Origin of the sequence: Levilactobacillus enshiensis, from assembly GCF_007115095.1 — a bacterium.
In the GTDB taxonomy this organism is placed as follows: domain Bacteria; phylum Bacillota; class Bacilli; order Lactobacillales; family Lactobacillaceae; genus Levilactobacillus; species Levilactobacillus enshiensis.
Genome location: NZ_SULH01000013.1, coordinates 1 through 57,671, shown reverse-complemented (window position 1 = coordinate 57,671; position 57,671 = coordinate 1). Strand labels below are relative to the sequence as shown.

At 47.9% G+C, this 57,671-nt stretch carries 46 protein-coding genes and 1 pseudogene (1 of these 47 running past the window's edge); 8 read left to right on the top strand and 39 right to left on the bottom strand.

Features of this window, described 5'->3' with window-relative positions; genetic code table 11:
* Window positions 1-968 carry the 5' portion of a tRNA 2-thiouridine(34) synthase MnmA gene (gene mnmA / locus FAY32_RS12200; protein ID WP_143463703.1) on the bottom strand. It extends 160 nt beyond the left edge of the window, so 968 of the gene's 1,128 nt are visible here — the first part of the coding sequence; its start codon is at window positions 966-968; its stop codon lies beyond the left edge, outside the window.
* A gap of 228 nt (window positions 969-1,196) precedes the next feature.
* On the opposite strand from mnmA, the gene FAY32_RS12195 reads away from it, so the two are divergent.
* From FAY32_RS12195 to FAY32_RS12180, 4 genes are read left to right on the top strand one after another with little or no spacing between them, the layout of a single operon-like run.
* Window positions 1,197-2,165, top strand: coding sequence for an ABC transporter ATP-binding protein (locus FAY32_RS12195; protein WP_158727591.1), 969 nt, complete (start codon window positions 1,197-1,199; stop codon window positions 2,163-2,165).
* The gene (locus FAY32_RS12190) at window positions 2,162-2,938 is read left to right on the top strand and encodes an ABC-2 family transporter protein (protein ID WP_143463701.1); all 777 of its coding nucleotides are present in this window, start codon (window positions 2,162-2,164) and stop codon (window positions 2,936-2,938) included. The genes FAY32_RS12195 and FAY32_RS12190 overlap by 4 nt, the downstream gene beginning before the upstream one ends.
* Complete coding sequence (locus FAY32_RS12185; protein WP_143463700.1) at window positions 2,938-3,705, top strand: ABC transporter permease; 768 nt, start codon at window positions 2,938-2,940, stop codon at window positions 3,703-3,705. Before FAY32_RS12190 ends, FAY32_RS12185 begins: the two co-directional genes overlap by 1 nt.
* A 9-nt stretch (window positions 3,706-3,714) precedes the next feature.
* Complete coding sequence (locus FAY32_RS12180; RefSeq protein WP_143463699.1) at window positions 3,715-4,191, top strand: NUDIX domain-containing protein; 477 nt, start codon at window positions 3,715-3,717, stop codon at window positions 4,189-4,191.
* 235 nt (window positions 4,192-4,426) lie between these two features.
* Here the strand turns inward: FAY32_RS12180 and FAY32_RS12175 are convergent, their stop codons facing one another.
* From FAY32_RS12175 to FAY32_RS12150, 6 genes are all read right to left on the bottom strand, one after another.
* Window positions 4,427-4,768, bottom strand: a complete 342-nt coding sequence (locus FAY32_RS12175; RefSeq protein WP_143463698.1) for a DUF1831 domain-containing protein — start codon at window positions 4,766-4,768, stop codon at window positions 4,427-4,429.
* A gap of 1 nt (window position 4,769) precedes the next feature.
* Window positions 4,770-5,966 carry a cysteine desulfurase family protein gene (locus FAY32_RS12170; protein ID WP_143463697.1) on the bottom strand — a complete coding sequence of 399 codons (1,197 nt, stop codon included), beginning with the start codon at window positions 5,964-5,966 and terminating at the stop codon, window positions 4,770-4,772.
* 27 nt (window positions 5,967-5,993) lie between these two features.
* Window positions 5,994-6,686: a 5'-methylthioadenosine/adenosylhomocysteine nucleosidase gene (locus FAY32_RS12165; protein ID WP_143463696.1), complete on the bottom strand. Its 693-nt coding sequence runs from the start codon at window positions 6,684-6,686 to the stop codon at window positions 5,994-5,996.
* A gap of 87 nt (window positions 6,687-6,773) precedes the next feature.
* The gene (locus tag FAY32_RS12160) at window positions 6,774-7,058 is read right to left on the bottom strand and encodes a hypothetical protein (RefSeq protein WP_143463695.1); all 285 of its coding nucleotides are present in this window, start codon (window positions 7,056-7,058) and stop codon (window positions 6,774-6,776) included.
* An 8-nt stretch (window positions 7,059-7,066) separates the two neighbouring features.
* On the bottom strand, window positions 7,067-7,609 hold the full coding sequence (locus tag FAY32_RS12155) for an NUDIX hydrolase (protein WP_143463694.1): 543 nt from the start codon (window positions 7,607-7,609) through the stop codon (window positions 7,067-7,069).
* A 1-nt stretch (window position 7,610) separates the two neighbouring features.
* Window positions 7,611-7,835: a cold-shock protein gene (locus tag FAY32_RS12150; RefSeq protein ID WP_048735815.1), complete on the bottom strand. Its 225-nt coding sequence runs from the start codon at window positions 7,833-7,835 to the stop codon at window positions 7,611-7,613.
* A gap of 626 nt (window positions 7,836-8,461) precedes the next feature.
* Here FAY32_RS12150 and FAY32_RS12145 point away from each other — a divergent pair.
* The gene (locus tag FAY32_RS12145) at window positions 8,462-8,641 is read left to right on the top strand and encodes a hypothetical protein (protein ID WP_143463693.1); all 180 of its coding nucleotides are present in this window, start codon (window positions 8,462-8,464) and stop codon (window positions 8,639-8,641) included.
* 130 nt (window positions 8,642-8,771) lie between these two features.
* Here the strand turns inward: FAY32_RS12145 and ileS are convergent, their stop codons facing one another.
* From ileS to FAY32_RS12065, 16 genes are all read right to left on the bottom strand, one after another.
* On the bottom strand, window positions 8,772-11,585 hold the full coding sequence (gene ileS, locus FAY32_RS12140) for an isoleucine--tRNA ligase (RefSeq protein ID WP_143463692.1): 2,814 nt from the start codon (window positions 11,583-11,585) through the stop codon (window positions 8,772-8,774).
* Window positions 11,586-12,026: 441 nt separating this feature from the next.
* Window positions 12,027-12,725, bottom strand: a complete 699-nt coding sequence (locus tag FAY32_RS12135) for a DivIVA domain-containing protein (RefSeq protein ID WP_143463691.1) — start codon at window positions 12,723-12,725, stop codon at window positions 12,027-12,029.
* Window positions 12,726-12,744: 19 nt separating this feature from the next.
* Window positions 12,745-13,524 (bottom strand): YlmH family RNA-binding protein, encoded by a 780-nt coding sequence (locus tag FAY32_RS12130; RefSeq protein WP_143463690.1) that lies wholly within the window; start codon window positions 13,522-13,524, stop codon window positions 12,745-12,747.
* A gap of 66 nt (window positions 13,525-13,590) precedes the next feature.
* The gene (locus tag FAY32_RS12125) at window positions 13,591-13,875 is read right to left on the bottom strand and encodes a YggT family protein (protein ID WP_143463689.1); all 285 of its coding nucleotides are present in this window, start codon (window positions 13,873-13,875) and stop codon (window positions 13,591-13,593) included.
* A 14-nt stretch (window positions 13,876-13,889) separates the two neighbouring features.
* Complete coding sequence (locus tag FAY32_RS12120) at window positions 13,890-14,321, bottom strand: cell division protein SepF (protein ID WP_143463688.1); 432 nt, start codon at window positions 14,319-14,321, stop codon at window positions 13,890-13,892.
* 41 nt (window positions 14,322-14,362) lie between these two features.
* Entirely contained in the window at window positions 14,363-15,640 is a 1,278-nt protein-coding gene (ftsZ, locus tag FAY32_RS12115) for a cell division protein FtsZ (protein ID WP_143463687.1), read from the bottom strand.
* A gap of 21 nt (window positions 15,641-15,661) precedes the next feature.
* Window positions 15,662-16,993 carry a cell division protein FtsA gene (gene ftsA / locus FAY32_RS12110; protein WP_143463686.1) on the bottom strand — a complete coding sequence of 444 codons (1,332 nt, stop codon included), beginning with the start codon at window positions 16,991-16,993 and terminating at the stop codon, window positions 15,662-15,664.
* Between the two features lie 141 nt (window positions 16,994-17,134).
* Window positions 17,135-17,992: a cell division protein FtsQ/DivIB gene (locus FAY32_RS12105; RefSeq protein ID WP_143463685.1), complete on the bottom strand. Its 858-nt coding sequence runs from the start codon at window positions 17,990-17,992 to the stop codon at window positions 17,135-17,137.
* Window positions 17,993-18,023: 31 nt separating this feature from the next.
* A complete protein-coding gene (murG, locus tag FAY32_RS12100) occupies window positions 18,024-19,118 on the bottom strand; it encodes an undecaprenyldiphospho-muramoylpentapeptide beta-N-acetylglucosaminyltransferase (RefSeq protein ID WP_143463684.1) in 1,095 nt (364 codons plus the stop codon).
* The gene (gene murD, locus FAY32_RS12095) at window positions 19,119-20,498 is read right to left on the bottom strand and encodes a UDP-N-acetylmuramoyl-L-alanine--D-glutamate ligase (RefSeq protein WP_191988192.1); all 1,380 of its coding nucleotides are present in this window, start codon (window positions 20,496-20,498) and stop codon (window positions 19,119-19,121) included.
* Window positions 20,499-20,796: 298 nt separating this feature from the next.
* Window positions 20,797-21,768: a phospho-N-acetylmuramoyl-pentapeptide-transferase gene (gene mraY, locus FAY32_RS12090; protein WP_404820144.1), complete on the bottom strand. Its 972-nt coding sequence runs from the start codon at window positions 21,766-21,768 to the stop codon at window positions 20,797-20,799.
* 25 nt (window positions 21,769-21,793) lie between these two features.
* Window positions 21,794-23,953, bottom strand: a complete 2,160-nt coding sequence (locus FAY32_RS12085) for a penicillin-binding transpeptidase domain-containing protein (protein WP_143463682.1) — start codon at window positions 23,951-23,953, stop codon at window positions 21,794-21,796.
* Window position 23,954: 1 nt separating this feature from the next.
* On the bottom strand, window positions 23,955-24,356 hold the full coding sequence (ftsL, locus tag FAY32_RS12080) for a cell division protein FtsL (protein WP_143463681.1): 402 nt from the start codon (window positions 24,354-24,356) through the stop codon (window positions 23,955-23,957).
* Between the two features lie 42 nt (window positions 24,357-24,398).
* Window positions 24,399-25,343, bottom strand: a complete 945-nt coding sequence (rsmH, locus tag FAY32_RS12075) for a 16S rRNA (cytosine(1402)-N(4))-methyltransferase RsmH (RefSeq protein ID WP_143463680.1) — start codon at window positions 25,341-25,343, stop codon at window positions 24,399-24,401.
* Window positions 25,344-25,364: 21 nt separating this feature from the next.
* On the bottom strand, window positions 25,365-25,796 hold the full coding sequence (mraZ, locus tag FAY32_RS12070; RefSeq protein WP_048735801.1) for a division/cell wall cluster transcriptional repressor MraZ: 432 nt from the start codon (window positions 25,794-25,796) through the stop codon (window positions 25,365-25,367).
* 200 nt (window positions 25,797-25,996) lie between these two features.
* On the bottom strand, window positions 25,997-26,350 hold the full coding sequence (locus FAY32_RS12065; RefSeq protein ID WP_143463679.1) for a DUF3397 family protein: 354 nt from the start codon (window positions 26,348-26,350) through the stop codon (window positions 25,997-25,999).
* 169 nt (window positions 26,351-26,519) lie between these two features.
* Between FAY32_RS12065 and FAY32_RS12060 the strand changes: the two genes are divergently transcribed.
* A complete protein-coding gene (locus FAY32_RS12060; RefSeq protein WP_048735799.1) occupies window positions 26,520-26,642 on the top strand; it encodes a DUF4044 domain-containing protein in 123 nt (40 codons plus the stop codon).
* Between the two features lie 72 nt (window positions 26,643-26,714).
* Here the strand turns inward: FAY32_RS12060 and FAY32_RS12055 are convergent, their stop codons facing one another.
* From FAY32_RS12055 to FAY32_RS12035, 5 genes are all read right to left on the bottom strand, one after another.
* Window positions 26,715-27,077: a hypothetical protein gene (locus FAY32_RS12055; protein WP_143463678.1), complete on the bottom strand. Its 363-nt coding sequence runs from the start codon at window positions 27,075-27,077 to the stop codon at window positions 26,715-26,717.
* 285 nt (window positions 27,078-27,362) lie between these two features.
* Window positions 27,363-29,693, bottom strand: a complete 2,331-nt coding sequence (locus FAY32_RS12050; RefSeq protein ID WP_143463677.1) for a DNA translocase FtsK — start codon at window positions 29,691-29,693, stop codon at window positions 27,363-27,365.
* Window positions 29,694-29,907: 214 nt separating this feature from the next.
* Window positions 29,908-30,420 (bottom strand): tRNA (cytidine(34)-2'-O)-methyltransferase, encoded by a 513-nt coding sequence (locus FAY32_RS12045; RefSeq protein WP_143463676.1) that lies wholly within the window; start codon window positions 30,418-30,420, stop codon window positions 29,908-29,910.
* Between the two features lie 310 nt (window positions 30,421-30,730).
* Window positions 30,731-31,582 carry a methyltransferase domain-containing protein gene (locus FAY32_RS12040; protein ID WP_143463675.1) on the bottom strand — a complete coding sequence of 284 codons (852 nt, stop codon included), beginning with the start codon at window positions 31,580-31,582 and terminating at the stop codon, window positions 30,731-30,733.
* A complete protein-coding gene (locus tag FAY32_RS12035) occupies window positions 31,569-32,735 on the bottom strand; it encodes an AI-2E family transporter (RefSeq protein ID WP_143463674.1) in 1,167 nt (388 codons plus the stop codon). The genes FAY32_RS12040 and FAY32_RS12035 overlap by 14 nt, the downstream gene beginning before the upstream one ends.
* Window positions 32,736-32,811: 76 nt before the next feature.
* Between FAY32_RS12035 and FAY32_RS12030 the strand changes: the two genes are divergently transcribed.
* Complete coding sequence (locus tag FAY32_RS12030; RefSeq protein WP_318635490.1) at window positions 32,812-33,447, top strand: copper homeostasis protein CutC; 636 nt, start codon at window positions 32,812-32,814, stop codon at window positions 33,445-33,447.
* Window positions 33,448-33,782: 335 nt separating this feature from the next.
* Here the strand turns inward: FAY32_RS12030 and FAY32_RS12025 are convergent, their stop codons facing one another.
* The 11 genes from FAY32_RS12025 to FAY32_RS11975 form a co-directional block, all read right to left on the bottom strand.
* Window positions 33,783-34,013: a hypothetical protein gene (locus FAY32_RS12025; RefSeq protein ID WP_143463672.1), complete on the bottom strand. Its 231-nt coding sequence runs from the start codon at window positions 34,011-34,013 to the stop codon at window positions 33,783-33,785.
* Between the two features lie 143 nt (window positions 34,014-34,156).
* A complete protein-coding gene (locus tag FAY32_RS12020; protein ID WP_191988191.1) occupies window positions 34,157-43,414 on the bottom strand; it encodes a KxYKxGKxW signal peptide domain-containing protein in 9,258 nt (3,085 codons plus the stop codon).
* 766 nt (window positions 43,415-44,180) lie between these two features.
* On the bottom strand, window positions 44,181-45,677 hold the full coding sequence (locus tag FAY32_RS12015) for a glycosyltransferase (protein WP_143463670.1): 1,497 nt from the start codon (window positions 45,675-45,677) through the stop codon (window positions 44,181-44,183).
* Window positions 45,678-45,800: 123 nt separating this feature from the next.
* The gene (locus FAY32_RS12010; protein ID WP_225428343.1) at window positions 45,801-46,697 is read right to left on the bottom strand and encodes a zinc metalloprotease; all 897 of its coding nucleotides are present in this window, start codon (window positions 46,695-46,697) and stop codon (window positions 45,801-45,803) included.
* 72 nt (window positions 46,698-46,769) lie between these two features.
* On the bottom strand, window positions 46,770-48,302 hold the full coding sequence (locus tag FAY32_RS12005; RefSeq protein WP_143463669.1) for a glycosyltransferase family 4 protein: 1,533 nt from the start codon (window positions 48,300-48,302) through the stop codon (window positions 46,770-46,772).
* Window positions 48,303-48,329: 27 nt separating this feature from the next.
* A complete protein-coding gene (locus FAY32_RS12000; RefSeq protein WP_143463668.1) occupies window positions 48,330-49,850 on the bottom strand; it encodes a glycosyltransferase in 1,521 nt (506 codons plus the stop codon).
* Window positions 49,851-50,318: 468 nt separating this feature from the next.
* On the bottom strand, window positions 50,319-51,206 hold the full coding sequence (locus FAY32_RS11995; protein ID WP_143463667.1) for a zinc metalloprotease: 888 nt from the start codon (window positions 51,204-51,206) through the stop codon (window positions 50,319-50,321).
* 54 nt (window positions 51,207-51,260) lie between these two features.
* Window positions 51,261-52,766, bottom strand: a complete 1,506-nt coding sequence (locus FAY32_RS11990) for a glycosyltransferase (protein WP_143463666.1) — start codon at window positions 52,764-52,766, stop codon at window positions 51,261-51,263.
* Window positions 52,767-52,980: 214 nt separating this feature from the next.
* A complete protein-coding gene (locus tag FAY32_RS11985; RefSeq protein WP_143463665.1) occupies window positions 52,981-53,184 on the bottom strand; it encodes a hypothetical protein in 204 nt (67 codons plus the stop codon).
* A 297-nt stretch (window positions 53,185-53,481) separates the two neighbouring features.
* Entirely contained in the window at window positions 53,482-54,990 is a 1,509-nt protein-coding gene (locus tag FAY32_RS11980; protein WP_143463664.1) for a glycosyltransferase, read from the bottom strand.
* A gap of 179 nt (window positions 54,991-55,169) precedes the next feature.
* Window positions 55,170-55,667: an LPXTG cell wall anchor domain-containing protein gene (locus FAY32_RS11975; protein ID WP_158727590.1), complete on the bottom strand. Its 498-nt coding sequence runs from the start codon at window positions 55,665-55,667 to the stop codon at window positions 55,170-55,172.
* A 10-nt stretch (window positions 55,668-55,677) separates the two neighbouring features.
* On the opposite strand from FAY32_RS11975, the pseudogene FAY32_RS11970 reads away from it, so the two are divergent.
* Window positions 55,678-57,671, top strand: a pseudogene (locus tag FAY32_RS11970) (hypothetical protein); the annotation flags it as partial.

The following is a 57,671-nucleotide window of genomic DNA, read 5'->3' as shown; positions in this document are numbered from 1 at the left end:
TGAACGGTAACGCCAGTATCCTTTTGCCGGTAACGGAACTTCGCCGTACAATGGAAGTCACTGCCGCGATCGATCGTGTTTACCCAGTGAATGTCCGAAGCAGACAGATGTGTCGCGTACAGATGTGGATTGTGATAGCCTTTACCCACGTACAGGATGTTCTTCGTCAGGTCCTTACCAATGACGAACCAAGGCTCGTTGTCCTCACCATCACCACCGATACCTAAGCCACGACGCTGACCAATTGTATAGTACATTAAGCCAGCATGGTCACCCTTGACCTCACCGTCAACCGTCATCATCTTACCGGCCTTAGCTGGCAGGTAGGTGTTCAAGAAGTCCTTGAAGTGGCCCTTCTCACCGATAAAGCAAATTCCCATGGAGTCCTTCTTATCGGCAGTTGCCAAACCAGCCTCCTTAGCAATCTCACGAACCTGTGGCTTAACCAAGTCACCGATGGGGAACATCACTCGATCCAACTGCTCAGTTGAGAGCTGGCTCAAGAAGTAAGTCTGATCCTTGTTCTGATCCACGGCCCGCATTAAGTGCGCGTCGCCGTTCTCGTCACGAGTCAACTGTGCATAATGACCCGTAGCAATGTAGTCCGCACCCAGCTCCAATGCGTAGTCCAAGAAAGCCTTGAACTTGATCTCTTTGTTACAGATCACATCGGGGTTCGGTGTCCGACCCTTCTTATACTCATCCAAGAAGTACGTGAACACCCGGTCCCAATATTCCTTTTCAAAGTTGACGGAGTAGTAAGGAATGCCAATTTGTGAAGCGACCTTAGCTACATCTTTATAGTCTTCTGTGGCGGTACAAACCCCGTTCTCGTCCGTATCGTCCCAATTCTTCATGAAGACGCCGATTACGTCATAGCCCTGCTGCTTTAAGCGCAAAGCGACAACGGAGGAATCGACCCCGCCACTCATACCAACGACAACCCGTGTTTGACTGTTGTCCTGCATGATATCACCATCATTTCTCTCAGATTCTGGAGAATCTACGATTTGAAGGTCGCATAAATCCAGTATTGCCTAGTTTACCCATTTTCCAACCGTTTTGCAAGCCTGGCGTTTCCTTTCATCATGCCGCCTACTTTAGTCATTTTCAAATAGACAAATCATCTAGTCAGTACTATAGTTAGAATCAGATTAAATATTAATGAAATTTCCATAAGTTAGGAAGCGATAGTCGTGGCTGCACCCATTATTTCCATCGTTCATACGGACTTTAGTTACGTCACCTTTACCAAGCAATCAGGCTTCAGTGGCGCCTGGCATGACTTGTTTCACCGCCAAAAAAGTACCGTTGCCGCCATTCAGGATGTTTCCCTCCAAGTGAACCGGGGCGAGATTCTCGGCCTATTAGGCGCTAATGGGGCCGGCAAAACGACCTTAATCAAGCTCATGACCGGGATTCTTCCAGCCAACACGGGTAGCGTCCGTCTCTTCACTGACGAAATTCCCTTTCGCAAGCGCGCCGCCTTTCTGCAACGAATCGGCGTGATGCTTAGCCAAAAGAGTCAATTGGCATGGGATCTCCCCCCACTGGACACTTTGGTTCTGTTGCGAGAAATCTACCACATCCCGCGTGATCAATTCACCTCCTGGCTGGCGTTTCTCACCAAAGAACTCGCTGTCACCCCACAACTACACGTTCCCGTTCGCAAACTATCGCTGGGCCAACGCATCAAGTTTGAACTAATCTGTGCGTTGATCCATCGACCAGAAATCCTTTTCTTGGATGAACCGACGATCGGTATTGATGTCAGCAGTCAAGCCAATATCTATCGCTTCTTGAAACAGCTAAATCACGACATACAGATGACCATCATCCTGACTAGCCACAACACCAAGGATATCGAAGCGCTGGCGCAACGGGTAGCCGTCATTAACCACGGCAAGAAGATTTTTGATGGCACCACGACTGGTCTAATCAGTCGTTATGCCACCGTACCAATTCTGGAAATTGTAACGGACGGCCCCCTTGCCCCGTTACCCACACACGTCAAACAAGTAGACAACACACATTATGAAGTGAACGCCACGGCACTCGTAGCGTTACCAATCGACCCACGTCACATCTTAAGTGTGAACCGTCGCAATGGGAGTCTGGACGCCATTCTCACGCAACTCTTCTCCGAGGAGGCGCCAAAACAATGAAATATTGGGTAACTTGTCAAAATGCCCTGCTGACCACGTTGGCCTACCGGGGAAACTTGCTTCTGCACTTATTGACCACGGCCATCAACGTCTTAGTCGCTATTTTTATGTGGCTCGCCGTTTATAACTTTAGCGGCCGTTCCAATATTGCGGGTATTCAGCCCAATCAAATGGTGATCTACTTAATTGTCGTCAACATCTTAGCGCTGATTTTCTCCGCGGAACCTATTTTTAAATTTAGCAGCCTGGTCCGCAGTGGCAATCTCTCTGTCGTCCTCATCCGTCCCATCAACTATTTCATTCAGAGCTTCTGGGATTACTTCGGGCGCGCCATTCCCTATCTCATTGTTTATGGGCTCACAACTGGCCTTGTCAGTCCCGTCTTTCACCGGGGACTACGGTATGGGCTTAGCAGCCTCTTGCTCATGCTGATCACGTATGGCATGTTTTTCCTATTAATTACCGCTATCAGTCTCTGTAGCTTCTGGCTGGTTCAGGTTTGGCCGTTGCGCCCCGTCTTAAGTGCACTCTTCTTACTTTTGGGAGGACAGGCCTTCCCCTTACAAGTCCTGCCATCGGCGGTTTCCTGGCTGATCTACAACCCTTTTTCCCTGGCCGGCAATCAGCTGACTTTGCTACTTTTAGGAAAACTTTCACTTTACCAAATTGCGATCGCCACTGGCTGGGCCATCATCTGGACCGTCGTTGCCCTGGCAATTCTCAAACTAACCTGGCAGCGCGGCATCCATTCTTATGAGGGGGTAGGTAGCTAATGTTCAAAATTTATCGCGTGTTGGTCACCCAAAGTTTGGCGGAAACCATGACCTACCGCGTAACGACCATTCTAACCGCCTTGTTTGGCACCTTATTCTATGGTATCGACTTGATTACCGGCGGCGTTTACTTTTCCTTTACCCCTACCATTTATGGTTGGAATTTTTTAGACTACCTCAACCTCATCACCACAGCCAACATCATTAGTTACGCCTATCAATTCCTTTTTGTCGCCGCGCATGAGGACCTCACTGACCAAATTCTATCGGGCAACTTAGACTATTCCCTGCTACGACCGGTAAATTCCTATTGGTTTCACGCCTGTTATCGCGTGGACTTTCCCTCACTGGTCACGTTACTCCTGACGGGAATCATTGAGGGTGTCATCTTGGCTCAATTGCATCCAACACTACTCAATTTGCTCCTCTATTTGGTCGCAGTGATCGTTGGTGTCGCCTTTGTCTTTGCCCTCAACCAGATCATGGTGACGCTCGCCTTTTGGGTCGATGGCTTGACCGCGCTTAACGGTCTGCCAGAGGACCTGATGACAGCCTCAGCACAACCGGCTAAAATTTACCCCCGGATAATCCAACAACTTTTTCTGTGGGTCATCCCTTCACTGGCCGTTACCAATGTTCCGGCTCAATTCGGTCATAATCGTCCAACGTGGCTCCTTTTATGGACGATTCTGGTCACCGGTCTATTACTGGCTATCTCATACATTGAATGGCAACGAGGCCTACTCAAATACGTCTCAGCCAATTAAGGAGAATTCATGGAACATGAACCCAATGACATCACACTAGAAACGCCTAATGGTAATTTCAACTACCGGGTGGCAGGTACGCTATTTGACTCAACCGGTCGCATTCTCGTCACCACCTCAACAACTGCCGACGCCGTCTTGATTGGTGGTCGCGTCAAATTACATGAATCGGCTGCGACGGCTATTATCCGCGAATTTCAAGAAGAACTTGGTATCTCCATAACCCCAATCCGTCTACTGGCAGTAGCCGATCATCAAGTAACGATTCCAAATGAAACGTGGCAGCAAGTTGTGCTCTTATTCCAAGTCCAAACGACAGCGACCTTGCCAGCGGCAACCTGTAACGGTGACCGGATTATCTGGCAGACACCGGAACGATTGGCGCAAATCGACTTTCAACCCGCCGAACTCCGCCCATTTCTCCAGCCGAGTCTAACCCCACACTACGTTCAAGACATCGATACTAGTTTCGGATCCAGTTGGTGAGTCAAAATCTGAAATCACGCCCAAACGAAAAGAGAGTGGAACAAAAGGCGGTTAGTCAATGAGCATGAACGATGCTTCGATAGACGAATAATCCCGGGCTTGGATTGTTTGTCTATCGGGGTTAAGCGGAGTTGACGGCCTTTGGTTCCACGCTTCAGCCATAGACGTTCGGCGCGCAAAAAGGGACTGCAACCTAAGTCACAGTCCCTTTTCGTTTGAACCAACTAAATAGGGCCTACTTTTTCTGTAAAATCTCGCGGTCAATCAGGTTTTGGAGGATAAAGTGGTATTGTTCCACGTTACCTTCCGCATGTGCCCCTTTGAAAATATTGACGCGGCTGTTACCAGAAGCGTTGGTCGTTGCCATCTTGAACCCACTCAGGTCCTTGGCAACGGTCACCCGCAACATTTGATTCTTGTTGTAGGGCGACGTTGGGTCAACTGACCGTTCCAATGTATAGTTCCCTGCATGGGACAGTTGGAAGCCAACATCCTTTAACGCGTAGGGTTTCACATTAGGATGGAGCACGTAGGTATCCGTGTCACCCTCGATTTTCATTTCTTTTGCAAACAACATGTTACTTCACCTCACTGTGAGAAAGTCGCTTAACAATGGCACTAACGTTCTTGACGAAAGCGTCAATGTCAGCGCTAGTCGTCTGGGCCCCAAATGATAACCGGATGGACTCCGCAATCCGTGGACTGTCGGCGCCAAACATCGCGGTCAACACATGTGAAGGCTCAATCGAACCGGCCGTGCAGGCAGAACCACCAGAGACAGCGATCCCGGCCAAATCTAGATTCGTCTGCATGACGTAGGTTGAAATGCCCTTGATCCAGATGTTCAAAACATGCTCAAGGTTCTCACCTTCAAGCGACCCGTTGATTTCAAAATCGACACCATTAGCGGTCAATCCCTGTACCACTTGTTCCTTGAATCCGTGGAACCGAGCGCGCTTTTCGGCCTTGACCTCTGGTGTGAGTAACTTAGCCGCCACCGCCATACCGGCAATTGCGGGAACATTTTCCGTTCCAGCACGGCGCTTTTCCTCTTGGTCGCCACCCTTGATCAAGCTTGGAAAGTTCACGCCCTCCCGTTTGTACAGGAAGCCGATCATCTTGGGACCGTTGATCTTGTGAGCGGACGTCGACAACATGTCGATATGGTCACGTTGCACGTCAATATCAAGCGACCCGTAAGCTTGGACGGCATCGGTATGCAGCCAGGCTTGGTGGTCCTTCAAAATTTCACCGATTTCATGAATCGGCATCCGACTGCCGACCTCGTTATTTCCCATCATGATGGTCACCAAAATAGTGTCATCACGTAACGCCGCCTTAAAATCATCTAGGCTGATCCGACCGTGCTCGTCGACTGGCAAATAGGTTACCTCAAAGCCCTGCTCCTCTAAGGCATGTAGTGGCTTTAATACGGCTTCATGTTCAATCTCCGTGGTAATAATATGCTTTCCCAGTGATTGTCGTGCCAGTGCCGTTTGGGTAATGGCCGTGTTATCACTCTCACTCCCACCACTGGTGAAGATGATCTCCTCATCGTGCGCGGCATTGATACTTTTGGCAATCACTTGGCGACTATTTTCCATAACTGTATGTGCCTGACGTCCCAGGCCATACAACGTCGAAGCGTTGCCGTAGACGTTAGCCATCTTGTCGACCATTTCAGTTAAGACTTCTGGCGCCATGGGCGTCGTTGCAGCATTGTCCAGGTAGATTTCCCGGACAGCATTACTATTATCAATATGAATCTCTTGCATCCTCAAAAAACCTCCCGAAAAGCTCTGCTAGTCCTGTGCGGCTAACAAGGCTAATAACATTTGTGCAGAACGGTGGCCTGCATCAATAATAAAGTCATCAAAATTAACACCGGAATCATTGTCGGCATTATCGGACATTGCCCGGACCACAACGTATGGGACGTCAAATTGATGGGCAACTTGACCAACTGCGGCCCCCTCCATTTCACCAGATAAGGCGTCTGGGAAGTGACCCATGATTGTCTTGATGGTCGCTGGACTGTTCAAGAACTGGTCCCCCGTCACAATCAGGCCTAACTTAGTCTTCAAGCCGGTTGCAGCTGCTGCGGCCACGATTTTTTCGCCCCATTCTTTAGAGGCCGTGAACCGAGCTGGCTGTTGAGGCAACTGACCGTATTCGTAGCCAAAGGCCCGGGCATCGGCATCGTGATACGCCGTTTCGGTGGAAACAACGACATCCCCAATGTTTAAGTCGGGCGCTAAAGCACCGGCTGAACCGGAGTTGATCATCACATCAACATTAAATTGGGTAATCAATAAAGCGGTCGTCAGTCCCGCTTCTACCTTACCAATTCCGGATTGTACCAAAACGACGGATTGTCCGTGAATGGTACCTTGATAAAATTTCAACCCATGAATAACGGTCGTTGTCCCGTTCTCGAGGGCGTCGTGTAGTTCCTTAATTTCTTCTTCCATGGCGCAGAGAATTCCAAATGTCATGTTGTGTCGCCAACTCCTTTTTGTCATGTTTATTCACTTAATTAATCAATAAAGTAGCCAAAACGTGACTTTCACGCTTGGCCACGCTTAAAATTCAACAAAGAACAGAATCAAATAGACCGCGATAATCAGCACGATCAACCAGCCAATCGCCCAGTTGAGTCGTCGACCCAATCGACGTTGCTTGTCGCCCGTGGGGTTAACCCGCTGATTTGCTTCTCCTTCATCGTCCGGAAGGGGCTCACCGTGAGTGCGGGCATATTCCTTTTCAACCTGCACTCGTTTACGGTCGCGCTCTTGAAAATCCTTCTCAGCGCGTTCTTGCTCCTTACGGTAATCCGCTCTCGTTTTCGGTTGATCATCCTGTTGCATGCTGTCACCTACTTCTGTAATAACCAGTAATAGATGGCCGTAACCGTTTTGGCGTCTTCAATCTCACCATTTTCAATCATGGCCTTGGCTTCGTCCTTCGTTACCGTTAAGAGTTCGAGATTTTCACCCTGATCTCGGGGTAACTCAGTCGTTACCGGCTTTAAATCAGTTGCTAAAAAGAGCGTCATGTATTCGTCAGAAAAACCAACACTGGAATAAAAACCAGTGATTCGTTTTAACTGCCCTGGTTGATAGCGAATCTCTTCGTTCAACTCCCGAATGACGGCGTGTTCGGCATTGTCGGCATCCCGACTATCTAACTTACCAGCTGGAATTTCCAATGTGGCCGCATGAATTGGCGCCCGCCACTGCCGTTCCAAAAACATTTTATTGTCGCTGGTCAATGCTAAAATACCGACCGCTCCCGTGTGGCGGACAATTTCTCGGGTTGCCGTGTCCCCATTTGGTAGTCGAACTTGTTGTCGTTCCAATTTAACAATGACCCCATCGTACAACGTTTCAGATGATTCAACGTGTTCTTCTAAGTCCATGTTAAACCTCCTCAGTCGTCCCCGTGATCACGGGGGTCACTTTAGCCGCTTGGAGGCCACGCATCCCTTGAACAACCACGAATTGGACGGTCTGACCGACTTCGAGCTTCTTGAATCCTTCACCAACGATGGCCGTGTAATACACAAAGATATCGCCATCAGCGGGCGTGGTAATAAACCCAAAGCCGCGTTGTTCACTATAACTTTTTACTTTTCCGGTTAACATGGTATTCCCTCCCATACATAGGACAAATTATACTCGCTTGGGCGGTCGACCGCAAACAATGGTTCCCTTGCCCGCTCGCCTTGGCGAATTCTTAAGTGTTCCCTGCTATTATTATCCCTAATTCTACTTAATCTTTACTTCAATTACCCGTTAAATAGCTTAGTTAGTTGGTCAACAGTAAAACGGCCATCATGCCACAATACGGTCCAAAAAGCAGAGACCGCTGGCGTGCAACTACTTCGCTGCTAACTCGTTTCAAAAGTTTCAAAGTAGCGGCTATGCCAGCTTTAGCAAAAATAATGGGACTAAAACTAGGCAACATAGTGGTTACATCGCCTTACCGGCCGGCAGATATGGGCTGGATCGGTGCGAACACAACTTGAAGCCTCGAAAACCACGAGTCTACAAGCTTGGTTTTCTACTAAGCCAGTAAGCAGTACACTTACTGACTAAGTAGAACGACGCGCCTGAGCCCATATCTGCCGACCTCTCGGCTTACGTTGTACTTGAAGACGACACTGAGACTAACAATAACCGTCGTTATTAATGGGCGCCAAAACGTTAGGTAAACGTGTCTTACAACTATTGCCATGATGAAACACAGTCAGCATCGGAGGAGGCCAGGGATGGCCCCAGCCGTGAGGGGGTTGTTAGCTGGTGTTTCTGAAGCCAGCTTACAACCCGGGCGACTTTGGAAACACGTGGTCTTCGTGGCTTCAAAACGAGCGAGAAGACTGGTGTTCTTCCAGGCTGAAGCGTCCCCACAGCAGGCGGAATCCCTGGCAGCCGGAGTGCGCCCAATTTAGCCAATTTAACAGTGGGACTTACCTATCACTGGAATGAGGTCAGAATTTGATCTTTCAGCCTTTAGGTTCAAATTAAAAAGCCCGCAACCAACAACGGTTACGAGCTTTCATGTCACATTTCAATCAGTGCTTACTTTTCTTCAAAGCCCTCGGTGGCCGTTTCTGGGTAGTTCGCCCGGACAATGGCCGCACAGCGTGCACAGAAGTGTGGGTAGTCAGCATCGCTACCAACGTCTTCCTTAGTCAAACGACAACGTTCGCAGACCTCACCGGCAGCTGGCGTGACCTTAACGGCCATATGGTCGAAGGTCAACGCATCGGCTGGTGCTTGATCCAGCTTAGCAACGTCTAAACCGGAAACTAATAAGATTTGTTGGACATCAACGTCCAACTTAGCCAACATAGCTTCCGTATCAGCATCGACATATAAGTCAAGGTGTGCTTCGGCAGCCTTCCCAATCAGCTTCTCGTCCCGTGCTTCTTCCAACGCCTTCAAGACGTGGCTCCGCAAGGTCATAAAGTGATCCCAGGTTGACTTGTGATCGTCATCTTCGGCCTCAACAGCATCATCCATGTCCATCACAACTGGCATTTCTGCTAATTGAACAAAGTCTTCTGGTTCCTTCAAGAAGTCCCAGATCTCTTCGGCAGTGTGTGGCAAGATTGGCGTAATCAACTTCGTCAACGTGACGGCAATCTGATAGAAGACCGTTTGCATTGAACGACGAACGGCACTGTCTTCTGCTTCGATGTAGAGAACATCCTTAGCAAAGTCAAGATAGAACGCAGACAAGTCACTCACAACAAAGTTGATAAGTTCCTTGTAAATGTTCAGGAAGTCAAAGTTTTCGTAGTGGTTTTCAATACTCTTAGTGAAGGCATTCAATTGATACAGCATGTGCCGGTCAACGGCAGTCAGCTGGTCAAAGGAAACGGCATCCTTTTCAGGGTCAAAATCACTGGTGTTCGCCAACAAGTAACGCATCGTGTTCCGCAACTTCTTATAGCTGTCGGAAATCTTCACAAAGGCTTCAGTCGTTACCCGCACATCAGCTGAAGTATCTACAGAAGTTACCCAGAGACGAACGATGTCAGCACCCATTTTTTTGATAATTTCATCAGGCGCAATCGTGTTCCCCAGCGACTTGGACATCTTGTGTCCGTCTTTATCTAAGGTAAACCCTTGCGAAACGACTTGCTTGTATGGCGCTTTACCCGTAGCGGCAACACTGGTGATCAAACTAGAGTTGAACCAACCACGGTATTGGTCTGAACCTTCCAGGTAGAGGTCAGCTGGGAAGTCCAAGTAGTCCCGTTCGGCCAGCACACCCTGGTGAGACGAACCGGAGTCAAACCAAACATCCATGATGTCGTTTTCCTTCGTGAATTCGCCATTAGGTGAGTGTTCGCTTGTGAAGCCTTCAGGTAAGAGATCCTTAGCTTCGCGCTTGAACCAGATGTTGGACCCATACTTACCAAAGAGATCAGCCACGTGGTTGACCGTTTCTGGTGTGATGATGGCTTCCCCATCTTCACCATAGAAAATCGGTAGCGGCACACCCCAGACCCGTTGACGAGAGATAACCCAGTCGCCACGGTCCTTGATCATATTTTCCAAACGACGCTTGCCCCAATCTGGTTGGAACTTAACGTCCTTTAAGCTGTCCAAGATTTCATCACGAATCTTGTCCACGGAAGCGAACCATTGTGGCGTTGCCCGGAAGATAACGGGCTTCTTCGTCCGCCAGTCAAATGGGTAACTGTGTTCATATGGCATGTAATCCAGCAAGGCATTGTTAGCCTTTAACTTATCTAGCGCAATCTTGTTGGCATCTTCATAGAACACACCCTCAAAGTCTTCACCGGCTTCAGCGGTCATGTACCCTTGGTCGTTAACGGGAACTAAAACGGGCAGGTTGTATAACTTACCCACGTTAAAGTCATCTTCCCCTAAACCAGGTGCCGTGTGGACCAAACCAGTACCGGTTTCGGTCGTTACGAAGTCGCCTAACATCACGACCAACTTCCGGTCAGCGATGAATGGGTGTTGGGCAATGATGTTGTCCATATCTTGCCCCATCACGGTCTTCAAGACTTTAACATCTTTCCAGCCGAAACGTTCTGCATTTTCCGCAACCAAGTCACTAGCTAAGACAAATTTCCGGTCTTCCCCAGCGGGTTGAACCACGGCATATTCGATACCAGCATCAATGGTGATCCCTTCAGATCCAGGAATCGTCCAAGGCGTCGTGGTCCAGACCACCAAGTAAGTGTTGTCGTCCAACACACCCTTGCCATCAACGACTTTTTCGCCATAGAAAGCAGATGGTGAGGTCACATCATGGTATTCAACTTCGGCTTCCGCCATCGCTGATTCGGATGACCATGACCAGTAGACTGGCTTCTTTCCCTTGTAGATCAATCCCCGCTTGGCAAATTCACCAAAGACCCGCACTTCAGCGGCTTCGAATTCTGGCTTCAATGTCAGGTAAGGGTTGTCCCAGTCGCCGGCAACACCGAGGCGCTTGAAACCATCCCGTTGCAAGTCAACCTGCTTCAACGCGTAGTCGCGACAGAGGTCACGGAATTCAGCCGTTGACATCTTCTTCCGGTCGTAACCGGCCTTCGTCAACTGTTGTTCGATTGGCAACCCATGGGTATCCCAACCGGGAACGTAAGGGGCACGGAACCCACTCATGGACTTGTAACGCACAATGATGTCCTTAGAGATCTTGTTCATGGCGTGACCCATATGGATTGGACCGTTGGCATATGGTGGCCCATCGTGAAGAATAAAGCTAGGCTTTCCTTCGTTTAATTTTTGACGGGCTTCGTAGACTTTGTTTTCAGCCCAGGCTTTTTGCCGGTCAACTTCTTTGACTGGTAAATTCCCGCGCATTTTAAACTTGGTCTTACCCAGGTTAAGCGTGTCTTTTACTCGCATACCGTGTTTCCTCCTTAAATTTTTGTAACTCGGTTGGTGAACCGGTGAGCTCAAACCATCACTGGTCTCAGCTCACCGGTCAACCGAAACCGTTGTACGTCCAGAGCTTAAAATAGATGACTAAACGTTGCCGATCAAGACTAGCACCTACCGTGCGGCTACAATTGGTCAAATTACCCACTGTTTTTGAAAACAAATAAAAAACGACCCGTCGCAAGGGACGAAGTCGTTCGTGGTACCACCCAATTTTAGTAAGGACTGGTTATCCAGTGCTTACCCTCAAGCACCGTATCGGGGTGCACCGCCATCGCTTACTTGATTCAGCCATGGGGCTCGGGAGAATGATACCGCCTAAAAAGAGTGGGTGTTAGCCTTCCACCATCGCTAACTCGCTAGTTCCATCTTTTTATTTGGCTAGTTTCTCTGTGCCACTGTTATTTATTAGTTTTGGTCAAAATGGGGATCATCATTGTCTGGGAAGATAACGACCGTTTCACCATCATCTGGTGCTGAATCCGTCACGGGAGCTTCCGTGACTTGGTCATCTTCCTCAGATGATGCTTCCGAGTTTACGCCTTGTGCAGCGTCATTGTCAAGCCGGTCACCGACGACCTTCTTGATTTCTTCATAGCTCGACATGGACCCTTCCTTCAACAGACTATCCCAGTCGTTGGATTTGACCACTTCAAGCTGACTCTCAAGCATCACCTGTAGCCGTTGCCGGAAGACGCGGGTACTCTTCTTCAAATCATCGGTTTCCACTGCCAATTTCTTGGCCCGTTTGGAAGCTTCATCCATGATTTGATTCCCTTTGTTCGTTGCTTCAGAAACGATATCAGAGCTTTGCTTTTGAGCTTCGCGAATAATAATTTCCGATTCCTTTTGCGAATTAGCTTTGACCTTATCGGCAGCCTCTTGCGCAACTAAAATGGATTGGTTCAAGGAATCCTTCAAGTCGTTAAAGTACTTCAACTTTTCGTTAGCCGCATCTAACTGTTCTTCTAATTCCTTGTTATGATTCAACGTGATCTGGTAATCCTTGATGACTTGGTCTAAAAAGTCATTGACCTCATCAACGTTATAACCACGCATTTTCGTGCCAAACTCTTTATTATGAATATCTAATGGACTTAATACCATTACACTGTTCCCTCCGCATCTATTTCTTCAACACCGCTAGGGTGACCCGAATTTTTTCCTTTTTCGTTCGACCGGCAACTTCGTCCAATCGAATTCGACCAAACCCCCGAACAGACACAATGTCTGCCACATCCAGCTCGTAGTCTGGCTTGAGCGTATCTGCCCAATTCAACCGTACGTGGCCGCCTTCAATCAACTCTTTGGCTCGGTGTCGGGACAGATGAAACCCTGTCCCCACAATGTTGTCCAATCGTAGTGACGACAGGGTCGCACTTTCGCTCTCCCACTCGTTCAACGGCTGGACTAACTGTGTCCAGTCGCCCAATTTCAGCCGCGCCTTGACCCGACCGATACGGTCAACCTGACTGGTCAAATAATCGACCATCGACGTCTCCGTCACGACCTGCCAGACCTCACCATCGGTCAAAATATCACCTAAAATTTCACGTTCGATCCCTGATCCCAAGAGTGTTCCCAGAATCTGACTATGATGGAGCGTTGCAAATTTCACCGGGTAATCGACCTGCATCAGGGTTAATTCAAAGTCCTTGTCTTCTGGCGTATAGTAGTCTGGATAGAATAGCGCCCGCTGCATCTCTGCATGCTCATGCCCGCCACTAAACCGGACGGGAATATCTGCATGCCGCGCTAATGTTGTTGCGATGTATACCTGACGAGGATTCAAAAAGTGAGTGAGAACTGGCCGATACTCATCTTGAACCTGTTGAAGCCAGCCAGTGATGGCATCGATAAACGGCGCCTCATCCGGGCGAAAATGCTGGGTAATGTTCTCATCCACGAGTCTTTCCTCCCCTCAAGTTGCTGATGGTCACCCATCTATTTTTCAAAAATCTATCGGCAATCGTCATCTTATCATGAGTTGTAAGACGAGCATTCCCAGATACTGAATGCCGTACTGCACCAGGGATAAGACCACGATGGCAACGACCGGTCCAAACCCGATCGGTCCTAATGAAATAAAATTGAAGTAGCTCAGAAACGGCTCCACCAAGCGGCCAACGATTCGACCAAACTTAGACTCATAGCCGCCTGGTAACCAACTTAGTAAGGCGTACACCACAATTAACAGGATGTAGGCACTTACCAGCCAGTTCAAAGCTCTAAAGATCAAACTAACGAAATATATCACGGCGTCGCTCTCCTTTATTGCGTGAATTGCGTTCCTAAGTTGACAGCGACGTCACCACTCACTTCGAAATTATGCGGTGTGCACAGAAAAATCTGTTCACCGATCCGCTTAATCTCACCGCCCACAGCAAACGCAGTTCCGTTTAAGAAATCTACAATGCGTTGCGCTTGTGCTTCATCGACCCGGGCAAAGTTTACAATGACGGCATCCCCGCCCGTAATTTGTTTTGCGATTGATTTCGCATCCGAGTAGATTCGTGGCTCACAAATCGCAATGTGACTTGAATTGGGTTTTGCAGACCGCATGGCAACCACCTTCCGCCTATCAACCGGTTGACTGGGGGTAGCTGGCTTGGGAGTCGCTACCGGAGTTGGATCCTCTTGATAGTCTTCGTCATAATCATCGTCTGTTCCGAAAAATTTGCTAAGACTAAACTTCTCCGCCATGGTTGGCCACTCCTCTCATAACGAATTCTACAGCTGGGTGATTACTTACGCCGCCGCTTAAAGAATGGTGGTGTGTCTTCACCCTTGTTACTACTATCATCAGCCGCTGAACTATCATTTGAGCTCGGGTTGAAGATGTTAAAGTCTGGTTTGTCAACGCCCGCAAATTCATCATGTGAATTGTTAGGACGAGCTTGTGGTTCTGGACGGTGCGCTGGTTCGCGGATGTCCCAATTGCCAAATGGATCTTGGTCTGTTTCCTTAGGGGCATTCTCTTGGGCAGCATTGTCCGTTGAAGTCGTCCGTTGTTGGCCTTCTGCACGCCGCGCAATGCGACTGTGTGCAGCTTCACGCTCTTCCTTCTTCTTATCAATTCCGGTCGCAATTACCGTTACCCGAACTTCATCGCCAAGGTCTTCGTCAATCGAAGTCCCGAAGATGATGTTAACGTCACTGGTTGCCGCATCGGATACGATTTGAGAAGCAGCTTGGGCTTCAAACAAGGACAGGTCTGGACCACCGGTAATGTTCAGCAGCACTTGTTCGGCACCATCGATAGACACTTCCAGCAGTGGCGAAGAGATAGCCTTCTTGGTGGCATCTTCCGTCCGGTTTTCACCGTTAGCGGAACCGATTCCCATCAAAGCAGCCCCTTGGTCCTTCATGACCGTCTTCACATCGGCAAAGTCCAAGTTAACGTAGCCAGGGCTCGTGATTAAGTCAGAGATTCCTTGAACCCCTTGACGTAAGACGTTGTCGGCTTCTTGGAAGGCCTCCATCATTGGTGTCTTCTTGTCAACGATTTCTAACAAACGGTTGTTGGCAATGACGATCAACGTGTCCACGTTTTCCTTCATTGCAGCGACCCCTTCGGCAGCAAAACGTGCCCGCCGTGGGCCTTCAAAACTAAATGGCCGGGTAACGACCCCAACAGTCAGGGCACCGCCCTCTTTGGCGATCTTAGCGACGATTGGTGCAGCACCGTTACCGGTCCCACCGCCCATACCGGCAGTGACAAAGACCATGTCGGCACCTTCAAGGGCTTCCGTAATCTGTTCTTCACTTTCTTCGGCGGCCTTAGCACCGACCTCTGGGTTGGCACCAGCGCCTAACCCTTTGGTCAATTTCGGCCCAAGTTGAATCTTAGTTTCTGCCTTTGAGGCTTCTAAGGCTTGAACATCCGTGTTTGCCACGATGAATTCAACACCCTTGACGTCTTCCGTGATCATTCGGTTAACGGCGTTGTTCCCACCGCCACCAACGCCAATCACCTTAATGATTGCGCCATTATTCTGCGCAGAGTCTAGTGAGTATTCCATTCTATATTCCTCCATCTCGCGTTAATCAAAGAAGTCGCTAAAGAACTTCTTGATTCCTTCGGTTCGCTTCTTCTTCGGTTTTGGTGTCGCCTTACTCTTCTGGTGAGCTTGCACGGGAGCATCCACTGGGCCGTTATCGACCGGTTGCTCACGTTGACGAATCTCATCGGTTTCATCGGCCAATTGTGTTGAGCCCGTCAACGCACTCTTAATGAGCAAGTCGATCTCACTCAGTCCCCCAAAGTAGTTTACCAAAGCCAAAGCCAGGGTAAACGATGGGTGCCGTAACCCCATTTGATCTGGAACATAAACCCGAACATTCGTGCCGAACTCAGCGGTTGCTAAGTCGGTAATGCCTGGTAACGCCGCAACGCCACCAGTCAACACGATTCCTCCTGGTAGCTCTAAGGCTTGGACCTTATTCAGGTTTGCCTGTAAGCGCTGGAAGATTTGATCAAGTCGAGCTTCAATAATTTCTGCTAAGTATTTCTCTGAAATTGGCGTGGGCTGGCTTTGACCAACCACGTCAACTGGGAATTCATCTTCATCGCTAGCTTGTGCCGAATCAGCATAGCCATAATCACGTTTCAGCTTCTCTGCGCTATCCAGTGAGGTGTTCAACACCACCGAAATGTCCTTGGTGATGAACTGACCACCCTCCTGGTCAACGTCAATGTACTTCAGTTGGTGGTCATGGATAACGGCCGCTGTGGCTTGACCTCCACCCAAATCGATCAGGATGGTACCAAAGTCTTGCTCACCGTCGTTCATCACCATCATACCTTGCGCCATTGGATTAATGACTGTGCCCCGCAGATGCAAGCCAGCTTGTTCAACGGCTTTACGGGTATTGTGCATGATGGTCTTGGGTCCCGTAAACAAAGTCCCGTGCAGTTCAAGGCGCACGCCGACCATCCCCCGGGGATCCTTGATGCCATCAAACCCATCCACCACAAATTCATCGGCCAAGATGTCAACGACTTCACGCTCTGGTGGCAAGCTTTGAATCAAAGCCGCCGCCGAAACGCTCCGCACGTCACGACCGGTGATTTCGCGAGACTGATCGTCAATGGCAATCATACCGCTACAAGGTTCAATCTTTAACATATTTGCGGGAATCCCCACAATCACATCGTGAATTTCGATGCTGGCCTTCTCTTCGGCTTGTCGAACGGCGCGCTGAATCGCTTCCGCTGCTTTGTCAATGTCCACGATTACGCCGCGGCTGACACCATTCGAACGTTCATTTCCCACACCAATAACGTTCATTTGCCCTTTAACATTCTCAGCAACAATGACTTTTATTGAGGTGGTTCCTATATCGAGACCAACGTACATCCCTGAATTATCCATAGAAAAAGGAACCTCCTAAGTTAATCTAATATCAACACTGCATGAATTCGCTTTTTCTCCTAATTATTTTTCAGTTTACCACACTTACTAGGGGTTGAAAAAGCCTTATTGACGCTTTTTAACGCTGAAATCAAAATGAAATTATTTACTGAAGGGGTACGAGTACGCCCCCACTTCCAAATTGACCACACCTTTGGTCTTCATCTTCGCCGCAATGCTAGGATAAAAGGCCATCTTCTTCGCGAAACTGGAGATGCTGGCATAGACCTCATTGCCGTCGTTCATGAAGAGATGAACGCGATCGGGATTAGCCTTAGTTGGTGACTCCTGAATCTCACTGATACTCCGCTTAATCGTTGAACTGAGCTGCGCATACTGGAGAATCATCCGGTGCAACGTCTTAGCACGTTTAAAGTTGCCGTAAACCGGCGTCCCACTTTTCGGTTGTGTCACTGACTGTTCACTAACAATACCATTTTCTAAGACTTCATAGTAACGATTTTGCTTCAATACATAACCAGCCGTCATAAACTCCGTGACGTGAATCGACGCATGATTGGGCCGCTTGAAACGAATCGTGACGCGTTTGACACGTGTATTACGTTTAACTGCTTGCCGTTCCAGCTGTTGTGTATGCCCTAGCAGTTGGAAAATGGAATCCCCAGGCTGGACCTGTGCTGCTCGCTGGACCTGTGCCGGAGAAAGGGCAACGTTACCGGTTACGTGCACCGTTTCAAAATGACTCAGTGGTGAAACCAAGTACACCATGACTAAAATAACGGCGGTAAAACTTCCTAGCAGTATGCTCAGTCGCCGAACTAACTTTCGGGCCCGCTCGTGCTTTAGCCGGGGAAGTTTATCCCCAATTCGCTTCGCCTTGTGAATCCAACCAGGCGTTTTCGCTCGCTGACGCTTCTGCTGGGCTTGCGCCTGATACTTCTCCCACGGTGTTAGTGATCGCTGTTGTTTCGGATCGTTACGGTTTAAACGAAACTTCACGGTCGCTCACCTTCCATTCACTAGTCTGGTTTTAATCTTTTTTTAGTGACAAGACCACATCTAGAACGCGGTCAGCCGCATCGGGCACCCCGAGCTGCTTAGAAGCCGCGGCCATGTCCTGACGCAACGCATCATCGTTCATTAATTGATCTGCCTTAGTGACCAAAGACGCTCCCGTCAAATCAGCTTCCTTGATAATCTCCGCAGCACCGACCGTCGCCAATGACTGTGCGTTCTTAGTCTGATGATCTGCGGTAACATAAGGACTTGGAATCAAAATTGAAGGAATCCCATCAGCCGTAATTTCAGCCAAACTAGTCGCTCCGGCCCGACCGACAATCGCGGCTACCTTAGGTAAAACCTCGGGCATGTTGCTGATGTAAGGCTTGATCACAACATTTGCTGCCACCTTGACATCCTTTAACCGGTCCATCACGTTATCATAGCGTTTCTGTCCAGTCACAAAGACGACTTGGTAATTGCGCTTATTGAATTCAGGGATAGCCGCAATCGTGGCGAGGTTGATCTTCGGTGCCCCTTGTGAGCCCCCAAAAATCAGCAGCGTGGGCACATCGTCTTTGAGCTGGTAATCCTGCCAGCTAAAGTGACTAACGACCTCAGCGGCTTCCTGAGCCCGTGGATTCCCAGTCTTAACCATCTTGTTTGCCGGAAGCTGATCCAGGGCGGCGTCAAAGACGTACGCAATCCGATCAACGTAACGACTTAAGAAGCGGTTGGTGATGCCGACAACGCTGTTTTGTTCGTGAATCAACGTTGGAACGTGCAAGTGCGCGGCCGCATAGACCACAGCACCCGACACGTAACCACCAGTTCCCACGACAACGTCTGGTTTAAAGGCCTTAATCATCTTTTTCGTCTCGTGGACACTCTTCAAGAATAGATAGACCGTCTTGAAGTTTTCCAGTGATAGGGACCGCTTGAACCCTTGAATTCGGGTAGATTGAAACGGAATCCCCTTAGCTGGTACAATCGTACTTTCCAAGCCCCGTTCGGAGCCGACGTACATGACTTCTGCGTCTGGGTCATGCTTTTTGAGTGCTTTGATGAGCGCTAATGCCGGGTAAATATGACCCCCGGTACCGCCACCTGATACCATTAATCGCATTTAAACTTCCTCCTGTTTACCCGTTAACTGCTCAACGGCCTTGATAAACCGATCACCACGGACCTCGAAATTCGGGTATTGGTCCCAACTGGCATTGGCTGGTGACAATAAAATAATATCTCCAGCTGCGCTCAATTGATAAGCTAACGGAACAGCAGTTTCAACATTTTCTGTCTTTTTGATCACCTTGATACCCGCCTGTTTGGCAGTCTCCGCTAAGAGATCTGCTGTCTGACCAAAGAGAACGATGGCCTTGACGTGATCCTTGAAGGATGGAATCATCTTTTCAAAGGTATAGCCACGGTCCAATCCTCCTGCTAATAGGACGACTGGCGCCTTGAATCCCTTGAGTGCCATCTCGGTGGCTTCCATGTCGGTGGCCTTCGAATCGTTGTAGTATTGACGGCCCTCGGCTTCCAACACGTATTGCGTCCGGTGCCGAACCCCACCAAAGCTCCGAAGAACGGCCACGATGGCCTGCGTGCTGACACCCTTGATCTTAGCCACCGCAATGGCAGCCAAGGCGTTCTCTACGTTGTGATCCCCTGGTACCTTGATTTCGCTGGCAGCCATGATATGTTCACCCTTGAAGTACAGCTCACCATCAGTTTCATAGGCGCCGTCTTCCGACTGGTTCAGCCGAGAAAATGGAACGACTTTTGCAGCGGACTTTTTGCTGAGCTCTTGCCATTCAGGATTATCGAAGTTGACCACGAAGTAATCGTCCGCCGTTTGATTTGCAGTGATCTTCATCTTAGCAGCCACATAATTTGCTCGCGTCTTGTGGTAGTCCAGGTGATTGGAGAAAATATTCGTCAACACGGCGATGTGCGGGTGAAATTCGGTCGTTTCGGCCAACATGAAGCTAGAGACTTCTAAGACCAGCGTATCGGCCGGTGACACCTCTTGAACAACCTTGCTGGCAGGAATACCAATATTCCCAGCGTAAACCGCGTGACCAGCTTTCCGGTCGTGGTCGACCATCTTTTGAATCATGGTCGTGGTCGTCGTCTTCCCGTTGCTTCCCGTAACGGCGATCAACTCCGCATCGGCCACTTCGCCGACTAATTCCATTTCACCAATGACTGGAATATTCTCCGTTAATGCCCGCTTAACGACTGGCACATCGTAGAAAATACCGGGATTTTTCACGATCAAGTCGTACCCCGGGTCCAGTAGGTCAGCCGTTTGTTCACCGGTAATCACGGTAAACCCTTCCGCTTGTAAGTCGCGGGCGTCTTGGTTCTCGGCCAGTGGCTTCACGTCACTGACGGTCACCTTAGCACCTAGTTTTTTCAACAAGCGAGCCGCGTTGACCCCACTCTTCGCCAGTCCTAAGACCAGCACTCTCTTCCCCGTATACGTCGTGATCTGCTTCATAATTACCTTTCGCTCTCCATTCATTCACTTATGCTTTTAATAGTTTGATTCCAAAATAGTCACTGTTAACCTGACGATCAACTCGTCTAATAAAACGGTCGTCGTGCCCACAACATCGCTAACACCATGTTGCAACCAGCGGTTTTGTCAGTCACAGTTGGTCTGGACTGTCGCCAGAACCAGACACCTTAATTATACAGCGGCGAGGCCTGACGACTCCACTATTTATTCACGGCCAGTCCACTAAAAAAGGCTAGCTTGACCCTAACGAGCAAGCTAGCCCATTAGTCAGTCGCCCTTATCTTGGCAAGATGACCCACAATCCAGTTAACGCGGTGATCAAGCCGATTCCCCAGAAGGTAAAGTCAATCTTCCATTCGCTCCATCCCTTCATTTCGAAGTGATGATGAATGGGACTCATCAGGAAAATCCGCTTGCCCGTCAACTTAAATGAGGCAACTTGTAAAATAACACTCGCCGTCTCAATCACAAAGACCAGTCCAATCCACAGCAGTGACAATTCATGATGCAACAGAATTGAAACGGCCGCTAAAGCACCACCCAGTGCTAAGGAACCGGTATCACCCATGAAGATCTTGGCCGGTTTGTGATTAAAGATGAGAAAACCGAGCAGACTACCAACTACGGCAAAACAGAAAATGGCAATGTTCATTTGCATCTGGTGCCAAGCAATCACACCATAGGCTGCAAAAGAGATGCTTGCTAACCCGCTGACTAAACCATCCAGGCCATCTGACAAATTGACCGCGTTACTAAAGCCAACTAACCAAATAATGACGAAGATGGCATACCAGCCACTCATGTGCCAGTTACCCATCCCCGGGATATGCAAGGCCATTGGGAGTCGTTCGTGAGTATAGACCCAAAAGAGAATCAATGCCCCCACGATTTGACCCAACAATTTTTGCCAAGCCTTTAATCCTTCGTTTTGACGATGAAAGAGCTTAATACTGTCATCCCAAGCACCCAGGCCACCGTACAAGACGAGGATAAATAGCAAAATCCAGGTCGTAGATAACGTGTGATGCGGGGCTAACAGCCAGCTACTAGCTAACGTCATCACTAAAATTGCAACGATGAATAACAGGCCACCCATTGTCGGGGTTCCTGACTTCTTCTCGTGCCACGTTGGGCCTTCTTCACGAATCATTTGCCCCTCATGCCGGGCCCGGAAGTACCGAATCAATGACGGCATAAACGCCGCCGTAATTATAAAACCGCCCAACAGGGGCACAATCATATTCATCATTGTCTCTCTCAATCCTCATTCTCTTTTATTTATTTTGTTTCAGCGTCACGACCAGTGTCGAATCCGCACCAACGGTAGTTCCTGCCTTGATGCTTTGCTTCGTCACGTAGCCATCACCCGCTACAGTTACCTTTAAGCCTTCCAACTGAGCTAATTTTACCACATCACCCTTTGACCAGCCGATTAAACTTGGCATGGCCACCGTACCACCAGTGGTAATGAACACCCGCTGATTTTGATAAAGTGACGTTCCAGCTGTGACGGACTGTTTCAAGACCTTTGTCCCCGTCCCTAATTGCGTCACCGTGGCGCCTGCCTTGTTTAACGCTCTCGTAGCAGTTGTCACGGATTTGCCAGCAACATTTGGCATCTTGTTCGTCTTCGTCGTGGTCGATCCGGTATCTTCTTGCAGTGCCCGCGCCATTACCGGTTTCATAATTGATGCCAATAATTTGGTCGCGGTCGTGCCGCCCAGATGGGGCTGTTTCATCGTGATATACATAACGTACTTGGGATTACTAGCAGGGACCATCGCGGCAACTGAGTACAGGTAGTTATCATCGCCGGAAAGATAGCCCTTCCCGTTGCTGACCTGCGCTGTCCCGGTCTTCACCGCAACCTTGTAGCCGCTCATCTTGTAGTCAGCCCCAATACCATAACTCTTGTAAACCACATCTTCCATGTGTTTCCGCACCGCCTGGGCCGTCTTTGCCGAGATAGGATTACCCACCACAGTTGGTGAGTACTTCTTCACAGTCTTATTGGTATCGGAATCGGTAACTTTACTGATCACGTAAGGCTTCATCATCTTGCCATCATTGCTGACCGCACTTAAAGCCTGCAGCATCTGAAAGACCGTGACCTGAATACCTTGGCCAAATGACGTATCTGCCTGTTCAATTGGCCGCTGAAAGGCGATGCTCCCAGTCATTTCACCTGGCAAGCCCGAATGCGTGCTCTTCAGAAAATGGAAACGGTCAATGTATTTTTTCCAGGTTTTAGCGCCCATTTGCTGTTCCAAGTGCGCCATCGCAACGTTACTGGAGAGGGCAAACCCCTTGTCATAGGTAATCGTCCCCCAACCTGCGGTGTTCCAATCGGGTACGATTTGGTTGCCAATGGTGTAACGCCCAGATTGGTAAGTCGCGTTACCGTTGTAATTGCCACTATCAATGGAAGACGCCAACGTGAAGACCTTCATCGTTGACCCCGGCTCATAAGCATCTTGAACTAAGGTATCCCGCCAAATCTGGCTCAAGCCTGCCTTGGTCGTGGCGTTAAACGTTGGCCGTTGCGTGGCCGCTAAAATGGCCCCGGTCTTGGCATTCATCAGCACCGCGTTCATTGAATTGGCCTTGACTTGACCTTGCACATTACTCATTTCGGTTTCAAGTAGCGTTTGGAGGCGCGTATCTAACGTGGTATAGACGTTGTCACCGTCCTTAGCTTTTTTAGATTTCTGCTTGGTCCCTGGTAGCTGGTAACCATACATATCTTTCTTGATTTTCTGCGACCCATCAGTCCCGGTTAATTGCTGATTGAAAGCCTGCTCGATCCCCATGGTCCCAGTCAGTGTCGTTTGACCATTCTTGGCCGTTTGCGCCTGTGCCAGACCAACTAGGTGTGAGGCAAAGATCCCATTGGGATAGAGTCGTGCTTCCTGCTGAACAAAGTTAATCCCGGACAAATGATATGCCTGAATCTTCTGCTTGGTGGTCAACGAAATATTTTGACCAGCCGTTCCAAATTCCACTTGGAACGTATTGGCCTTACTTGGATAAAGCGCCTTGAGCGCCTGATTGCGCGTCAGCGGTAAGTACTTCGCCAGAACCGTCGCAATCTTTTCCTTGTTAGTTGCATACAGTTTTTTCCCGTTCAGACTCACCTGCCGCTTATCAAGCACCACGTACAGGGAGTATACACTAGTATCTTCGGCAATGGCTTGGCCGTTCGCATCGTAAATAGTCCCCCGCTTTGCCTTGATTGTCTCATTAGCCGTGTAAAGTTTTTGGGCAGAGGCACTCAAGTTAACGTTCTGAACATTTTTCCCGATGGAGATATACGAAAAGCGACCGACGATAATCGCAAACACCAGGAGGAAAAGGAAAAACAGAAACTGGCCAAAGTACTTCCGGTTTCTGCGTGGTTGCTTATTCATCATTTGTCGCTTTTGGGAATCTTTCATGTTATTTGTTTACATTCCTTATTCTATCGTTTTGCAAAGTGAGCCCTTGCTTTTTGGCAATTTTATCAAGTCGCGTCCGACTCTGCAACTCATTAATTTCTTGTTGCGCGTTCGTATTGCGATTTTGAATTGTCGTCACATTGCTATTCACACTCTGCAGTTCGTGTTGGGCGTTACTCATCGCAATTTTCGATGAGACCACAAAGACCATGAGTGTCGCCAAAATAAGGCCACAGACCGTCATGAGACACTTTTCGAATTTAGAAACCGGTAACTTTTGGCTCTGAGGATTCCGTTGCGGATTACTTTGCGGGCGAGCCTGATGTTGCGGCTGTTCTATGTTTGGGCGTTGTTGGGGTTCCGGCGAAAGGGGAACCGCTTCAGCTAAACTATTCTGCGCCATAAATAATCATCTTCCTATGTCGAGTTTTCGTATTTGGTTAGACTACTTAATTTTTTCTAAAATTCGTAACTTGGCACTATGAGCACGATGGTTCGCTTCCAACTCAGCTGGTGATGGCAAGATTGGCTTGCGATTGACCAGTTGGTAGTCGGGTTGTAAATTGTCTGGAATAACCGGAATGCCATGGGGTAATTCTGGCAGTGAAGACTGTTCTCGGAACATCGTCTTCACTAGTCGATCTTCCAAGGACTGGAAGGTAATGACGCTGATGCGCCCGTTTAGATCCAGTAAGGAGACCGCCTGCTCAAGTGAATCTTCCAAGGCCCCTAATTCATCGTTAACCGCGATTCGAATCGCTTGAAAGACCTTCTTTGCAGGATGACCGCCATGCCGACGAGCCGCTGCGGGAATCCCCTCTTTGATAATTTCGACCAATTGGCCGGTCGTATCGATCGGTGCCACGGCACGGTGCCGTTCAATGGCCCGTGCGATTGGCTTAGCGAATTTCTCTTCGCCATAACGGTGAAAGATTCGCATGAGATCGTTGAACTCCCACTCATTGACCACGATCCACGCAGTCAACTTCTGGCTCTGATCCATGCGCATGTCTAATGGCGCATCGTGTTGATAGCTAAACCCACGATCAGCCTCGTCAAATTGTGGCGAGGACACACCCAAATCGTAAAGAATGCCATCTACCGCCGTAATACCGCGCTGATTGAGTTCATTTTTAATGTCGCGAAAGTTGCTTTTTATAAAGGTTAACTTACCTTCGTCCACGTATTGCTTTAAGTGTTGTTGGTTATAGGTAATGGCGGTCTGATCTTGGTCGAACGCGTAGAGATGCCCCGTCGTTAATTGGCCGAGGATGCGCTCACTGTGGCCACCGCCGCCGAGAGTGCAGTCAACATAGATACCCGTCGGCTTAATGGCTAACCCCGCCACTGTTTCTTTTAGTAATACGGTTACGTGATGAAAGTCTTCCATAAACACTCTCCTTTCTTAAATCTACATGCCAAAGTCGATTAAGTTCTCGGCAATGTCATCAAAATTTTCTTCAGCAGTGTCAGAAAAGTCCTGCCACCGATCCGAACTCCAAATTTCAAAACGGTTAGCAACCCCGACAATCACACATTGTTTGGTTAACGCAGCGTGGTCGCGAAGCGGCTTGGGAATGTTGATTCGGCCCTGTTTATCCAGCTCACACTCCGTTGCTGCGGAGTAGAAGAAGCGGACGAAGGCACGGGCATCTTTTCGGTTGACTGGCAAGGCTTTCAATTTGTCCTGCAGTGCCGACCATTCAGGCATGGCATAACCGAATAAACACCCATCCATTCCCCGGGTAACGACAAAATTGTCGCCTAACTGTTCCCGAAATTTAGCGGGAATAATTAGCCGGCCTTTGGTGTCGATCGAATGTTCAAATTCGCCCATGAACATAGCCATTACCCCCCGTTTGTAACTATTTCCAAGTTTACCACACCCCCCCACTTTCTACCACAACGTTTCCGAATTTTTATAAATTTCCCACCAAAGGTGCAAAAAGCCACGGCGAACACTTGTTCACCGTGGCTTTGAGCGATTATTTTGCCCCATAAAAAATGAGTCATTAATCAAAATTATTTATATTTATGCATAGACTAACTAATAACAAGTAAAAAACAAACCACGAAACCTAACGCCCAAAAAAGGTCCGTCAGCCGCCAAAATGTCTTAAAAAAAGTGCTATAAAGTAACTCTTTGTTGTGAGCAGCTTGAATAAGTGTCACTAAGATTCCCACGCTCATCCAACCGATTACTAACCACGGGAGAATAGCTCCCGCGCCGGCTGGCACCAAAATCACCGAGCACAAAATGAGTAATGGTGTCATTAAGTCCCATGTACTCAATCCAGTTGGCCAACGGCGCTTTAAAACCCGCTTGCTGGCGCGAATAATCAGCCAGCCGATCACCAGAATCACTAGTTGTCCCGCGGGCGATGCCCAAAACGCCATTTTACTTCCCCCCACTAATGTTTTCCGTCTCATTATAAAGATTTCTCAGGAGACTTGCAATTCACGTTTTGTAACAAGCAGTTGACAACTTGACCCTGACGGTTGCAATTCCGCTGTTCTCACGGTAAACTAATTGAGTAAATTGGATTAAAGAGGTGGCTAAGCCCGCATGGAAAAGAAGAAAAAATCAACATTTCAAAAGATTACGAACGTCTTTGTTTGGATTATGATTATCGCAACAATTGGTTCCTTAGTTTTTGGGGCTATTTCCTCATTAGGTATTATGGGTTAATTTATAAAAAAAGACACACCTTGGCTGGTTGATCGACGACCCAGGGTGTGTCTTTTTCATTGGTTGCTCACTTTACGAACAGTTAGCTAGCTCAGCTAACGAAGTTGTTATTTCCTCAGTATCCAGCATTGGTTGCGCTAACACCGTCAGCAGATGCTCACCGATAACAATGATGGGTTCCCCCTGCTCATCCGTCATCAGTGCCGCATATAATCGCAATAGCGTCTGCAATGACCGGTAAGTTTCTTGCCACTGCTCAGCCTCACGATTTTCCTGCATGAGTGCCGTAGTCAGGCTACGAATATTGCGACTCACCCGTTGTCGAGTGAGTCGTTTTTGTTTATGTTCCTGAAACACCGGCAGGAACAACGCAACCGCCACTGCCAGCAGTTCTCCCACCGCTTCAAACCAATCCGACCAGGTCCCTAATTCCATAAAGATCTCCCCCCAACGTTCATAGAATACCGCAGCCTGAATGTGGGGCCAAGATACATGTACGTTGGGGGGAGCTGTCTGTTAAGTCATTAACTAAAGGTTGAAAGACGAGCGGCCAGCAGATATAGGCTTAGTAGAAAACCTGTAGACTCGTGATTTGCGCGGCTTCAAGTTGTGTTCACACCGTTTCAGCCCATATCTGCCGACCGGTAAGGCGGCTCAACCACTATGTCGCCTATCTGTCAGCCAACAATTCAGCCAAGAATAATGAAGAAATCGTTAGTCTCAATTCGACTGACCGTCGTCACTGTCAGGTTGCTTATAGACTTGACGAGGCTTACTTCCTTCCTGGGGACCAATGTAGCCCCGTTGTTCGAGGTCATCCATGATCCGGGCTGCACGATTGTAGCCGATGCGGAACTGGCGCTGTAGAAGTGAGGTGCTGGCCTTTTGCTGGTCGACCACGAACTTCAATGCATCATCGAATAATTCGTCATCGCTATCACTAGCATCCTCTTGCTGAAGTTCTTCATCGGTAACCATCATGTCCTCATCGTAGTCAGCTGATTGCTGTTGCTTGATGAACTCGACCACGTTGGCAACATCCTCGTCAGGAATAAACGCGCCTTGCACTCGGACCGGTGAGTTCGCATCAACTGGTTGATAAAGCATATCACCACGTCCCAGCAACTTTTCTGCGCCGTTAGCGTCCAAGATCGTCCGGGAATCAATCCCACTCGAGACGGCAAAGGCAATTCGTGATGGCACGTTGGCCTTGATCAGTCCGGTAATGACATCCACGGAGGGACGTTGAGTGGCTAAAATCATGTGTACACCTGCCGCCCGACCCATTTGTGCTAAACGAATAATGGCGTCTTCAACTTCATTGGAGACCGTCATCATCAAATCCGCCAATTCATCAACAACGACCACGATGTATGGCAACGTTGGTCGAGCTTGGCCATCCTCAGCGTTGGCCTTCTGAACAAAGGCATTGTAACCAGAAATCTTCCGTTGACCGAATTGTGAGAATAATTCATAGCGCCGTTCCATTTCAGCAACGACCTTATGCAATGCCCGAGCAGCCTTTTTAGGCTCCGAAACGACTGGCGTGAGCAAATGCGGAATCCCGTTATACACGCTCAATTCAACCTTCTTGGGATCAATCAACATCAATTTCAGCTGATCTGGTCGCGCGTTCATCAGCATACTGGTAATGATGCCGTTAATGGCCACTGATTTCCCACTCCCGGTTGCCCCAGCAATCAGGAGATGCGGCATCTTCGTAAGGTCCATCGTGACGACCTGACCAGTCACGTTACGCCCCAGAGGGACCTCTAGCGGCTTGTTGGGATGTGCTGGCTGCGCCTCAACCACATCACGGAATGAGACCGTTGAAACTTCCTTATTGGGAACTTCAATTCCAATCAGAGATTTCCCCGGAATCGGCGCCTGAATTCGGATGCCCTTTGCGGCCAGGGCCAGGGCCAAATCGTCCGCCAAGTTCACAATTCGCGAAACTTTAACCCCAATTGCCGGGTGAAGCTCATATTCGGTCACCGATGGCCCTAAACTTACATTTTTAACTTCTGCATCGACACCAAAACTATCGAGAGTCTGTTTTAGAATCTTCGTATTCGCATCGATTGCATTAACCTCAGCTGTTTGATCAGTTGGTGGCACTTGTTTCAGCAAATCCGCTTGTGGCAACTGATAATTCGGATCAACTGGTGTAGTGCTAACCAACGATTCGGCCGGATCAGCCTCATCGGTTACTGATTCTGCTGCCGCACTCGCTGCTGGCTTAGATGTTTCATTTGCCGCTACCGTAATATGGTAACTTGGTTCTTCACTGGCCGGCTGGGCAGCGCTTCGCGGTTCTGGCAACTCCTTGTCATCCGGATCAAGCGGTGTGCCCGGTTTCGGGCGTTGTTGATCACGTTGGGTGCGCTTTTCTTTAGCGAGCTCACCACCCCGTTTCAGCGCGTCTCCACTGGCTTGGACTCCATGCGTCAAGGCCCGCCAAGCGGTCAACGTCCACCGTTCGATATCGGCGAGTGGGATTTGGAAGAACACAATCACCCCACCAACCATGATCAGCCAAGCGGCAATTTGTGCGCCAATTAAGGCAATCAGCCACGCTACAATACTGAGTTCAAGGGCCCCAATGACCCCGCCTCCTAGCTGCGATGTCAACCCACCGGTCCAAAGATCGGCGAGTCCTGAATGCCAAATGGTCGCTAAAAACTGACTATGCTGATTAACGTCCACAAAATGATTTGCCGTAATCCATAGCAACCAGCCTGCATAGCCCAGACCACTTCCCACTAAGTAATGGCGCGCAATGTGTGGCCAAGTTCCCGTTAGTGCCAGAGCAACTCCCAGTGCCCCCACGATGACGAGTCCAAACTGATAAGTATCCCCAATGACTAAACGAACAAGATTGGCACAGAGCGTTCCCAGTAATCCTAGATTAAAGATTCCCAGTGCAGCCAAGGCAACCAAAACAAGGCCAATGACGTTACTGGTATAAGGGAACGGTTGATTACTCTTTCGGCGGCGTTTGGTTGGTTTCCGTTTTGCTGGACGCCGGGTTGTTTTTCTCTTGGTAGCCAACCGACTGCCCCCTTTCATGATAAATTTATCTATATAACTTAATAACTTATTATTTTTGAGTCTGACCTCAAGTTAGGCAATTCGAGCAACATGCACGTTTTAAAATGCCGGTTCTGTCTGGATTAGAACGAAAACTAGACAGCATCGTGTCCTGGCCGGCAAATCTGGTGCGCCTGCTGATCACTACCAGGATGAAGCCTGAATCAAATTTTAATTACTTAAGCTTGTCATGTGGATACTGATGAACCCGTTCGAGCTTAGGAAATTGTTGTTGCCGTAAGACTTCATAGATGACAATGGCAGCGCTGTTAGACAGGTTAAGTGCCCGAATGTGCGTATCATCTTGTGGAATCCGAATACATTTCTCAGCGTGCTTGCGCATGAATGGTTCAGGTAATCCGGTCGTTTCCTTACCGAATAAGAAGTAGTGGTCATTCTCGTTCACACGATAATCCGGTTCTGTATAATCCTGATCAGCAAATTTTGAGACCAAGTAGAGTTGCGTTGGATCAGGAATGGATTCCAAAAAGGCTGGCAGGTTCTCATGGTAGCGAACATCCACCTTGTCCCAGTAGTCCAAGCCGGCCCGCTTTAAATGGGCGTCATCGACCGAAAAACCCAATGGCTTAATGAGGTCTAGAATTGTATCCGTTCCTGCACAAGTCCGGGCAATATTCCCCGTGTTAGCTGGAAATAGCGGTTCAAATAAGGCAATATGATTCGTCATAAATTCTCTTCTCCGTTCTGTTATCAAACATTCGTTCTGTTCCATTATTATAGCCATTTCACCCGGCCTTTGACAAGGGTTCTCGTCCGGAGAATGTGACGCCTTAACTGGCACCATTACTAAATTTTAGACAGAAAAAAAAGCAGGTCCTCGGTGTGGGCACGGCGAGGATCTACTCTAGTGAAGTGCTACTTGCCAGCCACCAACAGTTAAATGCTGATGTTGACTGTCAAACGATTTCTCATGGCTTAATATAACATCCCACTGTTAGCTCTGCAAGCTTTTTTCACAAATTCTTCAAACGTTTTACTTAAGGCTGTTGAGCAATTAGAAGCGTCACATCCACTGTAATCTCGGGGAATGGGTTAGCTTTGACCTCTGCGAGGCGTTCTTCATTAGCACCCCAATGCATTGGCGTCATCAGCATCAGATCCGGGAAAAGTTCTGGCGTCACTGGCACTTGATAGCGAATGCGTTCGGCTGTGGCTGTCGGATAATGTTCCTTGAACAAACTAAGCACATTGCCATTATCATAGGTTGCGTGCGCACTCCCAGCTGGGAAAATGGCCTGCCGCAATTCAATCAAATAGTCCGCGTTAGGAATAACCTTCAACAGCTGACCACCGGGTGCCAATACCCGATTAAACTCTTTATACGCCGAGGGTGAAAAAAGATCCAGAATTGCCGTAAACTGGTGATCAGCAAACGGCATCTGCGCCAAATCTGCCACGCAAAAGAACGCCCCATCAGCCAATTGCGTTGCCAAATTAATCCCCGGTTTGGAGAGATCAAAGCCCACAGCGGTATCCTGACCATTGCGTTGCGCCAGAACATCGTGTAACGGTGTACCCTCCCCACAACCCACATCCAGAATTGTCTGTGGTGTTGCCGGAAGCTTGGCAGCAAACGTATCTGTAATGCCAGCGAAGAGGCCCGCCTGAAGCATTCGCCGTCGTGCAGCTAACATGGCGTTGTCATATTCACTTGCCACGGCTCGTTGCATGAAATACAGGGTTCCCTTCTTCGACAGATCCACGTTATGCCCATTGGGACAAACGAGGCTGTGCCCCGTAACTTCTGCGTACGGGCTCAGACAAACTGGACACCGAAAGAGTTGCGTATGTTGTGCTAAAAAGGCCGCCGCCTGATCAATTTTCTTCATTATTTATATTTTCTCCTTGTTCCTCATAACCACCATTAAACTTCTGATACCAGCGGAAAATTTCTGTTGCGACGACTCGAATCACCGCGTAACCCGGGATCCCCAAAATAACACCTAATACACCAAAAGCCTTGCCGGAGATCAACAGAATAAAAATAATCGTTAAAGGATGAATTTTAAGCGAACTTCCTAAGACCAATGGTGAGATCAGTCGACCTTCCAACGTTTGTTCAACGATAAAAACGATCAGAACCTTGACCAACATCCACGGTGAAATGAATGCGGCAACCACGACTGCCGGAATCATAGCTAAGAACGAGCCAAGGTACGGCACTAAATTCAACACACCGGCAACGATTCCCAATAATAAGGCGAATCGCAGGCCAACAATCAGAAATCCCAAGTAGAACAAGACCGCCACAATAAATGCAACAATCAATTGTCCCCGCACGTAGTTACTAACCTGACGATTCATTTCCGTCAACAACTTAATCGCTGACTGCCGGTGCTTGACTGGCAATAACCGTGATAGGTAGTCTGGTAATTGGTGCCCGTCCCGTAACAGATAAAATAAAATAAACGGTGCCGTAACGACCGCCACCACAATTGAGACAACCCGACTCACAATACCGCCAACCGAAGAGAATGTACTCTTTGCTAATCCCGAAATTGCCGTTGAAGAACTCTTGGAAATCTGCTGATTGAATTGATCCAGCTGATCTCGAACCCCATTTAGTCGGTCATCTTGTAACCACTGCATACTAGTCTGCGTAATCTGGTGCCAGTACTGCGGCCACTCCGTAATCAATGTGGTCGTCTGCCGTTGGACCATTGGAATCAGACTAATGATTCCCCAGGCAATCAGCAGGGCCAGAATAATGAATAGTCCAATAATCGACCAGCTCCGTCGAATCCGGTGTCGTTCTAGTCGATCAACTAAAGGGTTAAGCAAATAATACCCCACCCCAGCTAGAATAATGGGCAAACCCAGAATCTGGCCCACTAAAATAAATGGTGTTGCGAGCCACGGGACTTTACTTATCACTAATAGAATGAGTAAAATGAGGAGCGTGATTGTTAGGATAGAAACTAATCGGTTATTGACCACCCAGTTCCAAAACCACGATCGATGCTGCTTAGAGTCTGTCTTCAATGAGGTCCCTCCCAGTAAATAGTGCGTATATTGTACCATACTGTTTGCCGCTTTGCTGCGACCGACTAGAGAAAGGATGACGATTTTGCTATTAGTCGAACCGTTACTAGAAAATTATTCAGAACTACCTAATGCCATTACAGCCGGTGCAAAACGAATTGCATTAGCTGACAATCTCGCCGTTGGTGGGACTACTGTCAGTAAAGGCGTCATGGGTGAAGCCGTTCGTTATGCCCATGAGCATCAGGTCACGTTAGATCTTATCATTGCACCGCGCGGCGGAAACACGCCCTATAACGATGTTGAAATTAAGATGATGGAGGCTGACTTGTTAGAGGCACAACAATTAGGTGTTGATGGCGTTATCTTTGGCGCCCTGACGGCCCAGCGACAACTCGATCAGGAAGCTCTCAGTCCATTAATCGCCGCTGCTGGCGGAATGACGATGACCTTTGGACTAGATTTCGATGCCATTCGCCCGCAAGATCGTGGAACGGCACTTGATTGGCTCGCTGATCAAGGATTTGAACACATTTTGAGCGCTGGCACTGCTACCAACGACCGCATCGCAGATTGGACGGCTTCTAAACGCTTAGCTGATGCCGATGGTTTGACCTTAATTCCGGCAAATGTTTCCTCCAAGGAAACCGCTGCTTTGAGTGAAAAACTCGGTCTAAATCTCTTTTACGGCCAGCACGTTTTAGAGTTCTAGCAACTACAAAAGACCTAACAGTGGGATTGGCGCACTGCTAGGTCTTTTTTTGCGAACTCCCAGTAAATTTCTTTCAGTGGTTACCCCCAAAAATACATCTACCATTAAACTAAGTGACCTGACACGTGGGCCTACCGTCTAAGCCCACGCACTGTGTGTCAGTCTCTCCTGGTTCCCCAACGTCGCAAAGTCCCCTAACTCATGCTTATAGTAGCACGCTGAAATCTACGCCGTTGCGAATACACTGAATACTTATGAAGATACTAACATTATTTTAACTAACTAAAAAAACTGTCGGCTCAAAGATTGAACTCTTGGCCGGCAGTTTTTTTAGGTTACCAGCGTTCCCGTTTAACTACCGGTTCGCCTTCTTCCCAAGGATACTTGCCATTCTTATTTTTCTTAGTGTGTTTCATCATATATTCAGTCCGCTTCTGCAACCGGTCATGCGTCTTCCGCCGATTGTAAGCCCGTACGCAGAGTACCACGATTCCAAGGACAACATAGATGGACATTCGTAGAAAGAACTGCATCGTTTTAGTAGCAAATACAGTTGTTAAAATCATAGGGGTCCCTCCTTTTAGCCAAACACTTCTAACCTAAGCCGCCAATGTCGATGACGTATGAGTCACTACGGTTCGGCCCGTAGTGACCCGCGGTATTACTTGAAACTCATTTCGAATAGATCTACTTCCCGACTAATTGCTCATTAGTCGCCATCTTTCTTGTTACGTTTACCACTTAAGAACCACCATGATCCACCGGTTGCTGCCGCAATGGCTGCAACGATAGCTCCCCAGAGAGTCTTTGAACCATCATTTCTAGTCGCTGGGTTGGAAATTAAGTTACCATCCGAGCCTTTAGCTGTTGTTCCTTTATCAGCCGAACTCTTTTCAGTAGCTGTTTGTTTGTCAGCACTCTTACTCTTGTCATCAGTAGCGTTATCACTTTGAACGTTTCCGTTTGTTGCAACGTTCGCCGTTCTAAGATCAACGGGTTGTGCAGTGTTCGCGGCAGATGTCGCAGCCAAGTTAGTGACCGTCCCATTTGTTCCGGTACCAACATTATTTACCCCATTGCCAGTATTAGTATTACCAGTATTAGCATTACCAACACTTCCGTTACCAGTCGTGCCATTGCCAGTAGACGAGCCATTTGAACCCGATCCACCATTGCTGCCAGAACCAGTGTTACCAGAATCCCCGGCACCACCGCTGGTTGAACCATCTGACCCTGAGCCACTACCAGTATTGCCATCACTGCCATTTGAATCACTGTCGGAATCTGAGTTACCGTTGGAATTCGAATCGCTATCCGAGTCAGAGTTACCATCGGAACTACTATCACTATCCGATCCACCATTTGAGTCGGAATCGCTATCTGAGTCTGAGTCACTGTCGGAGTCCGAATCGCTGTCAGAATCGGAATCACCGTCGCTATCTGAATCGCTGTCGGAGTCTGAATCGCTATCTGAGTCTGAGTCACTGTCAGAATCTGAGTCGCTGTCAGAATCTGAGTCGCTGTCAGAATCTGAGTCGCTATCAGAATCTGAGTCACTGTCACTGTCCGAATCGGAATCGCTATCGGAATCGGAATCACTGTCGCTGTCCGAGTCACTGTCGGAGTCTGAGTCACTATCCGAGTCCGAATCACTGTCGCTATCTGAGTCGCTGTCCGAATCGGAATCGCTATCGGAATCTGAGTCACTGTCGGAGTCCGAATCACTGTCGGAATCGGAATCGCTATCGGAATCTGAGTCACTGTCGCTGTCTGAATCACTGTCAGAATCCGAGTCACTATCGGAATCTGAATCGCTGTCAGAGTCGGAGTCACTGTCAGAATCCGAGTCACTGTCGGAGTCCGAATCACTATCTGAGTCGGAGTCACTGTCGGAGTCGGAGTCGCTATCTGAGTCGGAGTCACTGTCTGAATCTGAATCGCTGTCCGAGTCAGAATCGCTATCGGAATCCGAGTCACTGTCGGAATCGGAATCACTATCGGAGTCGGAGTCCGAATCACTATCTGAGTCGGAGTCACTGTCAGAATCTGAATCGCTGTCCGAGTCAGAATCGCTATCGGAATCCGAGTCACTGTCGGAATCGGAACCACTATCGGAGTCGGAGTCGCTGTCCGAGTCAGAATCACTATCTGAGTCGGAGTCACTGTCAGAATCTGAATCACTATCGGAGTCGGAGTCGCTGTCAGAATCTGAATCACTATCGGAGTCGGAGTCGCTGTCAGAATCTGAATCACTATCGGAGTCTGAATCACTGTCGGAGTCTGAATCACTGTCTGAATCGGAATCGCTATCGGAATCTGAGTCACTATCGGAGTCTGAATCACTGTCGGAGTCTGAATCACTGTCTGAATCGGAATCGCTATCGGAATCCGAGTCACTGTCAGAATCTGAGTCGCTGTCAGAATCTGAATCACTATCGGAGTCGGAGTCGCTGTCCGAGTCAGAATCACTATCGGAATCGGAATCGCTGTCAGAGTCGGAGTCACTATCTGAGTCCGAATCACTGTCTGAATCCGAGTCACTGTCCGAATCTGAATCACTGTCAGAATCCGAGTCGCTGTCGGAATCTGAGTCACTATCTGAGTCTGAGTCACTGTCAGAATCCGAGTCACTGTCCGAATCTGAATCACTGTCTGAATCAGAATCGCTGTCGGAGTCGCTGTCCGAATCTGAATCGCTATCGGAATCTGAGTCACTGTCGCTGTCTGAATCACTGTCAGAATCCGAGTCACTATCGGAATCGGAATCACTGTCTGAATCCGAGTCGCTGTCTGAATCTGAGTCACTGTCGGAGTCCGAATCACTATCTGAGTCTGAGTCACTGTCGGAGTCGGAGTCACTGTCTGAATCCGAGTCACTATCTGAGTCAGAATCACTGTCTGAATCCGAGTCGCTGTCAGAATCCGAGTCACTATCGGAATCGGAATCGCTATCGGAGTCGGAGTCACTATCGGAATCGGAATCGCTGTCAGAGTCGGAGTCACTGTCTGAATCCGAGTCGCTGTCGGAATCTGAGTCACTGTCGGAGTCCGAATCACTATCTGAGTCTGAGTCGCTGTCAGAATCCGAATCACTGTCGGAGTCGGAGTCACTATCGGAATCGGAATCACTGTCAGAATCTGAATCACTATCGGAATCCGAGTCACTATCTGAGTCGGAGTCACTGTCGGAGTCAGAATCACTGTCGGAGTCAGAATCAGAGTCACTGTCGCTGTCCGAGTCACTGTCTGAGTCGGAATCACTATCGGAGTCGGAGTCACTGTCAGAATCCGAATCACTGTCGGAATCTGAGTCACTATCGGAATCGGAATCACTGTCAGAGTCTGAATCGCTATCAGAGTCGGAATCACTATCTGAATCTGAGTCACTGTCGGAGTCTGAGTCACTATCTGAGTCCGAATCACTGTCCGAATCCGAGTCACTGTCAGAATCGGAATCACTGTCAGAATCCGAGTCGCTGTCGGAATCTGAGTCACTGTCAGAATCCGAGTCACTATCGGAGTCTGAGTCACTATCTGAGTCGGAGTCACTGTCGGAGTCGGAGTCGCTATCTGAGTCAGAGTCACTGTCAGAATCCGAGTCACTATCTGAATCGGAATCACTGTCTGAATCGGAATCGGAATCGCTATCGGAGTCGGAGTCACTATCGGAATCCGAATCGCTGTCTGAATCCGAGTCACTGTCGCTATCTGAGTCACTATCGGAATCCGAATCGCTGTCAGAGTCGGAGTCGCTATCTGAGTCGGAGTCACTGTCAGAATCCGAGTCACTGTCGCTATCAGAGTCACTATCGGAATCCGAATCGCTGTCAGAGTCTGAGTCACTGTCTGAATCTGAGTCACTATCGGAATCGGAATCACTGTCAGAATCTGAGTCACTGTCGGAGTCAGAATCGCTGTCGGAGTCGGAATCACTGTCAGAATCCGAGTCACTATCTGAATCGGAATCACTGTCTGAATCGGAATCGCTATCGGAGTCGGAGTCACTATCGGAATCCGAATCGCTGTCTGAATCCGAATCACTGTCGCTATCTGAGTCACTGTCGGAGTCAGAATCACTGTCCGAGTCGGAATCACTGTCAGAATCCGAGTCACTATCTGAGTCTGAGTCACTGTCAGAATCTGAATCACTATCGCTGTCCGAGTCACTATCGCTGTCCGAGTCACTGTCGCTGTCTGAGTCACTGTCCGAGTCAGAATCACTGTCCGAGTCGGAGTCACTGTCGGAGTCGGAGTCACTGTCGGAGTCTGAGTCACTGTCAGAATCGGAATCACTATCGGAATCCGAGTCACTGTCAGAATCCGAATCACTGTCGGAGTCTGAATCGCTGTCGGAGTCGGAGTCACTGTCGGAATCGCTGTCGCTATCTGAGTCGCTGTCGGAGTCGGAATCACTATCGGAATCTGAGTCACTATCTGAATCGGAATCACTGTCAGAATCCGAGTCGCTGTCAGAATCTGAGTCACTATCGGAGTCGGAGTCACTATCGGAATCACTGTCGGAGTCCGAATCACTGTCGGAGTCTGAATCGCTGTCAGAATCTGAATCACTGTCGGAGTCGGAGTCACTATCGGAGTCCGAATCACTGTCAGAATCCGAGTCACTGTCCGAATCTGAATCACTGTCAGAATCCGAGTCGCTGTCGGAATCTGAGTCACTGTCGGAATCTGAGTCGCTGTCAGAATCTGAATCACTATCGGAATCCGAGTCACTGTCAGAATCCGAATCACTGTCAGAATCCGAATCACTGTCAGAATCTGAGTCGCTGTCAGAATCCGAATCGCTGTCGGAGTCTGAATCGCTATCGGAATCCGAGTCACTGTCAGAATCGGAATCACTATCGGAGTCTGAGTCACTGTCCGAGTCTGAATCGCTATCGGAATCTGAGTCACTGTCAGAATCGGAATCGCTATCGGAATCTGAGTCACTATCGGAGTCTGAATCACTGTCAGAATCGGAATCGCTGTCAGAGTCTGAATCACTGTCAGAGTCTGAATCACTGTCAGAATCTGAGTCACTATCGGAATCGGAATCGCTATCGGAGTCTGAATCACTGTCAGAATCTGAGTCACTGTCCGAGTCTGAATCACTGTCAGAATCCGAGTCACTATCGGAATCGGAATCTGAGTCACTGTCAGAATCGGAATCGCTATCGGAGTCGGAGTCACTGTCCGAATCTGAGTCGCTGTCAGAATCTGAATCGCTATCGGAGTCCGAGTCACTGTCGCTGTCCGAGTCACTGTCGGAGTCTGAGTCACTATCGGAATCGGAATCACTATCGCTATCCGAATCAGATTCACTATCAGAATCAGAACCACTGTCGCTGTCGGAGTCGCTATCGGAATCACTGTCGCTATCACTATCTGCTTCCTGATGAGCTTCTACTGCCAAACTTGCATAGGAGTACGCATCATCAGCGGCACTAGAAGCTTTTTCCTTAGCATCTTGCGCTGCAGAGGCTGCTTCTTTGGCCTGGTTTGCATAGCTTGAAGCTGCCGCATTGTCTCCCGCTGCTTCAGCTGAATCAGCATTTGACTGCGCTTCAACCGCCGCACTAGCTGCATCTGAAGCAGCCTGGGCAGCTTGTGTTGCTGTATTTGCTGCTTCAGCAGCCTGCGCTGCGTACGAAGTAGACTCAACATAATTCTCGCCAGCATACTGATCTGCCACATTAGCATAGGAATTCGCGATACTTGCATAAACGCCCGCGTCAACCGCTGCTGATGATGCCGCACTAGCTGCATCTGAAGCGGCTACACCTTGTGAACTCAGAACAGTCAGGTAAGCACTCCCAAGAGTTACTGAACTACCACTTCCAGTAATAACCAGGTAGTAGTAGCCTGCGCCACCTAACGTCACATCTTCAAGTTTTAACGTAGCTTCGGTTGCACCACTAATGGCTTTTCCAGCTCCAGAAGCAGAATCTGATTTGTACCATTGGTAGCTAACTGTGCTATCAGATACACCAGAACTCGTTTGTGGCGTGAAGTAAACAGTATCCCCCGCATTAGCCGTTTGATCCAGTAATCCATTACCGATCATAATTTCTTTAGAATCGGAATATGATGACCCATCACTATTAGTGATAGTTGCTGTAATAGTAACCTTACCTTTACTATTAACCGAAACTGGCGTTACCACCCCAGCACCATCGACCGTAGCGATACTGGTGTTACTACTCTTCCAAGTAACCGTTCCAGTTGCATTGCTTGGATTAGGTGTTGCCACATAGGTTCCGGGTGCCGAGTTCAACAAGTAATCGTCCCCGGAGATCGTAATCCCGGTTGCGGCAACTTCCCTGTCGTAAACGTTAACTTCGGCAATGTCACTACCCATCGTTGCCCCAATCAAAACACCATAGTCAGAAACCATTTGGAATCGTAAGTTTCCTTTAAATGTATCATTGGTTTCAACCGTTAACGTACTTGACGTTGACGTCTTAATCCCTAATCCGTTGTTACTCTTTGCGGAAGCTGATTTCAGATACCCTTGGCTAACAGCCTTTTCAACCTTCATCCACGTGCCGTTAACTTGAACGTACCAATTTACTGATGTTGTAATGGCCGGAATGTTGACCAACCCTAACTTAGTCGTTCCAGTCAGCGTAAAGGTACTATTCTGCATGGTTGAGGTCAGTGGGGCTGGTTGTTGCGTGTAACCATTAGTCAACGCAATTCCCCAAACGATCGTTGCGTTTCCGTATGGTTTTTCTTGATTCTTCGACGTGTTGTTTGAATAATTTCCAGCTTCAAAGACGGATTCTGCTGCTGCGGCAGCTGCTGAGGTTGCCGCCGTTGCGTAAGAATTTCCACTAGCAGCAGCCGAGTTACTTAACGAAACGTAGGAACTGGCGGCGATAAAGTCACCAGCAGCAACAGCTGAGGAGGCTTGCGCCATGTAGCTGTTAGCTTCTGAGGCAGCAATGTCCCCAGAAGCAGCTGCAAATTGAGCAGCTTGTGCGTACTCCAAGGCTTCGGCTACGTAAGAAGATCCTAAGCTCGTATTGACCTTGTTAGCACTCGCTAAAGAATTTGCCGTGGAGGCTGCTACTGCCGCATTAGAGACCGCTGTGGAGTCTTGAAGCACGATTGCAGCGGCAACGGAAGCAGCGTAAGCAGATTGCGCATCGATAATGTTCGTCGTTGCAGCAGCGGCAGCACTACCAGCAACTTCGGCGGCAGAGTTAGCAAAGGTTAAATTGGTATTTGCTGCATCAGCTGCGGCGGCAGCATCATCGTACGTACCCGCAGCGGCGGCATTACTAGCTGCCGTGTTTGCTGCTTTCGCATATGATTTAGCTGCGGCGGCGGCTGAAGTTGCAATTGAGTTCGCCGTTGACGCACCAGTGTTAAAGTCCCCACCAGCTGCCAAGTAAGCGTTATTTGCATCTTGCGCATGCGAATTAGCTAAATTGTACGCACTATTGGCTGCACTAGCTGCGTCAGCTGCCGCTTGCGCATAACTACTAGATAAATACTCGCCAGTGTCTTTATCGCCCGTTATTCCAGCAGCCTTAAACAAGGCCTGGTTCACATTACTTTGTGCCGTAGATGCGGCGGTACTTGCTAAAAGTCCATAAGAATTAGCGTCATTGGCACTCGCCGTGGCTACTGCAGCGTAAGAACTTGCATTAGTGTAATCACCGGCTTCTTCAGCTACCGCAGCATTACTTTGTGCGGTGCTAGCCGCCGTTGCAGCTGTCTTTGCTTCCGCTGCATATGACGCGGCATCCGCCGTGTTTTCCCGACCTTTAGTAGCATAAGATGATGCCGTTAACAATTCTTGTTCGTTAAAGGTAACCAGCTTATCCATATTGGTCACTGCAGTACTAGCTGCCGTTGCATTGGATGCTGCCTTAGCCGCATAACTAGCAGCCAAACTAGCGGCGGTGCTAGCTTGATCCGTGTAAGTCCCTTTCGCATCCGTGACAACAACAGTAATGATGTTACTTGCCTGGGCAAAGTTCACAGTTGACCCAATTGTTAATGGAATTGATTTCTTACCGGTTGCTACCATTTGGTAGTAGTAAGTTCCCCCGGCATTTGGCGTCACAATATTGTTCGTTGGCTTTTCATTGCTGGACGTGGTTGGGTCGTTTAAAGAAGTCCAGTTCTTGCCATCGGTCGACACGTACCACGTGTAGGTTACCTTGCCACTAAGACTGTACAACCCAGTGATACCTAGGTTAGTGGTCAAAGTAATTGAATCGCCCAAGTCAGCCAATGCCTTATCTGCACTCAAGGTCGCACTAACGTTACCTTCATTGTCCTTGTGTGGCGTGTCAACATTAGTATCAAATTGTTCGGCCAAACTAGCTGCCGTTACCGCTTCGGCGGCAGCACTACGAGCAACTACGGCGGCTGAATCTGCCGTTAAAGCAAAGTTATGTGCTTCTTTAGGTGTTGTTGCCGTTGCCGCATTGACTGCTGCTGTACTTGCTGTTGCAGCGGCTTCGGAAGCAACTGCGGCGTAACTAGAAGCATCAGCTGCATATTGCGCTGACTGATCCCCGTTGTAGCCACTCGCTGCAGCAGCAGCACTCGCAGCAACACTAGCCGCACTGCTGGCCTTGTTAGCACTACTAGTTGCTTCACTGACCGCATCCGTGACAGATAGGTCAATGGCTTGCTTGGCAGCAGCGACCGCCTGATCACGGAAATCACTGGCGGCTTGGTTCGCTGCCACTGCATCTACAGTTGCTACCTGAATTACTGAAGCTAAAGCCGTACTTGCAGCATCGTAGTCGCCAGAAACAGCAGCACTACTTGCAGTTTCATAAAGTTTATCCGCTTGATTAGCCAAACTAAGTGCTTCAGTTGCAGCTGAACTCGCCGAAGAGAAGGCTGAGTTAGCTGCTGTGGCAGCAGCTAATGCTGCGGAGTTATCCTTGGCGTACTGAGTTGCCAAGTAAGCGCTGCTAGCTGCAGATGAGGCTTCTTCTGCAGCAACGGCGGCTGAGTTAGCTAACTTGTGTGCATCCTTAGCGTAAGAGCTCACAATGTCCTTAGCGCCCTGTGCGGCTGCAATCCGTGCTGCATCGGCGGCACTGGACGTCACACCAGCATAGGATTTTGCATCTTCAGCGTAGGAACTCGCCAATGAGTTGGCAGTTGCGTATGATTGTGCCATCCCCGGAGCATCGCTAGAAACGTCCGTTGCTGCTAGGTACATGTTGGCCAAACTATTGTAATGTTTCGCATAGTCGTATGCTTGTAAAGTTTCTTTATATGCGCTATTGGCCGCACTCGTTGCCGACTGCGTATCCGTTGTAGGCACTAACGTTGCGTAACTGGACGCTGCACTCGCTGCGGTTGAAGCTGCAACTGCTGCTGAGGAAGCCGCATTGGCCGCACTACTATCTGCCGCCGATACTGCAGCGTCATTTGCTGCAACAGCCTTCTTGGTTGTAGCTGTTTTAGTGACGGCCTTGGTGACGTTAGTCGTCAAGGTCACGTCAGTATTGGCACTCGCTGCAATTCTTTCTGCGGCTAAACTGGCGGCCGTAGTGGCGTCACTAGTTGCTTCGGCACTCGTGGCTTCAGCACTGGTTGCCTCTACACTAGTTACCGCCGTACTGGTTGCGCCGCTTGAGGATTCAGCAGCATTTGATGAAGCGCTTTCACCCGAAGCTGCACTGTTACTGGCTTCAGAGCTCGTTGCCGTAGTCGTTTCGGTCTCTGTGTTAGTCGCTGACGTTGTATTGCTTTCCGTAGCGGCACTAGCTGCCGCCGAACTTGATTGTAATGTGACTGTATTCGATGAATTAGTAGCTGAGGCGACCGCTGCGCTAGAAGAACTATCAGCCTGACTAGTGGTATCAGCTTTGGCTGTTAAGTTTCCGGCACCCAATAACGAGAAAGATGCAATCGCAGTGAAGACCCACGTCTTCCCTGCCTTGAACATCTTGTAACGTAATTTAGGATCGCCATTAAAAGCTTTATTCCGCATAAATTTCACTTTTAATGTCCTCCTTTATGAATGACTGACTAAAATGCACTGTACTCCCCCGACTATTAGTCTGAAAATAGTTCTAGACCAAAGTCTAATTGGCATATACCAATTGTTATAGTGAAACGTGAGTAGTGTAAAACAATATCATTTCGCTTACGAGTTTATCACAAATTTCATATATAGACTATTTATATCTTCCAATACAAATTGGTATAGGTGGTATTTGGTATAAACGATTTTTTAAATTAAAATATTCACATTTTTGTTTATTGCTGATCACTAATGTTTCGTTAGTCCATAATCGCTTGAAACAGCCAATATATGTAGCGTAGAAGGCTTTTATTATTAACGGTGTTTGCTTTATTTTGAGCTTTAAAAATACTTTAAAATTATATTTTAATTAAAAAATCTGTCCACTTTGGCAAAACTGGTGAATAGTTATTTGGCCATATTTTTTAGTTTATTGCAACTAACATCTCCCCCTTATTTTTATAAAGTTTGTAAGTAATATTTATTTTCTACTCCACTTCTTCAAAAGTGTAACAAGACTTTTTTTAGTTATTTTGACGATTTTTAGTTTTACCCACGCTATTCATTGTGCGGCAATTCCACTATTCATACGGATTACTATAAATATCATGGCTGCTTAGTAAGCAAAATAAAGTATCGACTCATCAATTCAACTCCTGCTAATTTTGTCCAAAAAAAAGAGCCCAGCACACCCCAATTAGGTGTGCTGGGTTCTTTAGGTAGCTAGCTTAACTCAATCAGCTAACACACTGCGAATTAAATCTTGCCATTTCTTCGTGACGGCCGCTGCAGAGAATTTTTCAGCAGTGGCTAGACTTTCACGTCGAAACTGCTCTTGTAAGTCCGGCTGGCGCAAATAATCTCGTATTTTTTCATATAATTCATTTTGATCGTTGGCGGTCACCAAAAAGCCATTGGTCCCATCCTGAATCAGTTCACTTGGCCCATAGCGGACGTCGTAACTGATGACGGGCACACCAAAGTTTTGGGCTTCGAGTGTCGCTAGTGAGAACCCCTCTTCGCGACTCGTCAGCAAAGCTAAAGAGGCCATCTGATATTCTGCCGTCAGATCCGGATAAAACCCACGCAAGAAAATATTTTTTTCCAAATGATGTTCTGTAATAAAGTCTCGTAGGGCCTTTTCCTGGCTGCCATAGCCAAACAGATGCAGCTGAACGTCTGGGAACTCTGCCACTAACTTAGAAATCGCCACAGCCTGATGCATCACCTGCTTTTCTGGCGAATAACGTGCAACCCCAATTATTCGATTGGCCTGTCGCTTCTCTGGTGCGAGGACTTGTGGCTGCGTGAAGCCTACAGGAATCGCCACGACCGGCAAGTCTGGAAAGCGTTCCAAGAGGTCTCGCTTCTGATATTCAGTCGAACAGATAAAGCGGTCGAAATCCGTGATGTGTTCCAACATAAAGCGATAATGGCTCTTGATACGAGATCCCATGACGTCCGTTTGGCTCTGCGCATGCGTACTGTGGAAGACAACACAAACTTTAACGTTCGTATCCGTCTTGCTGAGGGTCTCGGCTAACTTTAAATTCCGGTCGCTGATGTAGACATCCCCAGCTTGATAGAGTGTGTTAAAAAAGAACGTCTGTAGTTCCGCTTGCGTATTAAAGAAGTAATCTCGGCCCTCACGACTATGCACAATAATCTGCCGTAGTGTCGACTCTAACTTCTGGTCGGAATCGTACAGTTCTTCCAAGCAGGCCTGCCCCTGACGATTCAAATAAACCCTCGCTTGAATCTTCTGCATTGCCGCCAAGTAGATCACCTGACTGCAAAAACCACGCTGATCGAACAATTCTCGCTTGATTTTAGCATGGTGTTGATCAAAATAGTTCAAGTACTCGATTGACCGATACTGTTGATCATAGAACCGCGCGTACAGCAAAAATTGCCCATCTGCCGCAAACACGCGGACATCCTTGGTCTCTGGAATATATTTCAAAGTAAATCCACACTTTTTCCAATACGCAATCCAATCAAACGTCGTCACCGTTTCATCATCCATTACGCCTTGAAAGTAGTCATACATCGAAAAGCAGCGACCAGCCACATCAAAGCGACGCGCATTCTCATGCAAGCGCGTATTAAAACCCACCGTCAGAATTTTAGCGTCCATCCCTCCCGCTTTGAATAACGCCAAGCGGTTCAATTGCGCTTTTTCAATCCCGGTTAAATTCATTCCCAAATTCTGATTGACAAAATAATTCACGTTCGCCACCCCATCTATAATTACGTCTACGCCATTACTCTTCAGAATACCCGTCTTCTACGTTAAAGGCCTACTGCAACCATTAGATAATTCAAGTCATCTAACTAGTTCAGTCGTTTTATTTTATTTTGATTTATTAATCGTTGTGAGGTGCCCGTTGTCATATAAAACGACACGCTGCGTTTGCAATACCCAGCCCGCCAGTCGACGAGGATGCTGCCAGCTTAATCCGGCTAAAGCCAAAGTTGCGGCATCCATGGACGTACTTTTGACCCCCAACTCATTTTCAGGCGGCGACCCTGCTCGACCAACAGACCAGACTGCCATAAGTTCGACCGTCGCCACACCTGCTTTAGCAGCATTAGTCCCTAATGGTCCCCCACCCAAATGAGGAATGCCCAATGCGTGACCAATTTCATGGATTAGCGCTGCTTCCTTCCAATTTTGCTGATTACGCTGTGACAAGTTCTGGATTCGCCAATTGCCAGGATAGAACAAGATTCCCTTACCGTTGTACGTCTGACCACCGAGTACCGGCTGCGTACGCTTACCATCATGAATAATCTCATCGCTTTGGTCCGGATGAGCAACCACCTCAACCACTTGCGTTCCTGCCACGCGATTCCAAAACCCAGCGGCATCTTTCACCATCCGGGTCGTCATAAAATGGGAGTCATTGTACAGTTGTAGAACCCCGTCGTTCCCCACAATATTCGCCAGGTTACGGCCATTCAACTGGTAAACATGCTGGGTCGCTACGGCATCTAAGCTCGTATTCCCCCGGTACTGACTGCCATGTGTGATTGCCGTTAAGGCCCGCAACTGCTTTTGAGAATAGATGTGTTGGTCAATCCGACCACCCGGCGGACTATAGGTTGCTGTTCGCTGGTAGTCTTGTTTTATGGACTGCTTCGCCGCTGGTTGCGGGTTCTCACGCCCATTTAATCCCGTCATCCCCAGTACGACTAGAGACAGACTCGCAGCCGCTAACCCCCACTGCATCAGCCGTTTCCACAACATTTTTCACACCTCTTTACCCAAAAGCCGCCAACAACTTCAGATAAGTTCTTGACGGCAACCAGTCGAAACCGTTTAAACAGCGGCCTTTTCGCGTTCTAAACTATCAAAATAATCCAATAACTGTTGCCACTTCTCAAAGACGGCGTCCTCCGAGTAGCGCTTGGCATTTTCGTATGCTGCGGCACTGTAAGTCTTCAAAAGTTCTTGGTTTCCCAGTAACTTAATCAGGGCATCCGCCAATTGTTGCGGTTGGCCATCTTCCGTCAGGATTCCCGTGACCCCATCTTGAATAATATCACTAGGACCATACTTCACATCATTGGCAACCATTGGGACACCATGAGATTGCGCCTCAAGCAGTGTCAGTGAGAAACCTTCAGCACGACTAGGCAAAATTCCGATCTGTGCACGGTCATACACGGCATCGATATCACTCGTGTAGCCCTTAAAAGTGATCACGTCCTGCAAACCGGCATCGGCCACTTGTTGCTTAAGTTGTTGTTCAATATCACCGTTTGCATACCCCCAAAGCTCAAGCCGCGCGTCTGGGAACTGTTGATGAACCTGGGCAAAAGCCTGAATCGAATGGTTCTGTTGTTTTTCAGGTGCGAGTCGCGCGACGTGCACGATGAGGTTCTTCTGCCGGGCAGTAAAGTCTTGGTGCGGTGCAGCAATTTCCTTGTCCGAAACATAACCGACTGGAATCGTAAAGGCTGGAATATCACTTCCAAACCGGTTAGCCACATCTTCTGTTTGCTCCGGTGTCGCCGAAATGACCGCATCCCACTTTGCCCAGTTATTCAGTGCGTTCGTGTAATTATTATTTAATGGTGAATGCAGCATGTCACTCGGGTCGCTCACGTGATCATTGTGGAGATGAAGCACCTTGAACGCCGGCGTCTGCATGTGGAATAACCCCCAATCACATTCAACCGTCCGGTCACAAATAAAGACGTTGTGCTGGTCCAGCCCATTCAATTCATCGTAGAAGAAACGGGTCAATTCATTCATACCGCCAAAGACCCAGCTACTGTTCCGATAATTCAAGACACGCCATGACAAACACTCTTTGCCCCCACGATTGAGGTAATGGTTCTTTTCCAAGTGAACGCGGCCATCTGGACCATAGTATTGTTCCTGAGAAATCTTCCCCTCAAGATCAAAGAACTGTTCGAGACACTTGAATCCCCGCACATCCCACCAAACCATCGATACGGTTCGGCCGTTAACGTCGAAGTACTGGACATTGCTAATCTCGTTCGATTGCTTACGGAAATAGATGATCATGAGCATCTTTCCCTGCGCAAAGACCTGTAACTGATCGTCCTTACGAGTCGTGGTCGTATTGGCCGGCAAAGAAAACTCATTCATCGTGAACGACTGACTTGCAACTTGGGTACTACCACAGAAAAATTCAAAGAGATTCACAAAATTTTCACGCTGAATCCCAGATTGTCGCAAGATGTTCGTCAAATCCATAGAGAAAATTCGCGTCACAATTTTTGCTGGCACGTGGTGTTGCTTAAACAAGTGTAATCGATTGATTTCCGCATGTTCAATTCCTGATTTTGAGTACTGCATGTTATCATTCAAAAAATAATACATCTACTCGAACCTCCCTTAACCAGCTTGCTATTCGCTCTTCAATTCCTTCTGCCACCGGTTCCAAACTTTTCGGCGCGTCCATTGGTCATGCGCTTTGACATACGCAGCGTGACTGAACGCCGTTAGTTTCTGCTCATCTAGCAATAGATCAACAACCTTATCCGCCATAGCCAGGGCTTGCCCCGGTGCAATTAGATAACCGTCCTTGCCATCCGCAATAAAATCGGTGGGCCCGTAGTTGAACCGATAGCTGACCGCTGGAATACCATGGATCATGGCTTCTAACATCGCCAAGGGACCACCGTCTGCTAGTGACATGTTGGTCATGACTTGATAATGATCATACTGTTCGTTCAGGTCGGGCACATAGTCTTTAAACGTGACGCTCGCTGTAAGATTCAATTCTTGTGCCAACTTCTCCATATCCGCAACGTATTTCGCACTGCCATAGCCAAATAAGGTAAAGGTGGCATCTGGAACCCGGTCCTTAACCAGTGCGAACATGCGGAGTTGCTGTTCAATCTGCTTATCCTTAGCAATTCGACCAACATAGATGACGCTGTGCGGCAGTCGTTCGCTAGGCACCACTTCCCGTGTTTCTTCCTTTGAGGTTGGCAACGTAGTCACCGCAGGTATTGAGAAGACTGGTGCTTTAGGGAAACGTGTGCTCAAATTGGCTGCCTGCTGGGGCGTACCTGTAATGAAGCCATCGAAATGACTGAAGTGTTCAAATGCTGGGGCCAGGAAGCCATCGAGATCCGCATGAATCGGATCATTGGGACTGACCGCATGGTTAATCGGGACGTAAACGTATTTACGCGAATTGTCATCCAACGCCAGCAAGGGATTGACCCCCGTTCCAGGACGATCGACGATGAACGTCGTCCGTTCGGGATCTTGTTTACTCAATTCATTTAAGAAAAAGGTAAACAGGTCATCCGCGTTCTGGAAGAAGCGGTCACCCTCACCCTGATAGTTCTTTAAGATCATCCGTGACGTCAATGGCTTACCCTCAGTACTTTGAGTAAAGTATTCCTCAATTGCCGTTTGCCCATCAGCACGATAGTAACGCTGCGAAATCAACTGGCCATTCTGCCCGAAATATTGTGTCGCCGACCTGAACCCTCGCCAATCCCAGAGGTCAGTTCCGACACGATTACCTAGCTGGTCAAAAAACTCTTGATAGAAGACCCGACCAATGGTGCCCGGAATAAAACCAACGTTGGCGATTAGTCGATCGCCATCAAAGACCCCACTGAAGTTTGCCCCAACGTTCACTTCATATTCAATTGGCAAATTCAATTTATCTGTGGTCACAAACTTGGGGGCACCTGAATCAGTAAGCCCCTGAAAGTAATCAAACATGTTCATAACCTGATCATCAGCGACACCAAATTTACTAATGGTCTGGTGCAAGAGTCGATCATAAATCTTCGTCACGATCTTGGCGGGGGTTTTGTAGTGATTAAATAATTTCACCCGATTCATTGCCGTATGTTCAACACTTGAATTTTTTTGTAACAGGTACTCATTAATAAAATAATACACGGTGTCACACTCCCATCCTCATTGCGAAGGAATTTCACCCATTTTTAGTCAACTGAGCTATCCATCAACAAAGTTTAAACTAATCTAAGTATACCTAATTAGTTTTATTAATAAAACCAATTGCTATCGTCAATGATTCTTTTTTCACATTATCCAGCAGCAAAACCAAATCGTTGTATTTAGCCAGAACCACCAACGATTACTTAAGCGCTACCATTTGCGTATAATCAAGGATACAACAGTTTATAGACTGTGTAAATACTCCCTGCCTGATTCCATCAATTTAATGCAGTAATTATTAAAGTAAAAACCTATAGTTGCGTCACTTAGCTTACAAATATTAAAAAGTGTAACGTTATATAATTTGCTTAAACTCGTGTGATTTAGATCCCCCTTGACTACCTGAAGTTCCGTTAACTCTAACCTGTCAAAAAAAGGACCAAGGAATCATCCTCAGTCCTACCAATCCTAAGGCTTAGGAATTGTCGAAACAATTTTTCCATTGTCATAATTGACCGTGGCCTTCGGCGTCGTGAACACCCAATTGGCTAGCTTCTGTGGTCGTGGCCATGCGATACCCGCAATCGTCAGTGCTGCGGCGTCCACCGGTGTGCTGGTGATGCCATGCTGATTTGCCAACGGTGCGGCAGGCAGTTCGACCCCCCAGTTACCCATAAAGTCCGTTGTCTTCTTATTTGCATTACGATCGTTAATCCCCGTTTTTCCGCCGCCGAGGTTCGGAATTCCCAGCGCATGACCAATCTCTCGCAGTAAAATGGCTTCTTTCCAATTGTTCCTGCCACGGGCCGTTAATCCGGTCACTCCCCAATTACGTGGATAGAAGAGCATCCCCATATTATTGTAGGTTTGACCACCGATACCGTATTTATTTTGTTCCTGATCATCATGGATGACTTCATCGCTAGCCTTAGCCGTCTTAACGACTTCGACAATTTTGGTTCCCGCTAAGGTATTCCAATAGTCAGCGGCGTCTCTGACCATCTTATCCGACATAAAAGACGATTCATTGTAGAGTTGTAGGACGCCATCACGGCCCATGAAGTTATTAATGGTATGGCCCGCCAGCTTATAAGAATACTCGGTGGCAACCTTATCCAGACTGGTATTCCCAGAATATCGCGTTCCATGCGTAATCGTCGTTAATTGTTTAAGCTTGGCCTGTGAATAAGTTTTCTGATTGACTAAACCATCGTTCGTGCTGGTCCCCTTAGACCGCTGGTAGTAATTGTGATTCCCAAACAGTGAAATGTTGACCTTAGTCATACCCTTGACCACGAAGAACACGACTGCCGCTAAAATGATTAGATACAGAATTCGTCGGAGCACCTTGAACATATTTAATTCCCCCAAATTTTTACGGCAAGCCACTGGCCTCAACCGTTTCCCAACTTAGTCTTGCGTGACGTGTTGGACGAAATCTTGCCACTTCCGCTGAACGACTGACGGCGCATATGGCGCCAATAGTCGTTGACAGTTCGCCATCATCTTCAATTGCAAGTCCCGATTGCCTAAATACGTCCGAATCTTCTGATAGAGCACTTCTTGATTATCCGCCGGGACTAGGAAACCATTTTCACCATCCGTGATCATTTCACTGGGACCATAGTTGATGTCGTAAGCAATCACTGGCACGCTAAAGCTCAACGCTTCTAGTGTTGCTAGTGAAAAGCCCTCTTCTTTACTGGTCATCAAGGCCAGCGCCCCCCGTTGGTAATCGGCGGTCAGATCCGTCTGGAACCCCCGCAGAAACACGTGCTCTGTCAGATGGTGTGTACGAATATAATCGCGCAAGACCTTCTCAATCTTGGCACCGGACCCCAGTAAATGAAGTTCGACATCTGGAAATTCAGCCACTAACCGTTCAACGGCCTTCACTTGATGAAGCAACTGTTTCTCAGGTGAATATCGGGCAACACTAATGATTCGGTGCGGGTTGCGCGCTGTAAAATCAACTGGTTGCGGCATCGCAAACCCCACCGGAATAGTCACTACGGGTGGTAACGTCGTATACCGCGCTAACAAATCACGGCGCTGTTGTTCAGTCGACACCACAATGCGGCTGAGCTTTTCTGGATGGGCCAACGTGTAATCATAAATATTGGCTTTCAAGGTCCCCGTCAGGATGTCCTGGCCCACGCGCACATGCGTACTGTGAAAGACGGCACACGTCGCGATCTCTGGGCGCAGTTCGTGAAACGTCTTGGCCATTGCACTATTACGGTCACAATAGTACACGTCCCCCGAACGATAAAGTTCATTTAAGAAAAAGGTTCGAAATTCTCCCTCGGTATCAAAGAAGTAATCCCGCTGATGATAATTTTTGAGCGTAATTTTACGCAACAGTGATTTATTGTCCACCCGTTTGTACTGTTTCATGATACGAACCCGTTGATGTTGATCAAAGTAGAGTTCCGTATTGATGGTATCCTGTTCGGCAAGTAAGCTAGTCCGGCTCAAGAACCCCCGGACATCATAAACATCCCGCCGAATCTTCGCACGATTAGGGTTAAAGTAGTTAACATAATCGATCCGCGAGTAAGCCGCATCGAGAAAATGCGCGTACATAATGAATAACTCATTTTCATCCATGATCCGAATATCGAAGGTCCCGGGGACATTTTCCAAATGATAATGACAATCATTCTCCCAATAATGACGCCAATCAAAGTGTTTCAATTCGGCATATTGCCGTGATCCCTGGAAATAATCATACATTGAAAAGCTATGACCTTGAATACCAAACTTCTTCGTGTATTCATGCAGCCGCGACTGATAGCCCAAGTACACGATTGTCGCTGGTATCTTGGCTTGCTGAAACAACTGCAATCGTTTGAACTCAGCCTCCTCAATACCAGAAATCGTGGGACCAACACTAATGTCTACAAAATAATTCATCTCTCTGTCCTTCTTTAAGCGTAATTCTGTCACGCGTTTGCCGGCAAATCGTGACCAGCCTGAATGGCGTAACACCGGTACTCAGGCTAGTCTGCCATCGCTTTAGCCTTACCTTATATTTTACCATCAATTATTTTAACCAGTTACTAAAAAAGTGACCGCCTCAAGAATTTTAGCGATCACCCATTTTTAAAGTTAAGTTTAATTTCTAGGATTACAATTCCCACGGATATTTACCATCGGCGCTCTTTTCGGTATGTGCCATCATATATTCCGTCTGCGCAGCCATACGCTTCTGCGTCTTCTTGCGATTGATTACCCGGAAGATGAGCACCAGGCTCCAGAGGATCAAGTAGATCATTAACCTTATAAAAAATTGAACCCCATGTTGTGCAAAAATCATAGTTAATACTGACATAAGATAGCACCTCCGTTCAAATCTAATTCCTTTGCTTGTGTTCATTATACAACACTTTTAATGTCGTTTACAGGTTTTCCTATAAATTTATTTATTTTATTTTTATACGCTATGAACACCGTCAAATCAGCATTTTATAGCAATTTAGACGTTATGCACACATTTTTGAATATGGGGTCATTGTTTATCCAGTTATATTTAACGATTTTCTAGTTCTTCAACAAAACACGCCTCTAAAAAAGCAGCAATCCATCGGGCATGATAAGTGCCCCACAGATTGCTGTTTTTGGATATTTTCTATTTCAAATTTTGAACCAACTTTTGCCACCGTCGCATAATCCGCACTGGTGAGTATCGTTTAAGCAACGGCCGACAATTGCGCATCATTTGTAGCTGTAGATTCCGATCGCCAAGATATAACCGCATCTTCTGATACAGCGCTTCTTGGTCATCCGCTGGGATTAAAAAACCGTTTTGGCCATCTACAATCATCTCACGGGGCCCATAGTTAATGTCGTAGCTGATTACAGGGACACTATAGCTCAGAGACTCTAGCGTTGCCAAGGAAAATCCTTCCTCCCTACTGGTCATAAGTGCAAGCGCTCCCTGCCGATAATCGGCCGTTAAGTCTCGTTGGAATCCACGCAGAAACACGTGGTCTTTGAGCTGATGGTCATCGATATACTTCTGTAATTGGACTCTGACTCGGCCCCCGTACCCCAACAAATGTAGCTCGATATCGGGAAACTCGGGAACGAGTCGCTCGACCGCTCGAAGCTGATGCAGGAGTTGCTTTTCTGGCGAGTACCGGGCAACGCAAATAATGCGATGGGGATTACGCTGCGTAAAGTCTGTATCATCCACCGGCTGTGGCACTGCAAACCCCACTGGAATATTAACTACTGGCGGCAAACCAGGTAACCACCGTTCAAGGTCCAAGCGTTGTTGCTCAGTTGACACCACAATCCGTGAGATTTTAGCGGCATGATCCAACGTGTATTCATAGCCACCAAATTTCAACGATCCGGTCAACGGATTCTCATCCGCACGGACATGCGTGCTGTGAAAGACGGCGACAACTCGGACCTCTGGCTTGGTATGACTAAACGCAACGCCCATTTTACTATTCCGATCAGCAAAAAACGTATCGCCAGGTTGATAAAGCGAATCAAAAAAGAACGTGCGGAACTCATCTTCATTACCGAAATAATAGTCGTGATGCTGATAATCTTTCACTGTAATTTCTCGCAAAAAGGACTTGCCATTCGCGATAAGATACTGCTTAATAATGCGAACTTTTCCTTTTTGATCATAATAAAGTTCCGTGTTGATCAAATCCTTTTCGGCCAGGAGACACGTACAGCTCAGAAAACCACGACTGTCATAAATATCACGCCGAATCTTAACATGGTTTTTGTCAAAGTAGTTGACGTAATTCAATCGTGAATACGCTGCATCATAAAAACAGGCATACATAATGAAAAGCCCATTCTCATCGGTAATCCGAATGTCAGCAACCCCGTCAATAAATTGAAGATTGTAATGACAAGTCTCTGTCCAATAATGCCGCCAATCAAAATGACCAAAATCAGCGTATTCCTGCGTACGCTGAAAATAATCATAAATGGAAAAACTAACACCTTGAATACCAAATTTCTTGGCATATTCATGTAATCGCGGTTTATACGTTAGATAGACGATTCTGGCCGGTAGTCCCGCCTGCTGAAATAATCGTAATCGGTTAAATTCAGCCTTTTCAATGCCCGTGATGGCACCACCTAAATCGATATCAACAAAATAATTCATGCTGGATTTTCCCGCTTTCATTCTTAATTACTGTTTCTACTAATTATCTAGAAAAGCCCGAAAGACAATGTCCGTTATCATTTTACCATACCGTTACTTCAGGCCTTGTGCTGACACCAATAATGGCCCCTTCACCTATTTGGGGGCGAAAGAGCCATTACCATCATTTAACCTAGAAATCAGTCGTCGCGTTTTCGTTTCGGCTTAAATCCAAGTAATCCCAAGAATCCCAACAAAATTGAACCTAGTACCGAGGTTGCTCCACCGGTATTCTGCTCACCAGTTTGAGGTAAGTCCTGATCCGTAGTGTGGTTGGCGTCAGTATGACTAGTTGCAGTATGCCCGGTTGTAACATGACGATCTTCGGTGTCACTTTGGTTGGCAGTATTTCCTGCCAATTTGCTAGTGTGATCTTCAGGAACACCAGTCAAACGGCCATTCTGGTCATTGGTTGATCCATTGCCAGTAACCCGATTGGCAATCATTCCCATGTTATTCTGGTTTTCACTACCAGAAACGCGATCACCATCGCCACCACTACGCAGCGCTGTTGCATTATTACTAATAGCATCGCCACTACCACCGCTATTTTCATTAACGGTTGTTGTGGATGTAGGTGTATCTGAAGCACCAGCGAAGCCTGAAATACCAGATACACCGTTCACACCAGTATTCACGGTATCGCCTGTGCCTCCGTTAACTAACCCAGAGGTTCCGGAATCAATATTATTCGAGCCAGAGGTACTCATCGTAGCAGAAGTTGATTCGCTTTCTGCCGTTGAGGTCGACTCAGACTCACTCTCTAGAACAGAAGTTGATTCGCTTTCTGCCGTTGAAGTCGATTCAGACTCACTCTCTAGAACAGACGTCGATTCGCTTTCTGCTGTCGAAGTCGATTCGGATTCACTCTCCAAAACAGAGGTTGATTCGCTTTCTGCTGTTGAAGTAGACTCAGATTCACTCTCCAAAACAGACGTCGATTCGCTTTCTGCTGTTGAAGTAGATTCAGACTCGCTCTCTAGAACAGACGTCGATTCACTTTCTGCTGTTAAAGTAGACTCGGATTCGCTCTCTAGAACCGAAGTTGATTCGCTTTCTGCTGTTGAGGTCGATTCAGACTCACTCTCCAGAACGGAGGTTGATTCACTTTCGACTGTTGAGATCGATTTGGATTCACTCTCTAGAACAGAAGTTGATTCGCTTTCTGCCGTTGAAGTCGATTCAGACTCGCTCTCTAGAACAGACGTCGATTCACTTTCTGCTGTTGAAGTAGACTCGGATTCGCTCTCTAGAACCGAAGTTGATTCGCTTTCTGCTGTTGAGGTCGATTCGGATTCACTCTCCAGAACAGAGGTTGATTCGCTTTCTGCTGTTGAGGTCGATTCAGACTCGCTCTCCAGAACGGAGGTTGATTCACTTTCTGCTGTTGAGGTCGATTCGGATTCACTGGTTGAGACAGACTCGCTTTCTAGAACAGAAGTTGATTCGCTTTCTGCTGTTGAAGTCGATTCAGACTCGCTCTCCAAAACAGACGTTGATTCGCTTTCTGCCGTTGAAGTCGATTCAGACTCGCTCTCTAGAACCGAAGTTGATTCGCTTTCTGCTGTTGAAGTAGACTCGGATTCACTCTCCAAAACAGAAGTCGATTCGCTTTCTGCCGTTGAGGTTGATTCAGACTCACTCTCTAAAACAGACGTCGATTCGCTTTCTGCTGTCGAAGTCGATCCAGACTCACTCTCTAAAACAGACGTCGATTCACTCTCGGCTGTTGAAAGAGATTCGGATTCGCTTGTCAAAACCGACTCAGACTCACTTGTCGAAGCTGACTCGCTTTCGAGAATTGAAGTCGATTCACTTTCCGCTGTTGAAAGAGATTCGGATTCGCTTGTCAAAAGCGATTCAGACTCACTCGTCGATACAGACTCGCTTTCGAGGATCGAGGTCGATTCACTCTCGGCTGTTGAAAGAGATTCGGATTCGCTAGTTAGAATCGATTCAGATTCACTCGTCGATACAGACTCGCTTTCGAGGATCGAGGTCGATTCACTCTCGGCCGTGGAAAGTGATTCGGACTCGCTTGTCAGAGCTGATTCAGACTCACTCGCAGAAACTGACTCGCTTTCGAGAATTGAAGTCGATTCGCTTTCCGCTGTTGAAAGAGATTCCGACTCACTTGTTGAAACAGACTCGCTTTCTAGAGCCGAAGTCGATTCACTCTCGGCTGTCGAAAGAGATTCCGACTCACTAGTCAGAACCGATTCAGACTCACTTGTTGAAGCTGACTCGCTTTCTAGAGCCGAAGTCGATTCACTCTCGGCTGTCGAAAGAGATTCCGACTCACTAGTCAGAACCGATTCAGACTCACTTGTTGAAGCTGACTCGCTTTCTAGAACAGATGTCGATTCACTCTCGGCTGTCGAAAGAGATTCCGACTCACTAGTCAAAATCGATTCAGATTCACTCGTTGATACAGACTCGCTTTCGAGGATCGAGGTTGATTCACTCTCGGCCATGGAAAGTGATTCGGACTCGCTTGTCAGAACTGATTCAGACTCACTCGTCGAAGCTGACTCGCTTTCTAGGATCGAAGTCGATTCGCTTTCCGCTGTTGAAAGAGATTCGGATTCACTAGTCAAAATCGATTCAGACTCACTCGTCGAAGCCGATTCACTTTCCAAAAT

Bases quoted from the DNA above. Each gene is read 5' to 3' on its own strand.
- FAY32_RS12155 (WP_143463694.1), bottom strand. From the start codon at position 7,609: ATGGACTTAGAAGAACACGTTGAATCATCTGAAACGTTGTACGATGGG.
- ftsA (WP_143463686.1), bottom strand. From the start codon at position 16,993: ATGGATAATTCAGGGATGTACGTTGGTCTCGATATAGGAACCACCTCA.
- FAY32_RS12005 (WP_143463669.1), bottom strand. From the start codon at position 48,302: ATGTATTATTTTTTGAATGATAACATGCAGTACTCAAAATCAGGAATT.
- FAY32_RS12045 (WP_143463676.1), bottom strand. From the start codon at position 30,420: ATGACGAATCATATTGCCTTATTTGAACCGCTATTTCCAGCTAACACG.
- ileS (WP_143463692.1), bottom strand. From the start codon at position 11,585: ATGCGAGTAAAAGACACGCTTAACCTGGGTAAGACCAAGTTTAAAATG.
- FAY32_RS11980 (WP_143463664.1), bottom strand. From the start codon at position 54,990: ATGAATTATTTTGTTGATATCGATTTAGGTGGTGCCATCACGGGCATT.
- mraY (WP_404820144.1), bottom strand. From the start codon at position 21,768: ATGATGAATATGATTGTGCCCCTGTTGGGCGGTTTTATAATTACGGCG.
- FAY32_RS12010 (WP_225428343.1), bottom strand. From the start codon at position 46,697: ATGTTGTGGAAACGGCTGATGCAGTGGGGGTTAGCGGCTGCGAGTCTG.
- FAY32_RS12180 (WP_143463699.1), top strand. From the start codon at position 3,715: ATGGAACATGAACCCAATGACATCACACTAGAAACGCCTAATGGTAAT.
- FAY32_RS11985 (WP_143463665.1), bottom strand. From the start codon at position 53,184: ATGTCAGTATTAACTATGATTTTTGCACAACATGGGGTTCAATTTTTT.
- murG (WP_143463684.1), bottom strand. From the start codon at position 19,118: ATGCGATTAATGGTATCAGGTGGCGGTACCGGGGGTCATATTTACCCG.
- FAY32_RS11995 (WP_143463667.1), bottom strand. From the start codon at position 51,206: ATGTTCAAGGTGCTCCGACGAATTCTGTATCTAATCATTTTAGCGGCA.
- ftsL (WP_143463681.1), bottom strand. From the start codon at position 24,356: ATGGCGCAGAATAGTTTAGCTGAAGCGGTTCCCCTTTCGCCGGAACCC.
- mraZ (WP_048735801.1), bottom strand. From the start codon at position 25,796: ATGTTCATGGGCGAATTTGAACATTCGATCGACACCAAAGGCCGGCTA.
- FAY32_RS12170 (WP_143463697.1), bottom strand. From the start codon at position 5,966: ATGCAAGAGATTCATATTGATAATAGTAATGCTGTCCGGGAAATCTAC.
- FAY32_RS12150 (WP_048735815.1), bottom strand. From the start codon at position 7,835: ATGTTAACCGGAAAAGTAAAAAGTTATAGTGAACAACGCGGCTTTGGG.
- FAY32_RS12085 (WP_143463682.1), bottom strand. From the start codon at position 23,953: ATGAAAGATTCCCAAAAGCGACAAATGATGAATAAGCAACCACGCAGA.
- FAY32_RS12030 (WP_318635490.1), top strand. From the start codon at position 32,812: ATGACGATTTTGCTATTAGTCGAACCGTTACTAGAAAATTATTCAGAA.
- FAY32_RS12025 (WP_143463672.1), bottom strand. From the start codon at position 34,013: ATGATTTTAACAACTGTATTTGCTACTAAAACGATGCAGTTCTTTCTA.
- FAY32_RS12065 (WP_143463679.1), bottom strand. From the start codon at position 26,350: ATGGCGTTTTGGGCATCGCCCGCGGGACAACTAGTGATTCTGGTGATC.
- FAY32_RS12055 (WP_143463678.1), bottom strand. From the start codon at position 27,077: ATGGAATTAGGGACCTGGTCGGATTGGTTTGAAGCGGTGGGAGAACTG.
- FAY32_RS12145 (WP_143463693.1), top strand. From the start codon at position 8,462: ATGGCCCCAGCCGTGAGGGGGTTGTTAGCTGGTGTTTCTGAAGCCAGC.
- FAY32_RS11990 (WP_143463666.1), bottom strand. From the start codon at position 52,766: ATGAATTATTTTGTAGACATTAGTGTTGGTCCCACGATTTCTGGTATT.
- FAY32_RS12040 (WP_143463675.1), bottom strand. From the start codon at position 31,582: ATGAAGAAAATTGATCAGGCGGCGGCCTTTTTAGCACAACATACGCAA.
- FAY32_RS12120 (WP_143463688.1), bottom strand. From the start codon at position 14,321: ATGGCGGAGAAGTTTAGTCTTAGCAAATTTTTCGGAACAGACGATGAT.
- FAY32_RS12185 (WP_143463700.1), top strand. From the start codon at position 2,938: ATGTTCAAAATTTATCGCGTGTTGGTCACCCAAAGTTTGGCGGAAACC.
- ftsZ (WP_143463687.1), bottom strand. From the start codon at position 15,640: ATGGAATACTCACTAGACTCTGCGCAGAATAATGGCGCAATCATTAAG.
- FAY32_RS12160 (WP_143463695.1), bottom strand. From the start codon at position 7,058: ATGCAACAGGATGATCAACCGAAAACGAGAGCGGATTACCGTAAGGAG.
- murD (WP_191988192.1), bottom strand. From the start codon at position 20,498: ATGAAGCAGATCACGACGTATACGGGGAAGAGAGTGCTGGTCTTAGGA.
- FAY32_RS12175 (WP_143463698.1), bottom strand. From the start codon at position 4,768: ATGTTGTTTGCAAAAGAAATGAAAATCGAGGGTGACACGGATACCTAC.
- FAY32_RS12190 (WP_143463701.1), top strand. From the start codon at position 2,162: ATGAAATATTGGGTAACTTGTCAAAATGCCCTGCTGACCACGTTGGCC.
- FAY32_RS12060 (WP_048735799.1), top strand. From the start codon at position 26,520: ATGGAAAAGAAGAAAAAATCAACATTTCAAAAGATTACGAACGTCTTT.
- FAY32_RS12020 (WP_191988191.1), bottom strand. From the start codon at position 43,414: ATGCGGAATAAAGCTTTTAATGGCGATCCTAAATTACGTTACAAGATG.
- FAY32_RS12165 (WP_143463696.1), bottom strand. From the start codon at position 6,686: ATGACATTTGGAATTCTCTGCGCCATGGAAGAAGAAATTAAGGAACTA.
- FAY32_RS12135 (WP_143463691.1), bottom strand. From the start codon at position 12,725: ATGGTATTAAGTCCATTAGATATTCATAATAAAGAGTTTGGCACGAAA.
- rsmH (WP_143463680.1), bottom strand. From the start codon at position 25,343: ATGGAAGACTTTCATCACGTAACCGTATTACTAAAAGAAACAGTGGCG.